Below are 57,671 nucleotides of genomic sequence, written 5' to 3'. Positions count from 1 at the left end.
CTCACTCCAATCTGTTACCTTAAAACCAACCACATTTGTATAGAAATCAGTAATCATATCAAGGTCTGCTGTATTCATAACAACATGATTTAATTTAATTGGATCTACGTTTTTCTTTGTCCACTCTTTTATATTCGTTTCCACCCATGCAGATAATTCAATGCAGCGATTTTCTGGATCTAAAAAGCGTAAACCATATCCTTTCCCAGCTTCATCGAGATAACCTGGTTCTTGAATAATCCGTACTCCTTTAGATTGAAGAATGTCTGCAGCACGATCCACAGCGTTTTTATCAACCATGCCGAATGCTATATGATGTAAACCACGATTTTCCCCAGGATATAGACTTAAAATATGATGCTCCGGTCCAGCCCCTCGAAAATAGACTGTATCACCTTCTGTATCTGGTACTCGATCCAACCCCCAAACCTCTTCATAGAAACGAGCCTGTTTATCAAGATTTGGACAAATCAAACCAATATGTCTTAAATGGGTAATACCTAACATCACAATACCTCCCTCTTTTTCTTCCATAGAATTCGAAGGCTCCGAGTGGAGCCTCCAGATCTTTAACTATTATTCCCCTTTAATAATGGCTTCTCTTTCTTTCGCACGTGCTATACGAAGCTCCTCAAGTTCGCTTCCAACTGGATATGTTGGTAAATTTGGCTTAGGAGAACCTAGCATGACAAGCATTAATGCCTCCACATCTCCGTCATTTTTGATTCCGCGGTAAACACCTGGAGGGCTTGAGATACAATCTCTTTCATTCAAAGGAATTTCATGTACTTCTCCGCCTTCTTCAGCTTGGATTAACGCTTTTACTTGACCTCTTAAAATAAAGAATACTTCTTCAACGTCATCATGCAAATGAAGGGGGCCTACACATCCAGGAGGTAAAACCATTGTACTTAATGTAAAGTGCTGTGCTTGAATGGTATTTTTATCAGCATTTGCAGTTGCACCACGGCCGATATATCTCATTTGAGCTCTTTTATATGCCGGATCAATTTCCTCTTGGAATTTCAATACATTCCAATCCAACTTTCGTGTTTCTAATCTCGCTACATAATTTTGTTCAAATTCCTCAATTGAAAATTTTTTTGTTGTCATAATAAAACATCCTCCTTTTATTTAAAACAATAATGAACATCATAATTGGATTGTTGATCCGACGTCTTGAATACGTTTTATTTGCAAAACAAGGTTTTATTATCTAACTACATTTTATTATTGATAATATTTTTTGTCAATACTAAATATTTTGAAAATTTAAACTAATATTGATTTTAAAAAAACATTTATCGTGGTATTTATGAAACCGTCACTTCTTGTGTGGTCATTTTCAATTGATTTACTTCATCCGCTTCTTTCTTTATTGTAAATAGGTAAGCAATAAAACCTAAAAAGGCAGCTGTAATAAGTAGTATTAAAGAAGTTGTAAAGCTTCCACCTGAGAGATCCCTCATGAATCCCATAATATAGCTCGAAAAACCACCCATGATATTTGTAAAACCCATCAACCCTGCAGCCCGGCCAGCGGTTTCGGGTGTCGAAAACTTAACAACAAATAAATTACTTAATTGGAATACTCCACCTTGACAACCCATTGCAAGTCCCATGCTTAATCCCGCAATTAATGGATTTTGGGTAATCATAGCAATGGTTAAAAATACTCCTGTGAGGGCAAATAGGATGGTAGCTAATAATCCTGGACGCCCTGTTTTATCAGAGAAGAAACCACAAAATAGAACAAATCCTAAAGCAAATAACCAAGACAAGGATGTAATTCCAGTCATTGCTTCCCTTTCAAATCCTTTCGCATCAACTAAATACGTAGGAAGCCAAATGCTTATACCAAAGAATAGAAACGCTGACATTAACATTCCAAACCATGTAATCCAGTACCGAGAATCCTGTGAAAAACTTTGAACTGATTTTGCTTCTCCATCATCGTAACGAATATAAGCTAATTCTTCTTTACTTAGACGAGGATGTTCTTCCGGTTTATCTCGTGTTAAAAATAGGAATAACGGAATGTTTAAAAATAGATTAAAAGTAGCTAAAGCATAGAATGCACCTTGCCAATGGAAGGTTGCTAATATGGATACTAACATAACTGTTCCAATTGCTGGACCTAGATAATTCCCTACTAACCAAGAAGATTGGGCTCGTCCAAGCTCCCTTTTATGGAACCAGTTGGCTATAAATTTACTTGATACTGGAATCATCATCCCTTCACCTAATCCAAGAATGACCCGGCTAATCAAGAACATTCCGTAAGAAGTTGATAGCGCTCCCATAATCATCGTCGCTGTCCAAACAAAAAGCCCCATGATCGCTGTTTTTCTTGCCCCTAACTTATCAATGATAACGCCCCAAAATAAATTTGATACCGCATACGCGATAGTAAAAATAAAGGTAATGAGACCGATTTTCGCATTTTTATCATCGCCTGTTAAACCTAAATTCGCTAAAAATTCCGGATCCGTCTGTATAACTGATATTCCTAATTTGTCAATTTGACCGAAGAACCAAAAGAAAAATATGGGTACGGCAATGTATAACCATCTTTTATTGTTTTTCATCAATACTCTCTCCCTTCATTACCTAAAAATAGAATATATTTGTAAGAAATAAGATGCCCTCCTTATCAAAAAATAATGTTTTATATACAAAACATCGTTTTGTGTATATTTAAATTTTAAAATGAAATTATCTTACAGTCAACAATTTTATTCCAAATTTTCTGATATTTTAAAACATTCCGTCGTCTGTAAAACAATTACCTGACCATGAAATAGAAAAGGTGTCAACACCCCTTTACAATCGTTAGCATGATTCGCTAATGATTGTTTTTGAGTGGTTGTTTGACACCAGACATGACATGAATTCTACTGAGAATACCCCATATAACTTGTTAATTTATTTGCGGTTTTTACTATTTTCGGAAGCACAATTTCCTCAATTGTTTTCTCATTATAGGTGGAATCGGTCGCAACAACATTGATCGCTGCCAAAATATTACCACCACGACCAAAAATAGGTGCCGCAATGGACTGTATTCCACTGCGCAGCTCGCCTTTTGAAAGGGAATACCCATTGTTTTTAATCAATTGCAGCTCTTGTTCCAAATCAGCAATAGACGTAAACGTTTGATCCGTATACCGGCTTAAATCCGTTTGGTTAAGGATATGATTCAATTTCTCCTTCTTTTGAAAAGCAAGAAGCAGTTTTCCATTTGCTGTTGCGTGCGCAGGCAATCTCATCCCGATGCTCACGTTAATCGCTGCAATTCCCCTTGCAGGTGCACTAGCTACATATACCACTTCATTCCCTTCCAAAATAGAAATGTGACAAGAGGACCCTAGCTCATCACGAATACCATCAAGGTAAGGCTGTGCAATTTCTGGCAGCTTTAATGTACTTAAATAAGAAAATCCTAATTCTAACACTTTTGGTGTTAATTCATAGCGTTTCGTATGTTCATCTTGACGAAGATACCCCAATGATTGAAGTGTATATAATAGCCGGTACGGTACCGTCCGACTTACACCTAATTTAGCCGCAATCTCTGCCAATGATAATGTTTTCTCTTCTCCATTAAACAGGGTTAATATTTCTAATCCACGCTCTAAAGAATTGGAATTATACCGATTTTTCTCACCCTCTGCCATTTTCTTCATCCCCCTTATATTACAATCTAATTTTATCTTATTTTACTAGTTTACTTGAAAAACTGCATCACATGCTGATTGAATGTACTTGCATCTTCCTGATAACATAAATGACCTGTTTTTGGAATGGTAACCATTTGTGAATGGGGAATCTTCTCATGAAACACCTGGGATTCACTAACAGGTGTAACTCGATCTTCTTCACCACAAATAATCAAGGTTGGAACCGTAATCCTTGGAAGGATATCCATTTGGTTTACATGATACAATGAATAAGCCACCCCTCTGTAACCAGCAAGCCTTACTTGTCCCATAATTTCTTGGGCTTCTCTTTTCACTTCTTCACTTGGATGATCTCCTAATAGAGCATGTATTCGATTTGCTGCCATTTCTTTCGGCTTTAAATTTTCGATCGAATGTAGACGATCACGAAGTCTTTTCTCATTGACCTCTTCTGTTAAAGCTGCTGACCCCCTCGTGGCATCAGCAAGGATTAATGCCTTGACCTTGTCTTGATAACGGTCTGTAAAATCAACTGCAATACAAGCCCCCATTGAGTGACCTACAAGATATACCGAATCATAAGGCAACTGTTCAATGAACCCCTTTAATGCATCCGCAAATTCTGAGAAATATCGAAATTCTTTCTTTGGATCAGAACTTAGACCATATCCCGGAGCATCCCAGGCAATTACTTTAAAATGATTCTTTAGGCCTTCCATTTGTCGTCTCCATGATTGTGAGTTATTGGATAATCCGTGCAAAAAAACAACAGGTTCCCCTGTTCCGGCCATCTCAAAATGAATGGATAAATCATCAACTTGAATGAATGGCATTTTTGTCACAACCCCTTTTTTGTTTTAAATAAAAAACATCGTTTTTTTTATTATATCAGCATATTAGTATTTTTTGTTATAATTATTTACTGAATAATTTTAAAATACAAACGACCCCTAGATAGCAACGAATAAGCAACTAGGGGTCTCAACCTCAATCTTATGACCAATAAACAAATCGGTTTCTAATAAGAAGTAGTATTCGGTCTAGTGCATAACCAAAGAGTGACACAAAAATCACAACCGCTAGGACACTGCTTTGTGATAAAGATGCTGAATAATAGGTTAACATATATCCAATACCATTACTGGAGCTAATCATTTCTGTTAATACGGCAATGACTACTGCAATCGGTAGTGCAATCCGAAAACCTGTAAAAATGGCTGGCATCGTTCCTGGTAAAAATACTTTCCAAAACAACCGACGACTGTCGGCCCCCATATTTTGGCCAGACCAGATATAAAGGTGGTTAACCCTTTTCGCCCCTGCATACGTATTAACAACGATAGGGAAGATACATTCTAAGAAAATCGTGAATATTTTTGATCCTGACCCAATCCCGAATAGCAATACAAAAATGGGATAAAGAGCAACCCTCGGAATTGGATATCCAACGGTAAAAATTGGCTGCATGAGATGATCAAAAATGGAATAGCGACTCATGATTATCCCTATTGGGATCCCTACAATGGCTGCAAGCGCAAACCCTGCAAGTATCCGATATAAAGTTATTGAAATATTAACCCATAACTCACTCATAATAATGAACTCACTAAATACGAGAAGTATTTTTTCTAATCCTGGAAAAAGTTGTTCTGGAAACATACCTGACAACGCAAACGCTTGCCAAAGAACAGCAACCCAAAATAAAGCTTGATACTTCTTTACAAAATTCCATACTGTTGTCATCTCGTTCCTCCTTTACCGCTCATTCCACCACAAAACTCGTTTTTGTACCAACATGAGAAGTCGATCAAAAATCAAGCCTAATAGTGAAATCACTGCGACAGATGCTATGACAATATCCGTTCTTCCAAATGAATCCGCATTTAAAATTAAAAATCCAAGTCCCTGCCCCGTTGAAGTCCCAATCATTTCTGAAGAGAACATCATCGTAAATGTAAGCGCTAAAGCAACACGCCAACCATCGAATATTTTCGGTAATGCTGCTGGTAGTACGATTTTATATAATTGTTGAAACTTACTTGCCCCCATATTCTCTGCAGACCATAGGAACATTTTATTTACATTGCGAACCCCATCAAGCGTTGCAATAAAACAAGGGAAAAAGGCCGAGGAAAAAATAATTAAAATCCTCGTAATATCAGTTACACCAAACCAGACAAGAAAAACTGGAAGCAAAGCAATTTTCGGAATCGGATTTAAAAAAGACACGAGTGGATCAAAGAATTTACCAATTGATTTAAAAAAACCTGCGATAATGCCTAGTCCGGTACCTAACATGACGACATACACAAACCCTACTAATGTCCGGTATAGACTTACACTAATGTGAGGGAAAATTTCTCCACTTCGAAACATCTCAAGCAAATACGTAATAACGGTTACCGGATCTGAAAGATAAGAAGGAAACCAAGAAGTTAAAGATAAGACATACCATAATAAAAGGAGAACAGCGAGCTCGATCAGTGAATAAATAACAAAGAGACTTTTTTTAAAATTAATTTGCATTTGAAACGCTCCTGCTAAAACCTTTTACGTTCTCCTCACCGTGTAAAAGATCCCATATATAATTGCGGTAATCAATAAATTCATAAGATTTTCGTATAGACAAATCACGTGGTCTTGGCAGTTCAACTTTAATAATTTCTTTTACAGTTGATGGTCGTTTTGTAAGCACAACGACGTAATCACTTAAATAGACTGCTTCCTCAATGTCATGTGTAACAAAAAGGACGCTTTTTTTAGCTTCGGACCAAATTCTTAATAACTCAACTTGCATTATTTCTCTTGTTTGAGAGTCAAGAGCACCAAATGGCTCATCCATTAATAATACCTCTGGGTTAAATGCCAATACTTTAGCAAGTGATACACGTTGCTTCATTCCCCCTGATAATTCAGAAGGTAAATGATCTTTAAACTCCCAGAGCCCAACAAGTTTGAGTAAATGTTCAACACGTTCATGAATTTCTTTTTTCGGCAGGTTCTGCATTTCAAGACCCCACGCCACATTCCCAAATACTTTTCGCCAAGGAAAAAGGGTGGACTCTTGGAACATCATTCCTCGGTCTGGTGCAGGTTTATCCACTTCATTTCCTTTTACCAATACTTTGCCAGATGTTTTGTCTATAAAACCACCAACAATATGAAGGAACGTACTTTTCCCACATCCACTCGGACCTACGACACTAACAAAATCCCCTTCTTTTATATCAAGGTCAATTCCTTTAATGGCGACAATTTCTTCCCCTTTACGGGTAAAAACTTTTCGTAATCCATCTATTTTAATAGCACTTTCAAGTCTATTCATGAGATTACCTCCTTTGTTTTACAGAACTCGGATCCCTCATTATTAGGGACCCGATCTCCGCTCTATAATGTTGAACTTATTTATTCACAAAAGAATCGTCTACTAAACTATCAATCTCTATTTCTTTTTCAATCCATTTATCTTTTAATAGAAGCGATTGAACAAAGTCCCAGCTTTCTTTGTTAAAGCCAACATTGTCATCACGATTACTATCTTCCATATTTAAATAGATCTCTGGATCTGCTAATACCATTTCAGCATCTAGTAGTTTCTGTCTTGCTTCTTTTGGATTTTCATTATAATATTTCGTGATCACTTTTAAATCATTGATTAATGCTTGTGTTGCTTCTGGATTCTTTTCAATAAATTCAGGGCTTAAGAAAAGATTAAAGAAATCTTCATCCTCTGGTACACCTGTTTTTGAGGTAAATACAACTTGGAACTTATCTGTTTTCGCTGCCATATCGTAGAAAGGCTGCGGGAACATTCCGACATCAATTTTTCCACTTTCAACAGATTCTGCAACTGCTGGAATTGGTAATACGGCCCATTTCACATCTTTTTCTGGATCAAGACCTGCCGAACGAACTGCTGCACGAGCCCACATATCAGTTGGAGACTTAAAGTCTGGAATTCCAATTGTTTTTCCTTTTAAATCTTCAATCGATTTGATACCAGATCCTTTTAATGCCATGAAAGTATTATTAAAACCAACATCAGGGGTATCCTTCGCTAAGTTTGCAACAACTTTTAAATCCACACCCTGCGCTTTAGCCATGATTGCAGAAGCTTGTCCAATTGTTCCACCAACAATTGATCCGGCACGATATGCATTTAAACGATCCGTGTTGGCGCGGAACTGTTGAAATTCAAGGGTATATTTTTCGCCATAATTTGGTGCTAAATCGGATGCAACTTTTGCTAGCCATAGATTTTCTTCAGTGGCTGTACCAGTTCCTAGAGTGATGGTTACAGGGGCATCTCCATTTTCTTCAGAATCCCCGCCCGTTGTTTCGGACGAACTACATGCTGCCATCACACCGACAAATACAATAGAAAACAATAACACTAGCATTTTTTTCATAAATACCTTATCCCCCTTTTTTTGTTTATACTTATGTTTTCTTCTCGATTTCCTTTGTTTTATATACAAAACAAAGTTTGGAAATTACTAATGTAGGTTTATTATATAGTTATATCGTTTACTCTGTCAACAGAATCTTCTGAATATTTACAAAAGAGGGTGACAAGCACCTCCCAGTTTTTGGAAGGTATCTGTCACCCTATTGAGGTATTATTAAATGTTGTAAGATGCTTGTGGTGTTCATCGATATGTTGTTTAATGATTGACACTGCTTTTTCTTTATCCCGTTGTCGTAAGGCTTCTACTAATAAAACATGCTCGTATGTCCGATCTTTGTACCATTTTGGATTAAACTGCCCCATATCCCCATGTATACTTAAAAACGATATTCTCATAGATAGCCATAGCGAGTCTGAAAATTTTTTCATAAACGTATTACCTGTAAACGAATAGATTAATTGATGAAATTCATAGTTTAGACGAGAGCCCTCTGTATAATCATGATTTTCAATGGAATAAAGAAGCTTTTCATTCGTCCACTCAAGCTGTTTCAATTGTTCAACCGTGATCAGCTCACATGCCTTCGTTACAGCATATTCTTCAAGAAAATTCCGAATTTCAAACTCTTGTCGTAGTAATTCGAAGTTGATTGGGGCAATTTCCATCCCAATTCCAGGTTTTACTACTAGGAACCCCTCTTGTTCTAGTTTTCTTAGTGCCTCTCGAACGGGCGTACGACTACAATTGCATTTTTTAGCTAAATCATCTTCTGTCACTCGGTCTCCTGGTAACAGATGTCCCTCTATGATTTCATTTTTAACAATCTGAAAAATGGCCTCGCGTAACGGTATAGAGGAATACCGCGACAACTCCGATTTGTAATCACTTTTACTAGTCATGTTGACTCCTTCCCAATACTATCGTTATCTTCATATCTATATGATTTTGTTACCACACCCTTATTTTACCGACTCTTTTACAAAAGGTCATCTACAGATAGAGAGTGTGAACGGTTAGACGCCAAGGTATTTATGAAGAATTTCATCACTTTTTAATAAAACCTCTGGAGTTCCTTCCCAAACGATTTGTCCTTTATTCATCACTAACACGCGGTCAGCTACATCACAGGCTAATTTCAAATTCTGCTCAACAACTAAAATGGAAAGACCTGTTTTTTTCAATTCTAAAATAATATCCCTAATTTGATCAATAATAACAGGAGCAAGTCCCTCTGAAGGTTCATCCATTAAGATAAACTGTGGATTTGTAATGAGAGCACGGCCGATCGCTAACATCTGCTGTTGCCCACCAGAAAGTTCATTCCCCATATTTTGCTCACGCTGCTTCAACACAGGAAATAATTCATATATTTCATCAATCGCCCAATATTTTAAATTCTTTTCCTTATGTTTAATTGTTCGACTCGGCAACAATAAATTTTCTCTAATTGTTAAAGACTGAAAAACTCTACGACCTTGAGGGACTAAAGCCATATGAAGTTTCGAAATTTTATTTCCTGGCATTTTTTCAATATTTTTACCCAAAAATGAAATACTGCCTTTTTTAGCCTGTATTAAACCTGAGAGTGTGTGAATAGTTGTCGTTTTTCCGACACCGTTCCTACCAAGTAAGGCAACACATTCACCCTCTGCTACATTGAAATTAACTCCTTGTAAAATATGACTATTCCCGTAATACGTATGAACATCAGCAACATTAAGCATGCTCTTTCGCCCCTCCTCCAAAGTAAATTTCCTGAAGCAATTCATTGCCACTTATTTCTTCTGGAGTACCCGACATAATGGTTTCACCATGATGAAGAACCGTTATTTTGTCAGCTGTACTAAATACTACCTCCATGTCATGTTCAATCATAAGCAGGGTAACATCTCGAGGAATTTGCTTAATTAATTCAGTTGTCCGAACTGTTTCAGATGGTGACATCCCGGATGTTGGTTCATCTAAAAGTAGGATTTTCGGTTTCGCACAAAGAGCCAGCATGATCTCTAAAATTCTCTGCTCACCATAAGATAGGTTCTTAACCAAAATATCTTTACGTTGTCTTAAATCCCATTGTTCCAACAACTCGATACATTCTTGTTCAATATCCTTATATGATGATAATGGTTTAAATAGCTTCATTTTATAAGGCTTCTCTGACAGAAGTGCTAATTTAATATTCTCGGCAACCGTTAATTCATTAAATAAATTATTTTTCTGAAAGGTTCTGGCCATCCTTAGTCGAACTCTTTCATGTGACGGTATATCTTTGATCGATCTCCCTTCTAAAAATACATCACCAGACTCAAATTTAAGTGTACCGTATAAACAGTGGATAAAGGTTGTCTTACCTGCTCCATTTGGTCCGATGATGACATGCCTTTCTCCAGGTTGTAGTTCAATCGAGGCATCACGTAACACATGTATCGCTTTAAAAGATTTATTTAGCTTCTCCACTTTCATTAAGCTCAATGACCCCTGCCCCCTTTTGTTTTGTCGTTAATTTTTTCTTTGGAATGATTTTATTCCAGATCGTTTGTAATAAATGGAAAATGCCACCCTTGTTAATTAATACAATCACGACAAAGAGAATTCCCATGATTAAAGACCAACGATCTGTCATTGTACTAACGTAGTTTTGCAAAAAGATAAATACACCAGCACCAATTACCGGACCAAACAAGGTTCCAAGCCCACCAATAAAGCACATAATCATAACGGTTGTTGCCATATGAACACTATAAATTTCCGGACTAACGAATTGTGTTTTATATACATATAAACCACCTGCTAGACCAGCTAATCCACCTGCAATAACATAAACAATCATTTGATATTTTTTAACATGATAACCTAGGGCAACCATTCGGCTTTCATTTTCCATGACTCCCTTTAATCCTTTTCCAAGCGGAGAATTGACGTATAAACGAAGAAATAAGTAGGTAACAACAAATATAATCCCAATAAAATAAAATAGGCTTAGTGGTGAAATTAATTGAATAAAACCTAAATCAGGTTTAATGGATACTCCTAATCCGTCTGCCCCTCCCCATAAATCAGTTTGTCGGAATAGAAGAAACAACATTTGTGTCACAGCTAACGTAATCATTAAGAAAAAGATTCCTTTATTACGTAATGCAATTAATCCTGTTAAAAATGCAAATAAGCAAGAAATTAGGATGGCTGCTGGCAGTAATATATAGATACTTGTTTCTTTTTCACTTAATACTGCTACTGCATAGGCACCGATCCCAAAAAAAGCACTATGTCCTAATGATTGTAATCCACCATACCCCATAATTAATCCTAAACTCATCGCAAAAATGCCCATGATCAGTACTTCCGTTAGCATATACATGGTAAAAGAGGAGATAAAAAATGGGAGTACCATAACAGCAATCATGAGTAATAGAGAGGCAATAATTGTTTTTTTCATGATTCCACCCTTCCAAATAACCCTGTTGGCTTAAAGATTAAGACTAAAACCATTACAGCAAAAATTAACAGAGAGGCAACATCTGGAAGATAGATTTTTCCAAATGAATCAACCAAACCAATGAGTATCGCGCCAAGAAATGCTCCCTTCCAACTTCCTAACCCGCCAATTAATACAATAACCAGTGAATTTACTAAGATTTCAAATTCCATTTTTGGATACATTCCTAAAATAGGACCACTCAATACTCCCCCAAGCGCAGCAAGTGCAGCACCAAATAGGAATACGGATAAGAAAATTGCTTTAATATTAAATCCAAGTGCTCCAACCATTTCCATGTCATCTACACCAGCACGAACAATCATCCCAACTTTTGTTTTCGTTTCAAAGTACCAAAGTAAAATGGTACAAAGTACTCCAATCGCGATAACAAACAAACGATAGATCGGGAAACTACTAGATCCGATTGCAAAAGAGAAATCAAAAATCGCAGGAACTGGGATTGACAAGAAATCTCCGCCCCATAACCATAAACTGACATCCCCAATGATAAAAATTAAACCGATCGTTAACAAAACTTGAGAAGCTTCATTGCCGTGAAACCGAGAGATTAAGAATCTTTCAACTACAAAAGCAAGAATCATAACGATAACAATCGTAATGATTAATGCAAGCCAAAAATTCATTCCCCTGCTAACCATGGCATACGCTACATATGAACCAAAAAGGAAAAACGAGCCATGCGCGAGATTGATAATTCTCATAAGACCAAAAACAATAGATAATCCACTAGCCATTAAGAATAACAGCATTCCATAGGTTAAACCTGACAATACATTTACAAGAAATAGATCCATCATTCCCTCCCCTTTCATATGAATTAATAAGATACTGACCCGAGTGAGGGTTAATAATCAAACAATACATTATATTCTGATTATCAATACCCCACTGGGTCAGCTTTTTTAACGATTAATATTGCTGATAATTAACATTTTCATCAGGCATTTTTACATTTTCATAAGTTTTTAATAGTTCAAATGTAATTTCACCTTTGGTTTCTTTACCTTGAATCACATACATATTCTGAATAAATGTATGTGTAACAGGATCCATTTCAAGTGGACCACGTGGACTTTCAATCGAAATTCCTTCTTTAAGAACGCTGATTAGATCTGTACCTTTTGTAGTACCAGCTTTTTCAATGATTTGTGAAATTAATGTCCCACCATCATACCCATTAACAGAATAGGTTTCTGGTAATTTATCATACTTCTCTTGATAAGCTTTAACAAACTGTTGGTTGATTTCATTTTCAAGTTCAGGGAAATAGTTGATCACAGCCTGGCCGCCGACAACTGCATTTCCAACAGCATCTATATTGGCTGGAGCGTTTATTAATGCACCGCTATCAATCAGTGTATATTGTTCTTTTAAACCAAATTCTTGATATTGCTTGATAAAACGCGATCCATCTGCACCGGGGATGAACATAAACACAGCTTCAGGATTTTTATTCCTAATTTGAGTTAAATAAGATGAAAAATCACTTGTCCCAAGTGGCACCCAAATCATTTCACTGACGGTTCCGCCACCCTCTTCAAAATTGGGTACAAAATCTGAAATCATTTCGTGACCTGCTACATAGTCAGAAGCAATCACCACTGCATTTTTTCCGATTTCATCTGAAATATATTTACCAGCAGTCGAACCAAACTGCCATGCAGCAAAACTTGTTCTCCATGTATAATCACTGTTTTTCTCCCATGATAAAACATCTGTTGAACCAACTAAATTAATAAAAGGAATTGTTTTATCACTGTCAGCCTTATCTCTTAGGGCCAGTGCAATACTTCCAACTGTACCTCCACCAATGATATCAACACCTTCATTAGCCGCTAATTGTTCATATTTACGCAATGCTGTTTGTGGATCACCAGCATCATCTTCAAAAATCAACTTGACGTCTCGTCCATCAATTTTGGGATTTTGCTCAAAATATAATTCAAGCCCTTCTTTAATTGGAGTACCCATTGCAGCGAAGTTACCAGAAAGAGATAAGATAAAACCTAGTTTAATCGGTTCACTCGAATCCCCTTCTGATTCTTCACTATTGCTATTAATTGCACTACCACTACATGCTGCTAAGAAAAGAAGACTAAATACAACTAAGACTAGAAACAACTTTTTCCACTTTTTCATACACAGGACCCCTTATTTAATAGTTTTTTTATATAATAATTGCACGTTTCTAGTTGTTCTTTAGAAGTGGCTCTTATGCATCTATTATTTTATTAAACATGTACGATTAGCCTAAAGTCGAACTGTGCTGTTTCTCTTCAGCTTCTTTAATGAGCCGGCGTAATCGACTAGGACTTACAGGAAGTTGATTGATCTCTATTTCTAAATGTGCTAACGCATCCACAATCGCATTCGTAACCGCGGCAGGAGGTGCAATGGCTCCACCTTCTCCTACCCCTTTTACTCCAAGTGAATTTCTTGTAGATGGGTATACTTGATGACCTTTTTTAACTGATGGGATTTCCATAGCTGTTGGCAATAGATAATCCATATAACTTCCAGTTAACAATTGCCCTTTCTCATCATATACAATCTCTTCATATAGAGCCGATCCAATTCCTTGAGCAATTCCGCCCTGAACTTGCCCATCTACGATCATTGGGTTAACAGGAACTCCACAATCATGAATACATGTATATTCTCGAATGTCTACTTTTCCCGTTTCCTTATCTACTTCTACTTCTGCCACATGAATAGAAGAAGCAAATGTAGTGGTTGGCGGTACAAAATAATGGGTAACTTGTAAACCTGGTTCGATTTCAACTGGAAGCGGTGGTCGCGCAGCGGGTCTTGTTCGATTGAAAATATCGACCCATGTTAGAACTTTTTCCGAACTTTGTTTAGAAAAAATCTTTCCATCTTCCATGATGATATCTTCTGGGGAAACCCCAAGCATCAAGCACGCTACAGTTTCAACTTTTTTCCTCAATTTCAATGCACCTTCGTGCATGGCATTCCCAGCATTCACTGTACTACGACTGGCATACGTTCCGGCACCAAAAGGAAGTACCGATGTATCTCCAACTCTAATAATGACATCATCTGGCGTTAACCCCAGCGCATCAGCACCAATTTGGGCAAAAACCGTTTCATGTCCTTGACCTTGCGGGGAGGCACCTAAATGAGCAATCACTTTGCCAGTAGAATCGACACTTAAATGTGCGCCTTCAAATGGACCTGCACCAGTTCCTTCAACATAAGAAGAAATCCCAACACCAATATATTTACCTTGCCTTTTAGCTTCAGCTTGGCGAGCACGGAATCCTTCATAATCAACCATTTTTAGCGCTTTATCCAATGCTTCTGGATAATTACCACTATCATAGATTAGCTGGGCACCGTCTTTGACAAAAATTCCTTGATCGTATGGCATCTCATGGGCTTGGATCATATTTTTCTTCATCACTTCAAGTGGATCCATTTTTAATTTTCTTGCCACCATATCAATGATGCGATCCATTGTAAACACTGCTTCAGGTCTACCTGCCCCTCTAAATGGGACATTTGGTGTTTTATTAGTTAAAACAATTCTTGCCTTAATATCATAGTTTGGTATTTTATAAGCCCCGCGCAAATGATAAGCCGTATTATATGCACAAGTAAACCCAAAAAAGTTAACAGCTCCTGCATCCAATATGAACTCATCTCTTAGACTGGTGATGGTTCCATCGTTTTGAAAAGCCACGACCACATCATGCACTTGGTCTCGTGATTGACGAGCACTTGTCAAATGTTCTAAACGGTCTTCTATCCATTTCACAGGTCGGTTGTGCTTTTTACTAAGATACGGAACAATAATTTCTTCGGGATGAACCCCACCTTTCGGTCCAAAGCCCCCGCCAACATCTGGAGCGATTACACGAATCGATTGTTCTGTCCATCGTAAGCAATGAGAGATCGTAGCCCGAACTTCAAATGGCAGTTGGGTAGCTGACCACACTTGCATCTGATTGGTTCTACCGTCATATTCTGCTACAACGCCTTTTGTTTCGATTGGATTGGAGCCTAATCGAGGAGTTGATACTCTTGTTTTTAAAACGTGATCCGCTTGTTTTTCTACTTCATGAGTTGGTTGACCTGTTTTCACATGGAACTGCATTTGGATATTTTTCTTGATATTTTCATGTACTAATGGAGCGCCTTCTTCCATCGCCTTAAATGGATTAACAATGACTGGTAATTGTTCGTATGTCACTTGAATTAAATCGGCAGCATCTTCTGCAATATAACGATTTTCAGCAATAACAACAGCAACTGGCTGCCCTACATAAATTACTTTATCAATTGCCAATACATCCTCATAGTTGTATTGTATTTGAGCATTGATGGCCTCTCCTACATTTGGAGGAACCGCACAATGGGCATCAAATTGACCGATCGGCTTAATAATTCCTTTAATGTCTTGACCTGTTAAGATGTCGACAACACCTTCAAGTTCTTTCGCTTTTGTAATATCAATTTTTTTAATGAGTGCATGTGCCTGTGGGCTTCGAACAAACGTTGCCTCAAGCATACCATCTAGATAGATATCTCCGACAAAAAGCCCTTTTCCTGTTACTAAACGATAGTCTTCCTTTCGCTGTATATTTTGACCAATGTATTTTTTCACAGAAAAACCTCCCCTTTCCACCTACATTCAAACTGAAGAAACAGTTTTTTTCTGTTGTTCTTGCAGCCTTCCTGCAGCGTCTTTAACCGCTTTAATAATATTTTCATAACCGGTGCAACGGCATAGATTCCCAGAGATTGCCTCACGGATTTCCTCTTCATTCGGATTATGATTTTCTTCTAAAAAGTGAGTGACGGTCATTAAAAAACCCGGTGTACAAAAGCCGCATTGCAACGCATGATTATCAGAAAATGCCTGTTGAAGAAGGTTTAGGGTTCCATCAGGTTGATTTAAGGATTCTACGGTTTGCACGTCACATCCATCTGCCTGTACCGCAAACATTAGGCAGCCTCGTACTGGTTCTTGATTAACGAGGATTGTACAGGCGCCGCATACACCATGCTCACACCCAACGTGAGTACCAGTTAGGCGTAATTCATCTCGGACAAAATCCGTTAATAAAAACCTAGGCTCTACTTCCTTTTTAATGTTTTTTCCATTTACTTTCATCTCAACTAGTACTTTATTAGACATGAAGAATTCCCCCTTTCGCACGTTCAACTGCTTTTCTTAGTGCCCTTACTGTCAATGTCCCTGCTAATTCTTTACGATATTCAGCGGTTCCATGAAGGTCTGATTCAGGATCAACACTCTCTTCTACTAAACTCATAATTTGTTTCTCGACTTCTTCTATTAATTCTTGGCCGATTAAAAATTCTTCGACCTCTTCAAGTACAGTTGGGGTTGGATTCACGCCACCTACAGCCAATTGAACGTGTTGAAATTCGCCTGTATCGTTTAAATCGACCACACAAGCAACTTCAGCTAATCCAAAGTCCCCATGTCTTCTAGCAATTTCAACAAATGCTGTTCCACTTTCCTTCGATACAATTGGAAAACGAATTTCTTTAACGATTTGATCCGGTTGAAGGGATGTCAACATATACGTTAAGAAAAACTCTTCTGGTGCCACTACTTCTTCAGTACCATCAGCATTTGCAATTACGATCTCACCTCTTAATGCAGTAAGTACACAAGGTAACTCTGCTGAAGGATCACCGTGAGCAATACTGCCTCCAACCGTCCCTCTATTTCGGATTTGTGCATGCCCAATCCAAGGAACCGCTTCATATAATACCGGACATAACTCGAAAATTAAGTGTGAATTTTCAACCTCCTTATGCTTTGTTAATGCCCCTATCGCAATATAATCATTTTCTTTTCTAATGTAATTTAATTCTTTAATTCCTGTAATATCAATGACGATTTTTGGAGTGGAAAGTCGCATATTCATCGTTGGGATTAAACTTTGACCACCTGATAGAATTTTTGCATCATCTCCATGTTCTTCTAAAAATTGTAAAGCTTCTTGTAAGTTCCTTGGCTTTATATATTGAAATACAGCTGGTTTCATTTGATCTCCCTCCCTTATAACACTCCTGCTTTAAGCTGCTTTTGCACATCTTTAAAGAAGTTTCCGGCTAAAAATTTTGCTACGCCACCAATCACCCTGCTACCAACTCCTGCAATCATCCCGCCAATTTCAGCTTCACATTCCCAAATAACTTGACAACCTTCTTCTATCGGCTCAATTTTACAATCCATTTGAAGATCCACAAACCCTGGTTTCCCACTTCCAGATGCATGTAAGCGGTAATGCGTAGGCTTTTCTACATCTTCAAATTTTGCTTTTCCTGTATATTCACCTTTTACTGCTGCTACCCCAAGCTTTAAGTAAACATCATATTCTCCGTCTTCATTTAATGTAAGTGACTGACATCCAGGAATCGCATTTTTTAAAATTTCTTCAGAATGGAGCGCTTCCCAAATGACATCATAACTTTCTTTGAATTTAGCCGTTCCACTTAAATTCACTACATTTCACCTCTTTGTAATTTCGGTATACCTGTATACAATAAAAAGGACACTCCCATAATTGGGGAAATCTTTCAATCATCACTCAATTATGGGAGTTTCTATTGAATACCTGTATACCATGATTTATAGTAAATCACCCTATTTATTGGTCTTAAATATAATTAATATTCTGAATATTTTAATCCTATTACTATAAAACCTTTTAATTAACAACCTTAGTCATTTATGACCTTAGTATAAATGATCTTACCTAACTCATATTCTTCTTTGGTATCTAAATCCATTCCCCAATCTTCACAGTCAAAAGGAAGGATCTTAGCAGATGATTGGTACTTAATAATAATTTCTTTTCCACCTTGATCCCCTTCTATCTCTAAGAATGCGGAATAAAGATCTTTATGAATAAGGATCGGATGTCCTAATTTATTCTTGTATTTTGGACGTATAATTCGAACCTCTTTTGATTTCTCTCTTTCAAATTCTGTTATCATGGATTGAATCACAGAATCTGGGACAAAGGGCTGATCTCCTAGGAAAATAAATGCGGCATCTGTTCGGTCTATCATTTGTCGGATCCCTAACTTTAACGATGAAGCCATCCCGCTAGAGAAACTTGGATTTTCAATCAAGTCAAATCCATCCAAATCCTTTGTCTCGTCACGAAATACTTGTGTATATTGGCCGCCAATTAAAATATTGGGGGCCAGTCTATTTCTTATCGCCAGTTCAAGCGGAAAGCGAAAAAGGGGTTTTTCCTGCAATGGTAATAAAAGTTTAGGTTGTCCCATCCGCTTCGACATTCCAGCAGCCAGGATAACAGCTCCAATCTTAAGCATGAATCTTTACTTTCCCTTTTAACGGCATTCCTGTCCGATTATTTCGAACCGTCAATAATTCGGAAACAATGCTGATCGCTACCTCTTCCATCGTTTCTGCCCCTATATCTAGTCCAACAGGTGAATAGATCGTATCTATATTAGTAGAATCAGCTCCTAGATTCACTAGCATTTCCTTTGTTCTGGAAACAGGTCCTAAAACACCGATATATTTTGGGTTACTATTTAGTGCAAGTTGTAAGGCTGATTCATCCCGATGTTGCAAATGATTCATAATCACCCACCATCTATCTCCCATAACATTTGGTTGAAGATCTTCAGGATCACATATAAGATGTTCTACATTCGGAAAATACCGTTTATTATTGAAATCGCTTCTTGGATCTAATACTGTTACTTGAAAACCAGCTTTTGCCGCCAATTCTGCGACTGGTATTGCATCTTTTCCAGCCCCTGCTACGACCAGCTTTTGAGAAGGACGAATCACATCAAGTACATATCTTTTATCATTGTGTTCAATGATTTCAGCACGACTTTGGGAAGAAATCCGAGCATATCCTTTTTCATACACATCGGAAGGCAATATGTCCGTATCCCCAATGATATCTCCATCCTTTGATACTAGCGCCTTTATACCTGATGGGATTTCTGTTATTAAACAAAACTCTTCTTCACGTTGAATTTGTCGCTTTGTTAACTCCCAGAACGATTCGTTTTCTTGGATAGGAAGAATAAAAATTTCAAGTGAACCTTTGCAACCGATTCCTAAACCCCAAATTTCATTTTCATCTAAATCATAATTTTTTAAAATAGGAGTTCCCTCTTTAAGAGCTCTTTCTGCATAAGCAAAGAGATCTCCCTCTAAGCAGCCACCACTAATGGTTCCTACCATTTCCATGTCTTCTGCCATCATCATTTTTGTACCTGGGAGTCTATATGCCGAACCATTCACTCCAATAAGCATCACAATTGCCGCTTTCTTTTTCCGCTCCCATGCTTCATGAATGGAATCAACGATGCTGCGAAATTCACTTAAGCGTGACATTTGTATACCCTCCTTTATGTAAAATAGGTATTAAAAAATACAAAAAATTATACGTTTATTATATTCTGAATTTTTTAAATAATCAAGAAGTTTTTAAAACTCATTTCTTTTTTGTCTTTTTTCGTTAATATCATTCATTGCACGAGGTGTTGGTCTCCCTGAATCTATTTAAGTCCCTTTTATTTTCATAAATCATAATTGGTGCTAAAATGAAAGTTATGACATAAAGGAAGGTTGGTTGGCGTGAATGAGCTCAGCAAAGGTTTATTTACTTTTAATTGTGAATATGGTTTTTTGGGGGTTTAATGTTTCTTTTGTAAAAATGATTGTGAACCACGTTCCACCAGTAACGGCTACAGCCTTTCGCCTTTTCTTCGCAGCATTTACCGTTTTTCTCATTCTTGGGCTGACCCGCAAGATTCGTCTTCCACGCGGTAAAGAATGGGGATATATTGTTGGTGGGTCTCTCACAAGCATTGTTGCTCATCACTTCTTCTTAGCCATCGGATTAACACAGACTTCTGCTACAAATGCTGGTTTAATTTTGGGAATGGGCCCCCTACTAACTGTATTGTTATCAATGGTCTTTTTCAAAAAAATACCTACTTTTATCGCAGCGCTTGGTTTTATTCTTGGAAGTATTGGAGTTAGCTTGACCGTTCTATTTGGTACTGGGGAAATTCAGGGAGTAAGTATTGGTGATATAGAAATCTTTCTTTCTATTTTTATTCAATCCTTTGGGTTTATTGTCATTAATAAAGCAACGAAAACAATGGAGGCCCTTTTATTAACGGCTTATATGCTACTTGTCGGAGCTATTTTCCTTTTAATCATTAGTTTTGGAATGGAACCTGCTGGTTTATCTACATTTGTAGAAGGTTTTTCTTCCATTTGGATCGCATTTTTTGCTTCAGCGGTTTTATCAACTGCTGTTGGACAAATGATTTATAATTTTGCGATCGGTAGAGTTGGTGCGGCAACAGCTTCCATATTTCTTAACTTGAACACCCTTTTCTCTGTTGTTGGAGCTGTATTATTTCTCCAAGAAACGATTAAACCTGCCCACTTGCTCGGTTTTCTCTTGATCGTAACAGGGGTAATTATGGGGTCAGGAACGCTAGAAACCTTTATCAGACAACGACGTAAAAAGAAAATACCATTGCAACAATCGGTTAATCCTTCTAATCATTAAAAATATAAACGAATGACTAGGCACTTTTCCAATACCGGAGAGTGCCCTTTTTAATGATTAAAAATAATATCTTTTCTTTTAATCAATCCCAGCTAAGCGGTCTGGCGATTTTTTGAATCGCCGCTCCATCGACCATTAAGTTCTGACCACTTACATAGGAGGCTTCATGTGATAACATAAATAAGCAAGCATGGGCAATGTCTTCAACTGTACCTAATCGACCAAATGGTTGGAATTGTAAATATTGGTTTAATGCATCTTCAGGATCTGAAGCTTGTTGGACAAAGTTTTGAAACATCGGAGTATCTACAGAACTTGGACAAATAGAATTGACTCTTATATTTAACGGAGCACAATCTAAAGCCATTTGCCTAGTTAAGGCAAGTAAGCCTGCTTTTGAAGCCGCATAAGCAGATGAGCGAGTCATATGCTTCTCAGCGTGCCATGATCCAATATTTACGATTGATCCGCCACCATTCTTCTCGATTTCTGGAATGGCATATTTGCATAATAAAAATGGTCCATCTAAATTTACAGCAAACACTTTATGCCATTCTTCTAGACTTAATTCTAAAACGGATTTACGACTTGTCATCCCGGCACAATTGACTAAATTGGTTACTTTGCCGAACTGTTCTACAGTTGTTTTGACTAAATGGATGACCTGCTCCTCATTGGCTACATCTGTTTGCACAAAGATGGCTTTAATGTCTTCGCCTTGTAATCTTTCAACTGCTTTCTCTCCGGCTGTAGGATTAAGATCTGCTAGAACTACTGCTGATCCTTCTTTGCCGATTCTTTCTGCAATACCAAGACCGATATCTCCCGTACCACCTGTTATGATCGTTACTTTATCTTTCATTCTCATTGTATTTTTCTCCTTATTTTTATAGTTATCGTTTTATTTATATTATTCTGAAAATATAAAATCTAATAAGTGCCTAGACATCCAAATCCATTCTAGGCACTTATTTCATTATACATGAAGTTTTAGTAATTCTTCTTTAAAATCAAACATTCTTTCAAATAATTCTACAACTCTTTGAAAAGAATCAGGATGCGATCGGATGAATGAATATAAATTCGGATTCAGATTTACCTCGATTACCTTTTCTTCTGTTTCCCCGATTAAGAAATCGACAGCTATATAATCAAATCCCAAATGTTGTGCGATTTTCTCAGCCTTTTCCCTCAACTCATTTAGCTTACTATCAGAAATATCAACTTGTTTATCGATGATCGGTCGTAATGGATTATCAATATTATTTGGTTTCAAGTGATACAATTCAGCCTTTTTCCGAAATAGGATAAAACGCAATTCACAAAGGTGCGGAAAAAAGCTTGAGATGCAGTATCTTTTCTCTTTCGGTATTGTTTTCGCAAATTCTTCTAACTCCTCTAATGTTTCAAAGGAGGTTAATCCTTTGCTTTTGTTGCCATCAATTGGTTTTAGTACAACTTTTTTTGTCCCTTTTTCAGAAAACACATCGTACAATTCTCCAACTTCCCGAGGATCCTTTAGATGAATTTCGCGTGTCATGATACATGGAATTCCTTCTTTTTCAAGAATAACCGACGTCAGTACCTTATTCGTTGCAATACTGTGATTTTGACTATTAACCGGGATGGTTGATATTCCATCTGAATAGAAAGAAAGGTCTCCTTTCGTATATTTCGTTAAATAATCACCAGATTCAATCATTTTCTCGATGCTCCAGCCCCGATTCGTAGCTGCTTGGTTTATATATGAAATCAATTAAGCTCTCCTCTCTTTACTTCCCAATATCCATTAGATCTTGATTCCACAAACGCTTTGCGTTGGCAATTAATGTCTGCGTCCCAATGATGAGAATGGTATCCACTCCCTGCTCTTGTTTTGCTAATTGTATTGCTTCCGCTAGTATGGGTGCTTCGACCGAATTTGTTAAAAATGATTTTGCAACTTTGCCTCCATCTTCAGGAAAAACTAAATGCGAAATATCGGGTTTGGTGACTATGATTTTCTGGGAAAATTCACTTACAACCCGAATTACTCCTTTATAATCTTTATTTTCGGGGACCCCTACAACGGAAACAACATGATTACAATTGATTTTTCGCACTACCTCTTCGATGTATCTTGCAGATTTTTCATTGATTGCCCCATCAACAATGACCGTTGGGTGCTGATCAATAATTTCACACCTTCCAGGCCATTGGATACGACCATAACATTCTTTTAAAATCGATGTATCTATCGATTCTCCGAGAATATCTTCACAAAGCTTCACAGCCGTAGCAACATTTATCGCTTGGAAACTACCTAAAAGAGGCAGCTTAAGATTACAGTAGGTATGATTCGACGTTTCAATATCAAAAATGGTGCCTCTAGCACTGATTGCGATATTTTTAGCAATAAAATCCTTTCCATATGTGGACAATTGGTTCAATCCCCATTCATGTATTTTTCCCAAAACTTTAGGTAAATGTTCATGCTGTTCACTTAAATAGACGAATTTCGTTTCATTCTTAATGATGTCTAGTTTATGGTCGATGACGTCATCAATCGTTGGTCCTAAATTGATGAGATGCTCTTCCATGATCGGCGTAATCACAGCCCATTCATTTTGTAAAATATTGGTGTCGTCATACAACCCACCTCGACCACATTCAATAATATTGATGTCAGTCTGATTTTCTTTAAAATACATTATCGCAATCGCAAGTGCGAGTCCAATCGGTCCTTGATATTCATTCGATTTCAATTCTGATTCAATCATTTGAAATGGTTCAACGAGTCTGTTACTCAATCTAACAAAGTCTTCGTCAGAAATGGCTTTCCCATCGATTCGAATTCGTTCATTAAAACGAACTAAATGCGGGGATGTAAATAATCCGACCTTGAAGCCTAAATGACTTAGTAAGGAGGAAATAAATCTTGAAGTCGATCCTTTTCCTTTACTGCCCGTAACCAAAATAAACTTTTGATTTTGGTCCGGTGAGCCTAGATGGTCAAATAATTCTCTAGTTAGTTCAGGCTTTTTTACTTTCGCATCTTTTGTTTCGTTTATATGGTTTATGGCTCTTAAATAAGATTGATAAATAAGATCTTCTGCCTCTTTCATGGTTTTGATTGTCATGATACACCTTCTTACTATTCTAGGTTACACTTTCCAGTTTCTGGAAGGTGCCTGGCACCTAACTTTATTTTACTTTTGCTCTCTCTTCTGACAATGAGGCAAATATGACGATTGGTGAAATTATGATGATTAGTAGAATGATCTTGATGATATTTTGATAACTATTGGCTTTAATGATACTGAAAATGGAAAACCAAAGCGCTATTAAAGGTAAGATCAACTTATTAATATGTTTCAATAAGATAAACTTCATACTTCTTCTCACTTTTATCACTGAACCGATGTTAGGAATGCCTAATTGATTTCTTGTGGTGGCCGGGATTCCAATATATAAATGGCTATCAATAAACTTTGTCTTATCATCTTCAATTTTAATGACTTCATTCACATTCTCTGGGTCTAAATCAAGTACTGGCAACTTTTTGCTTTTTTGATTATACGAGATGATGAGTCTATCATTCTCTTCAACACCTAAAAACTTTCTAATATTAGGGTGCATGCGAGTCACGGTACGCGTTTCATCGAAAGGATAATTATAACCGACTCGCAAATCCAATTCCCGATATCCAATAAATAAATCACCTATTTTGCGTGTTAGTTTGAAATAGAAGCTTTTTGCCCCTAAAAGCAATTTCTTTACGATCTTCTTTTTGGTATCTTCTTCAGCACGAGTAATGATCAATTTTTTCTGAATATCCCCATTTAATTCTAGTAAAAGCAAATGATATCGATTTAAAAAGACTTTATCGCAATCTGCCGTATGGGTTGCTTTTTGTAATTTCACCTTCATTCGATATCCGTTTGTTATATTGATAAGTTCAACGTTATTTGAGAATTCGTCAACTAATTCTTCAGAAGCTAAGACAAAAGGTTTGTTGATATTTTCTACCTTTGGAATGCCTCTTTTGACGAATTGAAAGGGTTGAGGTTGAATGGTCACATATGTATTGAAACCAATTTTTCCAAAACACCTTTTTGAAATTTTGGCTCTCCCTTTTTCTACATTCGAATTAGCCATCAACATGCAGGTTACGATTTGTCCATTTTCAGATTCGACTTTTACATAAAGATAATTGGTTAAATGAATTCTTTCTAAGTCCTCTGGATGAATATCAATCTGTAATTTGGCCACGTAAGAGAATTCATTCATTACTTGAAATTGATTGTCCGACACAAAAATAGTCATCCCTTCTTTAAATGTTCGATGATCTCGATCAATGATTTAATTAAACTCGCATAAGCCTCAAAATGATTTGGATCACGGTAAAAACGATTGATTTCAATTTGAACGGCTTTTATATGTAAAGTGTTTTTTGAAAAAGAGGTAATTGTTCCAGGGTGGCTGGCTGTAAAAGCAGCATTATTCTTTACGTCCTTCACACCGTTTTCTCTGAAAATATTGATGATTTTATTAATGCTATTCTCATCGATTGATTCCCCATTCATGGTTCCCAAATCAATATCAAAATTTCTCTCGCGAGAAGCACCGTGCAAATCTACTATATAATCAATCTGGTTATTGTTACAAAGATTTTTTAGAGCTGATTTATACTGTCCACCAATTGTGTAATTAGGATCTTCATCACAAATTCGATTACTGTAAATTAAAAAAGAATTGGTATAAGACTGAACAATAGAAGCAATCGCTCCGGTATACAAATCCGCATTTTTTACCCTATTATTTCTGATATGATTAACTGCATGTGGTGCAGAAATCAAAATAGGATTTGTTCCTAATTTTATATCAAAAGGCAATAAATGAAAATCAAAACCATTATAATGATTATAAGAAAACTGCTTTTCAAACATGTTTGTTGCATCTAATAAACGAACTTTATCCAACATCCGATCTTCTCCCTTAAGATTAAGTTAAATAAAATAGTATCATATAATCGAAAAGGGTGACAGGCACCTTCCAATTTATGGAAGAACCTGTCACCCAATTTAATTAATTTAAATTATTTCTTCTCTTAACCAAGTATAGAGCTCCTCCAGCTAAAACCAAAATGATTCCACCTAGTAACAGGTTAAAAGCATTTGTTGCTGTGTTTGGAAGTTCGTAATCACTTGGAGTTGGAACCATTTGAGAATCTGGTTCAACTTCGAATACACCATATGTGCTAAAGTGATCGGTATAAGCTGATACTTCACCATCTTTGTATTCTCCACCGATAAGTTCCCATTTTTCTTGTTCTTCATTCCAATAATATACTTTTACATTTTCAGGATTCTTAACTTGTTTTGGATCCACTTTAAAGGTAAGTTTTACTTTTTCACTAAACTTTGAATGCAATTTACCATCTGCTTCAATGGTAAAATCATAAACACCCAGTGATCCTTTTACTTCCATTTTCTTTACCTTAATATCTACATTTTCTGCTAATGGAAGGATAGAAGCAGGAATTTCTACATCTACATTTCCATTACTTACCTCAATCGTTGCACCTGCATCTTTTAAAGCTTGAATTTGTCCTTTAGAAAGTGCAATGGTTGCATTTGTTTTATTGTCTACTTCTACAACAACGGTTGCTTCATCTTCAAGATTTTCAAGTGCATCATCGCTTATTGTATACTTGTTCCCTTTTTTAGCAACTTGAAGTTTCTTTTCTTTTGCCTCATCTGATCGACCAGGCTTCTCGATTGGCTTATTCCCTGGCTTTTCACCTGGGTTTTTACCTGGAATTTCTCCCGGCTTATTCCCTGGGTTTTCACCTGGTTTGTTTCCTGGATTTTCTCCTGGTTTATTGCCTGGGTTCTTACCCGGTTCTTGTTCTTTCCCTGGCTCTTCTCCTGGGTCAACGCTAATATCTACAATTCGACCTTCAATTTCTGTTGGGATACTTTCTAAGCTTACTAGATGATCTCTGAAGTTCTCCCAATCTGATAGACCTAGGTCTGTTACGCGTCCTTCTTCATACGCTTTCGCAAAGACATCATAACCATCTCCGCCTTTAGCAGTGAATGCATTAGTTGCAATGATATAGGTTTCAGCGTCTTTAACTTCTACATATTCACCATTTTGATCTAAATATTTAATAGATACTACACGTTCTTTTGCTGGTTTCGTAGAATCAAATTCCACTTTACCACCAGATACATGTAAGAAGCCTCCATTTTCACCTGGGTATTTACTAAAGCTGATTTCAAATGCTTCTTTTAATTCGGCACCTGTTACTTCCATTGTTGCTAACGTATTACCGAATGGAAGGACAGTGATGACTTCTCCTACTGTAATCGGTCCTTCATTGATGGCTGCACGAATTCCACCGCCATTTTGCAATGCCATAATCACATTTTGCTTAGTGAAGTCTTTTGCTTTTACTAACATTCCATCAGTAATCAAGTTTCCAAGAATTGTTTCGTTTTTACGTACACTTGGTGCTGTATTATCGCCATTTGTACGTGGATTTTCTAACGCTTCTTGAGCTGTTACTCCGATTTCCTCTTGCGCCACTTCATTAACTTTAGATTTGTATGGTGCTAACAATGCCGCAGCTTCTGGATCTTCAGTTTGTTCGCCAATTGCGATTAATTCCCCAGCATGTTCAACGACAACACCATTTCCATCAAATTCAACGTCAAGCACACCTAAGTTGCTATTTGCATTTCCTGTTTGAACAATAACCGTTGGTGTTGCGTCTTCAGCTACAACAACTGGTTGGGCTAATGCTGTATGACTATGTCCACCAACAATAACGTCTATGCCTTCAACTTCTTTTGCTAAAACTAAGTCGTTATCAATTGCTGCATTATCGTCATAACCGATATGAGTTAAGGCAATAATTTTATTGACTCCTTGTTCTTCAAAAGCAGCAACTGCATTTTCTGCTTCTGCAATATAATCTTCAAAAGTGATAGATCCAGGGCTGGATAATTCTTTTGTTTCTTCAGTAGTTAAACCAAAGATCCCGACTTTTTCTCCGTTTACTTCTTTGATAATTCCGTTGTAAATTTGACCATTTTCTACTTCGGCCGTGATAGAATCATTGAATCTTCCTATAAATTTATCATCTTGTGAAAAATTAACGTTTGCACTTACAAATGGGAATTTAGCTCCCTTAATAAAGTCAACTAAACCCTGATGTCCTTCATTTGATGAACCTAAATCAAATTCATGGTTACCAAAAGTCATCGCATCATAGCCCATAAGATTCATGAGAGCTAGGTCAGCTAGACCTTTAAATTCATTGAAATACAAGGTTCCAGTGAAAACATCCCCTGCATTTAAAAGTAATGCATTTGGATTTTCTTCTCTTACTTCTTTTACTGCTGTTACCGTTTTAGGCATATTATCTAGAGATGCATGGGTATCATTTGTATGCATGATTGTTAATTCTGAGTAACCTTTTACATCAACAACTCTACCTTCAACTTCAGTAGGAATTGTTTCCAAGCTTACTAAATGATCTCTAAAGTTTTCCCAATCGGAAAGACCTAAGTCTGTTACACGTCCTTCTTCATAAGCTTTTGCAAAGACATCATAGCCGTCTCCACCTTTAGCAGTAAATGCATTGGTTGCAATGATATAGGTTTCATCGTCTTTAACTTCTACATACTCACCATTTTGATCTAAATACTTAACAGAAACTACACGTTCCTTTGCTGGTTTTGAGGAATCAAATTCCACTTTTCCACCAGATACATGTAAGAAACCGCCATTCTCTACTGGATATTTGCTTAAACTGATTTCAAATGCTTCTTTTAGCTCGGCACCTGTTACTTCCATTGTTGCTAACGTATTACCGAATGGAAGGACGGTGATGACTTCTCCTACTGTAATAGGTCCTTCATTAATGGCCGCACGAATTCCACCGCCATTTTGGAATGCCATAATCACATTTTGTTTAGTGAAATCTTTTGCTTTTGCAAGCATTCCATCTGTAATCAAGTTTCCAAGAATGGTATCGTTTTTACGTACACTTGGTTTTGTGTTATCACCATTTGTACGTGGGTTTTCTAACGCTACTTGAGTTGTAACACCGATTTCTTGTTGCGCTACTTTATTTACTTGTTCTTTGAATGGTGCCAGTATTTCTGCTGCTTGTGGATTATCCTTTTGATCGGCAATTTTAACCAATCCACCATCATGAGCCTCTACTACACCATTTTCATCAAATTCAAGATTTAAAACACCTAGGTTGCTGTTCGCATTACCCGTTTGAACAATAATAGTTGGTGTTTCATCTTCTTCGACAACCACTGGTTCAGTTAATGCTGTATGGCTATGTCCTCCAACAATGACATCAATACCTTCGACTTTTTCTGCAAGAATTATATCATTATCGATAGCTGCATTATCATCATAGCCAATATGGGTTAATGCGATAATTCGATCAACACCCTGTGCTTCAAAAGCTTCTACTGCTTTTTCTGCTTCTTCAAGATAATTTTCGAATGCGATAGATCCTGGACTTGAGATTGCAGCTGTTTCCTCTGTTGTTAAGCCAAAGATCCCAACTTTTTCACCGTTCACTTCTTTAATAGCTCCATTATAAATTTGACCATCTTTAGCTTGGTCTGTGATCGAATTATTAAAGATCCCTGCAAATTTTGCATCTTTTGAAAAGTCAACGTTTGCACTTACAAATGGGAACTTTGCTTCCTTAATGAAATCAACTAATGCTTGATGACCTTCTTGCGAAGAACCTAAATCAAATTCGTGATTTCCGAATGTCATTGCATCAAAGTCCATTAAGTTCATCATCGCTAAGTCTGCTTCACCTTTGAATTCATTGAAATACAAAGTTCCAGTAAATGCATCCCCTGCATGAAGAAGGAGTGCGTCAGGATTTGATTCTCTAAATTCTTTCACAGCAGTTACCGTCTTAGGCATATTGTCTAATGATGCGTGTGTATCATTTGTATGCATAATAGATAAGTCGTAATCATCACCTAAATCAATTTGAACTAAAACAGGATCGTGATCAGATGCTTGTCCTTGTTCTTCGGTAAAGTTCGCGTTGATATGAATCATATCAGCTGTAGTTCCAGGTACTAAATTATCAGATACTAAAATATGGTCTAAAGTTTGGTTGTTTCCTTGGAAGAAATAAGAAAAACGATCTTCAGCAGGTACTTTATCCACCATATTGGTTAAAACATTACCCTTAAGTGTTTCAAGTGCTGGTGTGAATTCAAAGTCGTTCATATCTCCAGCAAGAACAATATTTAAGTCTGGATTCTTTGCAAGTCCTTGATCAATGAAGTCATTAATCGCTTTCGCTAAGCCAAGACGTTCAGCTTCTGAGTTCAATTTAGGCGGTTGATTGGAACCCCAAAGAGATTCATCTCCACCTTTAGAATTCAAGTGTGTACCAATAACGACTACACGTTCACCCTTAAATTCAAATTCAGCAGCGATTGGCTTACGTGTATCAGGGAACTTAGTAGGATCAATTACGCCTGGGTTAAGTGTTAAGTTACCTTCTTCAGTCCAACCATTAGCTTGCGAGCCTTTACCTTCTGTTCCTTCAACTAATGTTACGCGGTCAGGATTATATAAGTATCCTACACGGATATTCCCACCAGGTGCTCCGCCATTATCATTATTTACAGGAGCCACATCTGTCCATTTGTAAGTAGGACCACCGGCCGCTTTGATCGCTTCAATTAAGCGTGTGTAGCTCTCTGAAGCATCTGTATTACCTGAGTCCGTTTCCCCGTCATTATCTTGTACTTCTACAAGTGTAATAATGTCAGGAGATTTCATATTAGTAACAAAAGATTTTGCAATTTTAGCAACCTTATCATCTGGTGTGTTTGATTTGTTATTTGAGAAGTTTTCAATATTGTAAGTTGCTACAGTTAATTTATCTTCTTCAGGTACAATATGTGTTACTTCTGGTTGAATATTTGCTTTTGTAACCTCAGGAAGGTTTTCTTTGTCTGTTAATAGTTGATAGCCAGTGCTTGAGTAAGAAATAACACCAACAACATCGCCTTTGAATTGATCACCTGATTGGTAATTTTTACTACCAACATTATCTAGGAAGACTTTTTCAGGGTTATAATCATCTTTGGCAATATTTAGACCGCCGTTTACATTAAATTTGTTATTTGTTGTATTTTCTGCAACAATCGGAACATCACTTGAGTAAGGAGGTCCCACTACTTTCGCATTTGGGAATGAAACACGCATAAATTCAACGGATTCCCAGAAATCAATGCCATCTTCTTCTGGATCAAATGATGTCATTTCATCATTATCAATCACTTTGTTTGGAGGTTTGATGTCTTTACCCACTACAAGGGGTTCAGGTAATTCGTCTGTTCCTATTTTTTCTATATCAGTTGCTTCGATTTGTGTTTTTGTTAGTTCATTACCTTTACCGTACTCAACTACTACACCGTCAACAGAAACCTTGTCACCAACAGAAACTCCATGAGAAGATTTGTATACTTCAATTGCTTCTGATGTGGTAATGTCATCATCAGGATTGTCAACATCTTGTATTACAAATCTAGATGAACCGTCAACGTGAGTTACAACACCTGTAATGTCTTGAACTGAAGCTCCTTCATATTCGGAAGCATGTCCATTGCCTTGGATATCACGAATTTTTACGCCCTCAGTATTTAAGATTTTGTAAGTAAAGCTAAATACTTCACTTACATCTTCACCTGAAACCGCAATGGCTTTAATGATGGTTTCACCTATTTCTAATGAGATAGGTTCCACATATTTTTTGCTATCAACTGTAGGATTTGAACCATCAGTAGTGTAATAGATTTCAGAACCATCAGTACCTGATTTCAATTCAATTTTTGTACCTGCAGGAACAGTTCCTTGTGTCTGTTTAGCATATACGTCTGGTTTATTGACTAAATCATAGCTTTCAAGACCGAAAGTTTTTAAGTGAAATCCATCATTATTAATAGAACCAATTCCTGTTAGATGAACCTTGTCGCCTTCTTTGTAATGTTTAACTAGTTCATCATAATCAGAGCCTGTTCGATTATCATGAATAACGTTTACTTTTTCACCGTTTTCAAACACTGCTTGGAATGAAGCCGTTCCATATCCATCTTTCGTTAAATTCTCGATTGTAATATTTTCTAATTTGATTAATTCACCTTGTGTTGATTCATCTACTTTCGTAACAGATTGCGCTGCTGGAAGTTGATTTCCAGATGAAAGGATCTCAACATTTGTTGGATCAATCTCTAATTCATTCTTATATTCTAGTAATTTACCAGTAACTTTGACTTTATCTCCAGGTTTAACATCTTTCGGGCTGCTGAAAACAAGCATACCTGCTGTATCATCTTGTATATAGAAGGTATCATAACCCCAAAGACCAGAATGAGTTGTAGCAATACCTTCAAAGGCTACTGTTGCTCCTGCTCCTGCCTTACGAGCATCTGCAATAGTAATCACTTCTAGTGGTGTTTCTTGTTCATCTTTTGGTTCATCTTCTTTTGGTTCTTCAGAGTTTGAATCGCCATATTGGCCTATATTTGTAAATACATCTTTTCCTAAGTTAGTCCATTCCTTATTGTGATTAAAAGCATCATCAATAATGGTGTCGCCTGTTAGAACATCAGAGTTTCTTACGAGAGTCACGTCTGAGAGAACATCTTCTACAGATCCAACTTGTCCAATTGAATCAACAACTTCTCCATTTTTCTTAAGGACGATTTGGTCATTACCATTGAAATTAATGACTTGTTTGCTTGTATCTACAAAATCAGTAACTTCTTTAATAGCTGGATCTGCATCATCGCGGGAAATTACAAATGTGTCACCAGCTGCAAGTGTACCTTTTAAAGTTAATACCTTATCTGTCGTTTTAGTACCTGTAGATGCACTTCCACTATTATTATAGTGTTCGAGAGTATAAGCACTTAAATCGATCTCTGTGCCAGTTCCATTGTATAGCTCAATCGCTTTATTATAACTTTTTCCTTCAATGTACTCCGAAATCAACAGATCTGTTGTTGTTTTATTGGTTGCTGCCTCTACCGGAGATGCGAATGTCGGCACGACCATGCTTGTTAATAAGCTCGCCGATAGCAATATGTTCATTGGCTTTTGCCACTTTTTCTTACTCCTCAAGCCACGTTCTCCCCCTTTTAGTTTGATTAAAAATTATGTAGGAATTAAGATTGTAACGTTTGTGCTTTCGTGATAGGGAATTTTACTAGACAAAAAGGTTTATCATGCCGCAATAGAATACAGGGTATTAGTTACTAGTTCGAATACATATTTGTTTTAATATAATGCAAAACTTTAAATAACCTTTCTAAACCCCAGATTCTAGTAATTTTGTTTTAATTATCCTCCTATTTTTATTTATAATTTGTTTACTGATAAACCATTTAGTGAATGTTTGATATTAACAATTTCCTACCAAAATTTTAATAAACAACAAACGATTCCCTTTTAAGATTGTATAGTTCCACTATTAATCTACTATTAATTTTATGTAAAAATTTGTCGTTATTTAGAACTACTTGTAAATTAGTATTATGATAAATTATAGGTTAATTCGACTAGATTTTTAGACAAAACCACAGTAAAACCAATGAAAAAGGAAAAAGGGGTACCATATTAAATCAAGAAATTGGAAGATTCCCTCCAGTTTTTGTTAAACAGTCTATGGTATATTACAAAAGTTAAAGTTATAGTGAGGTAAAATGAAGGAAGATTGTCTGTTCTACACTCTATTGAATGTTAATTTAGGTAGAACAGACAATTTTTAAATGGGGTTTAGGTGGTAACTTTTTTATAGATTATGATTAATTCGTAGACCTGCTTTTCAATAATCCCATGAAACGATCTCGATAGTTCCAAACGAGAATGACCTCTAATAATGTGATAAATATAGCTAATAAAAGCAATTCCGGATCCACAAAAATATGAAAGGCTAAAATATTAACGATAAGACCTGCTAATACAGTTAATACAAGTGGCACAAACCTGCCAATCAACAATAAAATTCCCGCAATGATTTCGACTCCTTTTTCAAGTGCCAATAAATAACCATCCCCTAAAAAATCCATTGCAGCTGGGCTTGTCGGAGCGAATGGATCAAAACCAAACAATACGGCGTAACCATTTAAGCCTGCACCTAAAAAGATAAGACCTAGTAGAATTTCACATACCCGAATCCATTTGTTCATTTTAATCCCCCTATTTTTGAATATTTAGTTAACTTTACTTGCAACCTATTTAGATGGTAATGACAATCTTCCCTTGTGAATGTCCTTCGGCGAAATAATTGAGTGCCTCAGGAACATCTATTAATGAATATTTCCGTTCGATTATTGGTTTTACCTTTTCCGCTTCGATTAATTCTTTAATAACAATAAGATCGTGTTGGCTTGGCTTTTGCATAAAACTGCTTACTTTTTTATCACCACTAATCGGTCCCATTATCATCGTCTGAAGTAGCTGTTTCACTGATCCACCACCGACGTTTACAAAGATTCCAGGATTTTTTAATAATTTCTTATAAGTGGAAATCGAGCGAGTTCCGTTCACCCCCATGATGAGATCAAATGGCTCTTTAAGCGTTTCTATATCTTCTTTTTTATAATCAATCACATGATCTGCTCCAAGCTCTTTTACCCTTTTGACATTTCTTGTACTAACGACAGCGGTTACCTCAGCATCAAATGCCTTTGCGATTTGGACTGCAAAAGTTCCCACACCACCAGAGGCTCCGTAAATTAATATTTTTTGCCCTGATTTCATTTTCCCTTTGTCCCTCAATGCCTGTAGAGCTGTAACAGCTGCCATTGGTACCGCTGCTGCTTCCTCATACGATACATTTGCTGGCTTTGTTGCAATCGCATTTTCAGGAACCGAAACATATTCCGCAAATGCTCCCCAGCCACAGCTTGATAAATCTCCAAATACTTCATCTCCCGGCTGAAATTGGGTCACGTTTTTCCCTACCGCTTCAACCGTACCTGCCATATCCCCACCTGGAATGGGATATTTTGGTTTAAATAGCCCATAAGCCAACCGTGCTAACCATGGTTCGCCTTTTAACAGGACAAGATTCCCATGATTTACAGATGACGCATGTATTTTTACTAATACCTCATCATCACTTGGTTGTGGTTTTTCTATTATTTTTAACTCGAGTGTATCTGGGCTGCCATACTTTGTTGAAACAATCGCTCTCATCCCTACCCCTCCTAACTTGGCATTCATATTAAGGTATTCAAAAATCGCTTCATTATATCAGGGAAATATGTAATATTGGGTTGAATTTGGTAAAGATTAAATGAAGGTTAATAGTAAATTTTTGTAAAAAAATAGAAAAACACCATCTCGAAATTCGACGGTGTTTTGAACTTTAAATTTATTTCTTAATAAAAACTCTTTTTAGTTTCATCCTTGTGACCTGTTCAGTAAAGAAGTAAGCCATTGTTGCAACAAATAATAGGGTTATTAGAGGTAAAGCTCCTGTTTGTCCAAATGTCACTTCATTGCTTAGCGCGGGATTCATGACCATAAGGTTCGGTGTATGTAGTGCCGTGAGAACCAGACCTGATACAATTTGGAACAACCCATAAAATACAGCAAAACTGGGCAAAAATACGATGTATTTCTTCATTGTAATACACCTCCTACTTGTATTACGAATGAGTTTGGAAAAGGTTTCATAGTTTATCGAACCACCGGGTCGGGATAATCAAAACCTTTCGTATCAACGGTAACTGACTTAATCTTTTGCTCTGTTAATGGTTTATCCATTTGATCACGTTTGACGGAAACAATTTTATCAACCGTTTCCATTCCTTCTATAACTTTTCCGAAAGCGGCATACTGTCCATCTAGATGTGGTGAATCTTTTACCATGATGAAAAATTGAGAACTTGCTGAGTCTGGATTATTTGAACGTGCCATAGAAATCACTCCACGTTCATGTTTTAAATTGTTTTCAATACCATTTTCGGAAAATTCCCCTTCAATGGAATAATCCGCTCCACCCGTTCCGTTTCCTTCAGGATCCCCTCCTTGAATCATGAAATCAGGAATGACACGGTGAAAAATTAGCCCATCATAAAAACCTTTTTCTACTAAAGATACAAAATTAGCTACTGTATTAGGTGCAACGGAAGGATCAAGTTCCAACACAATCTTTTCATCATTCTCCATGGTAATCGTCACAATTGGTTTTTCTTTTACCGCTGATGCGTAATTGGTTGTATTGTCCGATTCATTATTAACATCCCCACAACCTGTTAAAGAAAAAATGACGGCAAGCATAACAAAACTTAAAATTACTTTGTAACGTGTTAGCATATTTCTTTTTCAATCCTCTCGTATGTAATAAATATAGAAGATTATAACATTAGAACGGGAAAACTTCTCAATTAAGTTCCTATAACAGTTTTTAAAAGCCCGATGTATAGTGAAAATAATACATTCCAAATAAACACCATATTGACCGACCAACTCATCATTTTTCTTGAAATCACGTGATACGATTTCTTCATAAGACATACATGTGAAAATAATGAGAAAAAAATATAAAGTCGATGGCACAGGTCCTACCAAAAATTGGAGGGTGCCTGTCACCTAAGCCTTTAACGAATGAAAAAAATCGTAAGTGGGATGGTTATTAGGCTTATTAAGGTTGTCACTAGTGTCATAAACGAGGTTAAATCCGGTTTTACATTAAACTGTACAGCTAACAGCGTTGTATTAGCCGCAATCGGCATAGCTGCTAAGAGAATGAAAACATTTTTGATCATATCATTGACTGGCATGAAACTAACAAGTACCACAGCCAGAAGTGGTGATATTAACATTCTGAAAATCGTGACAGAGTTCACATATTTTAATTCGAATTTTTGTGGTTTGATTTCTGCGAGCTGCATGCCGAGAATTAACATGACAGTCGGGATTGAAGCCGAACCTACTAAACGAATCCCATCTTGTATCGTAGCAGGCAATTCGATATGAAATCCTTGAAATAATACGCCGAATAAAAAACCATAAAGCACTGGCATTTTTAGCACTCGCATTAGGGATTCCTTGATCGACGTTGCCTTTTCACTCCCATAGGAAGCAATAAATATCCCCACCGTATTAATTAAAAATGCATGGATCACCATGAATATGACGGCATACTGAAAGCCGACTGTTCCAAAAGCAAACATGGCAACTGGCGCTCCGTAATTTCCACTGTTTGGAAAAATTGTACCTAATAACATAGCTGACATTTGAGTTTTATCTGCCTTAATAAAAAAACCATAGGTCACGGTTAAAATAACCATAATAAGGGCAAGTATAAATGTAAATAAAAACATATAAAAGTATTCAATATTGAGCTCATTGGAATAAAAAGTATCGAATGTTAAGAACGGAAGCATGAGATAAAGCGACATCGTCGAAATCGATTTAATATCCAACTTTAGCACCCTTTGTCCAATAAAACCTGCTCCGAAAATAAGAAACGCCGGCATTACAATTAACAACAAATCCAACAATTTAATCACCCTTTCCCTTTCCGTCATCCCTATTCATTATATTAGAAAATTTAAAAAATTAACAGAATAATTATAAGACTATAAGCGTTATCCATAAAAAAAGAATTAGCCACATACTTGATTTCTTAATAAAGAAAAAAGCCCGTCCATTTGAACAGACCATCACTATTTTTCGAAAATCATTATATAGTTGTATTGATTCATTGAATCAGATTTCATCTATTTTTGCTGATCCTTACGCGAATGGTTTTTATCTGCCGCTGCAGCGATAAATATGAAAGCAATTCCAAAAATAACCCCTTTAATGATCATTTCAGTCCAATTATCATTTGGTAACAAAAATCCACTAACAAATATTAAAGTCATCCCAATTCCAAATGCGGCCTTTTTCGGTAAAGCTTTTATTTTATTAATCATATTTACTCCTTTTCAGAATTTACCTTCTTTAGGGAACATTCGATTTTTTATTCATTATACCTTTTATGATTGGTGTTTGCATTTATATTTTTAACATTGTATAAAAGCAGAAGTTCCGTAAATTTACAGCGTTTTTCGCAGTAATAGATATTCCGGTCCGGTAGTGGGTAGATAATCCTCATTAACATCACATGGATTTTTGCTGACCGTTTTGATTTTTTCTGTAAATCCCAACCTCTTATATAATTGTAAATTCTTCTCATGATCTGGTTCAACACCGATGGTGACGTATTTAAAATCTAAATCAACTAATCTATGTAATACATGGTTCATCAGCATGGTTCCAAGGCCCTTTCCTCGCATCAATTCCTCGACTTGAAATCCATAAAGATAGGCAGTTGAATCTCCATCAGCAAAATCATGATCGTTAAGATGTTTGAAAAGATATAATTCGCCAATCAGTCTGTTGTGATGTTCGATCGCCCAAAATTCTGCATTTCCTTTCTGAATATTTTCCTTAAAAAATTCCGAAGTATAGAATTTATACCAAAGCCTTACCATCTCATCAACCGTCGCTTGTCTTACAATCATGCTATAAATCTCCTTAAGTTAGTTCTTTCATAATATCATATTAAGAGCAGAAAGGGCGACAGGCACCTTCCATTTTATGGAAGGTGCCTGTCACCCTTTTTTATTTTACTGGTTTTTTAACCAGTCCTAATAGTATCGCTGAGACTACGGACCCTATAATGACAGCAAGTAAGTATAGTAGCCAGTTTCCTTGAACAAGCGGGAATACGAATATGCCTCCATGTGGAGCTTGAAGCCCGATACCGAAGAACATGGTCAATCCTCCAGCAATTGCTGAACCAATCATAAGGGTTGGAATGACTCGAATCGGGTCTGCTGCCGCAAAAGGTATCGCTCCTTCTGTGATAAAAGATAATCCCATAATATAGTTTACTTTTCCTGCATCTCGTTGATCTTTACTGAACTTATTTTTAAATAGAGTTGTAGCGATTGCAATGGCTAATGGCGGCACCATTCCAGCAGCCATAATCGCTGCCATTGGGGCAAATACACCACTTGCTAATAAGCCTGTACCAAAGACATATGCCGCTTTATTAACCGGACCACCCATATCGAAGGACATCATACATCCTAAAATAATTCCCAATAGTACTGCATTTCCTGTCCCTAAACTAGAAAGCCATTCCGTAATTGCAGTATTTAATAGCGCAACCGGCTTATTAATGACAAAATGCATAATAAGTCCTGTGAAAGCAATCCCTAATAATGGATATAATAGAATCGTTTTAATTCCTTCAATTGAAGCTGGCAAACCTTTAAGTAACTTTTTCAATCCGATGACTAAATAACCAGCAAGGAAACCTGCAACTAATCCGCCTAAAAACCCGGCTCCACCCATTGTTGCCAGCATCCCGCCAACCATCCCTGGGGCGAAACCTGGTCGGTCTGCTATGCTTGATGCAATAAAACCAGCTAAAACTGGTACCATTAAAGAAAATGCAGATCCGCCTCCGATTGTATTTAATGCTGCTGCAAACGCATTATAAGATGGATCGTTGGGATCGGATGAATTAAACCCAAACATAAAGCTGATGGCGATTAAGATTCCGCCTCCAACGACAAACGGAAGCATATTGGATACACCGCTCATTAAATGCTTATATAGGGTTGCACCAATTCCATTTCCTTTTGCTGTATGCTCGCCTTTTTCTGTATTTCCTGACCCACGGTAAATCGGCGCATCATGATGTAAGGCTTTTTCAATTAATTTTTCTGGTATACGGAATCCATCTGCCACTTTTGTTTCTAGAACATGTTTTCCATTAAAGCGGTCCATCTCAACTGCTTTATCGGCTGCGACAATTACCGCTTCTGCCCTCTCAATGTCTTGTGAGGTTAAACCATTTTTAACTCCACCAGCACCATTTGTTTCTACTTTAATATCAACACCTAATTCTTCCGCTTTTGCCTTTAAAGAATCCGCTGCCATGAAAGTGTGTGCAATACCCGTTGGGCATGCCGTTACTGCTACGATAAATTTTCGATGAGTAGATTTTGGCTCTTCAACCTGTTCTTCCTCTTTTTCTTCTACATCATTTCGATTAATGATATCTAGTATTTCATTCGCTGTACTTGCTGCTAAAAGCTCCCGACGAACATCCTCTTTTAATAAAATCGTCGAGAGTCTTGATAAGGCTTCTAAATGAGTATTGTTTGCGCCTTCTGTGGCGGCAATCATAAAAAATAGTTGTGCTGGCTGACCATCGAAGGAATCAAAATCAATCCCCTCTTTGGATCTTCCAAATGCGATAGCGGATTGTTTTACGGCGTTTGTTTTTGCATGTGGAATCGCTATCCCTTCACCGACGCCAGTTGTACTTTGTGCTTCTCTTGCTAATATCGCTTCTTTATATTGATGGCGATCGTTTAATTTTCCCGCATTATCTAATACCGTGATCAGTTCTCCCATTACTTCTGTTTTTTGTGTGCTTTTTAAAGAAAGATGGATTGTTTCTTTTGTTAACAATTCCGTTATTTTCATAGCCAACCATTCTCCTTTACTATCTCTTATTTTCTAATTTTACTTGTGATAGGAGGCTTTCTATTTTTTCTTTCGTGCATAACCCGATGGAAAAGGCTGTGGCACTCCCAGCAGCAACACTAGAACGGAAGGCATCTTCTAAAGAATTTGTTTTTTCAAAAGTTGCTACAAACCCTGCAACCATTGAATCGCCTGAGCCAACCGTGCTTTTGACTTCCCCTTGTAAGGCATCTGCATATAGAACGATTTCATGATTGATGAAGACAGCCCCTTTGTCACCTAATGACACAATGACATTTCGCGCGCCTTCTTTGACTAGTTCGTTTGCGTATGGAATCGCTTCTTCAGGTGTTGTTATAACCGTATTAAATATTTCCCCAAGTTCATGATGGTTCGGTTTAATCAAAAACGGCTTGTATGGGAGAACCTTGCGTAATAAATCACCTTCTGCGTCTACTACAAAACTTGCTACTTGTTCGCTGCAAATTTTCACAAGCTCTTCATACGTATGGTTTGGCATGGTTGATGGGATACTCCCCGCTAAGATTAAAGTATCTTCATTGGTGAGCGTTCGAACTTTATTCTTTAATGCTTCAAAATCATCCACCGTAATCTTAGGTCCTTTAGCGTTAATTTCCGTTTCTTCTTCGGACTTAATCTTCACATTGATTCTTGTATCCTCTTCCACTTTGACAAAGTCTGTAGCGATTTTTAGGGAATGTAAATAGTTCGCAATATAATCTCCTGTAAACCCACCAACAAATCCCAATGCCGTACTGTCAACATTCAATCTCTTTAAAACTTGAGAAACATTTATCCCTTTTCCACCGGGAAACTTGGACTCCTTTTTCGTCCGGTTCAACTCTCCTATTCTTACTTGTTCTAATTCAACGATATAATCCACAGAGGGATTCAATGTAACCGTATAAATCATGGAGTCACCACCTTTATTTTTGTCTGACTTTGATAAAGTTTGAGTAAACTAGGATCTTGCATATTGGTAATGATTGTTGCTTCTTTCAAATGAGCGATTTTAGCAAATGCCACTTCTGAAAACTTAGACTCGTCCGCTACAACATAAGCATCTCTCGATAAAGATATCGCTAATTGTTTGATTAGTGCTTCTTCTTGATCTGGTGTTGTATAGCCATATTCGGGATGAATCCCATTCACTCCCATAAAACATTTATCAAAACGATAATTTTTAAGACTCTCTACAGCACCTCTCCCGAGCATCGCCCTTGTTGTCGGTTTTACAAATCCACCCAATAAATAGGTTTTAATTTCTTTAGCAAGTAGTCTCTCTATGTGCATAAGTCCATTTGTAACAACTACAATATTCTTTGGTAAGGATTCAATCATTTCATAATTAGTAGACCCGGCATCTAAATAAATGGAATCTCCTTCTTCCACCAAACTAGCCGCAAATAGAGCGATTTGTTGTTTTTCATGAACGTTTTTGGCTGTTTTCTCATTCATGGATGGCTCTTGAAGCATTCCTTGCAATTGAGACGCGCCTCCATGAACTCGTTTTAGCAATTTACCTTTTTCCAATTGTACTAAATCTCGTCGGATTGTTGACTCTGAGGTATTTGTTAACTCAACAAGTTCTTGCAGCTTAACCGTGTTCTTTTTCTTCAATAAATCTATAATTAATTGATGGCGTTCTGGCTCTAACAAGATTAATCACCTCAATAAAACGTTTTCATCCTTTGTACAATTATTATTTTACTCATAATCACAAGATAAGTCAATCAAAATCATTCATAAACATTCAAAAACTGTTAATCATTCATTCACAAACAATCAATACAACCTAATTATTCCATTTTTATGAATAAGTTTTTTGAATGTATACGAGGTTCATATTATCTCTTACGTTATTTTCTCTATTTCTACAGTCTTAATAGTAGAAAGAATTTTTCGAATATTATATAATCAAAGTATAATAGTATAATAACACAGCAGGGGGAAATAAAAATGAATGGTATGTCAATCTTTGTTACGATTGGAATAGGATTCATCTTGCTTATGAGTTTAATAACCATAGTATTTATAAGCGTTATATTATTTAAAATTAGAAAAAACGATCTGTCCCAAACTCAGCATTCGATTAGAAGAAACTTTCCAGTTCTAGCTAGAATTCGCTATCTTTCCGAACATATCGGTCCCGAATTAAGGCAGTATTTTTTCGAAGGTGATCATGAAGGAAAACCGTTCTCACGGATTGATTTTCAATTCATCGTAAAAGCTGGTAAATACGCCAAAACCATTATTGCTTTTGGCAGTAAGCGTGATTTTGAAAAGCCTGGATTTTATATTCGAAATGCCTTTTTTGCTAAACAAATCAACGATTTACATGCCGATAATGCAGTGTTGATTCAAACGAGAAAGTATGTCGAAGATAAAGATACTCTTTTTGCACGACATGAGCATAGTGAAAAGGCACAGTTAAAGCCTTGGCGCTATTGGGATCAAGATGCAATTATCATGGGAAAAGATACTTGCCGCACCCCTTTTGTGATAAAGAGTCCGGTTGCCATGAGTGGCATGAGTTATGGTGCACTAGGTGATCACGCCATTACAGCTCTTTCTTATGGATTAAAAGATGCTGGGACGTATATGAACACTGGAGAAGGAGGACTTTCACCTCATCATTTAAAAGGTGGAGCAGATATCATTGTACAGATTGGTCCTGCGAAATTTGGATTACGAAATCCGGATGGTAGTTTTTCATTTGAAGAGCTTCGTAAAAAAGCGATCCTGCCACAGGTGAAAGCCTTTGAATTAAAGCTTGGACAAGGCGCGAAAATACGAGGAGGTCATATCGAAGGATCTAAAGTTACACCAGAGATTGCTGAAATTCGTGGAGTGGAACCATATAAAACCGTGGATTCACCAAACCGTTTTGAAGAGTTTCATGATATGGACACCATGATGGACTTTATTGAACAAATTCGAGAAGTATCAGGAAAACCGGTAGGCATTAAGCTTGTCATTGGCAGTGAAGAAACGTTTGAGGAATTCGTATCCTATATGGCACGTACAAACAGACACCCTGATTTTATTACAATTGACGGTGGAGAAGGCGGTACAGGGGCCACCTATCAAGCCATGGCGGATTCAGTCGGGCTACCGATCAAGGCAGCATTAATGATTGCGCAAAGAGTGTTGAAGAAGTACAAAGTACGTGAGAAAGTAACCCTCATTGCGAGTGGAAAATTGTTTTCACCTGACCGGATCGCGATTGCGCTATCCATGGGAGCTGATGTCGTTCAAATTGCTCGGGGGCTAATGATTGCTGTCGGTTGTATTGGGGCACAAAAATGTCATTCCAATGAATGTCCTGTTGGGGTTGCAACGACAAATCCTAAACTGCAAAAAGCCTTAGTCATCGATGAGAAAAGATATCGAGTAACGAACTATATCACGACCCTTCGTGAAGAACTGTATATGTTAGCCGCCGCCGCAGGCTTAACGTCACCAAGACAATTTAGCGAAAAATACATCGTGTATGTCGACCAAGACCTTCAGGTAAAACCTATCAATCAACTACAACAAGAAAAAGAACTTTTATTTATTTCGTAGAAAGAGTGACAGGTATCTTCCAGTTTCAGGAAGGTGCCTGTCACTTCTTCATTTCGTCATCTTTTTGATTATTTTTAAAATAGTTTAGACCGCTTTTTGTATTTTGGATAAGATCCCTTGAGATCACAGCTGTTCCAGTGACAAGGATCCCTTGGACTACCGATTGAATTTCAATTCCATAATATAAAAGGCAAGCTATGACTGCAAATAAAAGTTGAATCCAAGCATGGGTCCAAGGTGGAATATAAGGGGTTTGCTTTAAAAACATACCAATGAAAATTAACACAGGTACTAAAATAAAAGCATCCTGTCTAATATACATGGTGAAATCTAATTCCAATCTTAATCTCTCCCTAAATAAACATTTTACTGGAGTAAATCATTCTTTTGATTAATTTATGTTGGGTTCCGGGAAACGGCTACAAAAAAGGTGACAGATTCCTTCCAAATACTGGAAGGTGCCTGTCACCTTTTTCACCAATTGTTTTCTAATACAATTTTGCCGACTGCTTTTTTGGCTTCGTAATATTCATGTGCTTGTGCTATTTCATCAAAGGTAAATGTGTTTGGATCGATTAATGGACGAAGTTTTCCTTCTTCGATAATCGGTGTTACTTTCCTCAATACCTCTCCATTGATGTGACGGAATTCCTCATGAAGAAGAGGAATCTCGATAAAAACAACATGGAAGTTCAGTGATTTTAAAAGAAAAGGTCTTAAATTATAATCTTGACTTACTGCTATAGCAACAATCGTTCCATATAAAGACGCAGCTTCGATCGAACGATCCAGATTTTCACGGTCGACCGTATCGAAAATATAGTTAAATCCTTTTCCACCGGTATATTGATCCACATAGTCTTTGACTAGCGTGTTTTTATAATTAATCACGACATCGGCTCCGAATTCTTTCGCCAGTTGAGCTTTTTCGGGTGTGGAAACGGTCGTATATACCTTTGCACCGATCCATTTGGCTAACTGGACAGCTATATGTCCGACTCCACCTGTACCACCATGAATGAGAATCTCATCTCCGGCTTGGATGTTCGCCCGTTTAACAAGAGCCTCCCATGCAGTGATTGCCACAACAGGCAAAGCAGCCGCTTCTGCAAAAGACAAATTTTTAGGTTTATGAGCTAGTAATCTAGCATCAGCTAGCATATACTCTGCCAAAGCCCCTCCTGTTCCTTTCACACCACCCGCTAAACCGTAAACTTCATCACCTGTTTGAAAATCCGTAACCCCTTCTCCAACTTCCACTACAATTCCAGCCACATCCCCATGTAAAACGGCTGGAAATGCAGGAGCTAAACCAGAAAAAAGACCGCTGCGTATTTTTGTATCAAGCGGATTTAAACCCGTAGCCTTTACCTTAATTAAAACGTGCATCGGTTTGACTTCTGGAGTAGGTAGTTCTGTTAATTCAAAAACAGATGCATCCCCAAAAGAACGAATGACTTGCGCCTTCAAATGTATCACTCCTCAAAAAATTCAAAAAAGTAAATATATTACTATATTACTCTTCTTTTGACGAAATAGAAAATAATCTGTTTCTTTGAATTCAGTTGCATCAATTTCAGTCTATTTCTATTTACTCATGGTTTATCAAGACCATTGCGATTGAAAAATTAGAATGAAATCTGATTAAAAAAGCACTTTCCATAGCAGGAAGTGCCTTTTCTTAAGTTTGAAAATTCGTCACTGTTGTGAACGTCTATATTGAAACTGTTTCCACTGAAATAAAATAAAACAACCTATGCAAAACCCTAAAATAGCGATGGATGCTGCAGTAGCAACCATAATCGTAAAGATATACCCTGCCACAGTCCATCCAAGTAAAAAGCTTAAAAATCCTGCAGCCAGACAGAAAACAGCAATTTTTTGGTTAAACTGTTGCTGTTCCCAATCCTCTGGAACATAGCTATTCATAGGTTTCTTCAAAAATCGTTTCGCAAATTGCATAATCGGATTATAGCCGAACAGGAGTCCTGATAATCCTGCTACTAATGGAATAAGCAAAATAAATTCGTTTTGAGTCATCCAAGATAATAAAACACTAATGACAATTACCGATTGATTTGTTTTTATAAGCGGTCTTGGAATAGAACGAATGGTCTCAGTCATAAAACCACACCTTTCCTATTGGTTTTATATATTATACATTCATTCCATGATCCTGTCACTAAAAATGAACCTATATTAATCCTTCTAAATTCCTCTCTTGTTCAAATGCTGGTGTAATTTTCGTAATGATTTGATCCTTAAATACCTGCTTTAGCTCGTTTTTCTTTTGTTTAGCTAACGTTAATTGATGATGATCGGAAAAGAAAATAAAGGATTGATTCTTCTGCCCTTCTTTAGATGTTGGATCATGAAGATCAAAAAACAATTCCAATAATTCCTTATAAGAAACCTTCCATGGATTAAACCAGATTTCGACTACGTCAATGCCTCTTTGATGACCAATACGTACATTTTCAATCCCTCGAAAACTTGTAATAAATGCCTTTTGACTAAAAAATCCACTTGCTCCAAATACTGCTTTTTCCATTTCAGTTCGCTCCTTTTGAGCGATAAGCCTCTTCTCCATTAAAAAACCTCTCTTTTAAAGATAAAGAGAGGTTTGTATGTTAACATACTTGTTTCTCTTATCTTTCAAAGGTAATTACCTTTGCAGGAATTAGCACCGTTCAAATCAAAAGATTGACTTGATGGTTGCCGGGTTTCATCGGGCCTGTCCCTCTACCACTCTGGATAAGAAGTTATCGCTATTCATTTATTTTATTAATTGTAATTCATCATACCATTCATTCTTCTATCAATCAAGCAATATTTTTAGATATAGAAACCTTATTATCTAAAAAGTCGATCACCATGAGGAAATAACTTTTGTTTTAATGCTTCTTCTCGATGGTGAATGAGGATTTCTTTTGAAATCTCAAAATGAGTCCGATTTTTAGTGTTAATTCCTAGTTTTTTAGCCGTATCCATGATTTTTCGTTTTCTCACTTCTTGTGCTAGTTCGAAACTGTCTTTCCTTTCTGAGGAAATTTCCAGTTCCTCAGCTTCTCTTCTGATTTCAGCTTCTCTAACCTCATGTGCTAATTGATGTAGATCCTTTCCTTCCATAGACACCCCTAACTCTTTTGCTTTATTATTTATTTCAACTTCTTTTACTTCTCTCCATAATTCATGTATGTCTTTTCCTTCTGTCGTAACTCCCAGTTCTTTTGCTTTGTTATTCAAATAAACCTTTCTAACCTCTTCCTTTAATTCTTGCCGGGTTTTGCCTTTAGTTTTGATCTCTAATTCTTTTGCTTTTTCCTCTAAAATCTTCATATTTAACTCTTCTGTGATCGTTTCTAAATCTTTTCCCTCTGTTTTAATCCCTAAAGATTGAGCATGCATGTTTATGTATTGGGTTTTGATTTCCTTTAAAAGCGTTTCTGTATCTTTTCCATCTGTAGAAATCCCCATTTCTTCAGCACGCTGTTTTAAAAACATATTTTTGTCTTGGTGATGATTCCTTTTATCGATAGCCTGTTTAGGCATACTTGAGAGGGTTTGAGCTGAAACAATCAATCCCCCTGTAGTGATTAGACTAAAGAAAAGCATAAAAATAGACAATCTTTTTATCATGTAAATATCCTCCTAAATTTGCTATTATTTACAGATATTAGATTGCCCATTTTTTAAAAAAGTGATGAACTAATTATGAACATTTCATAAAATCATGACAACGATTAATTTTCTAATGAGTTCTCTATTTCAAATTTTTCTCTTTGTTCCGTTATCCAAGTACTATATGCTTCCGAAATTTCTTGGTCAAATAAGATTTGCTTAATTTCCTCTTGATGGTCTTCGAATACTGCTTCTTTTGCCTCTTTTTTATCTGTTACTTTTATTATATGGTAGCCAAAATCCGTTTTTACTGGATTACTAATCGCGCCTTTGTCCATGGAGAAAGCTACATTTTCAAACTCTTCTACCATGGTACCTTTTGGAAAATACCCTAGTTCACCGCCGCTATCAGCATTAGAGGTATCAGTAGAATATTCCTTTGCAAGATCCACAAAGTCTTCACCCTTATCAAGTTTTTCTTTTACTTCATTTGCTGTTGCCTCATCTTCTACTAAAATATGACTTGCCTCTACTTGTTCGGGCTCATTGTAGGATTCTTTATTTTCCTTCAAAATGTGTTTTTATTTCTTCATCAGTGATTTCAACTTCTGACTCTAATAACTTAACGATCTTCAAATAATTAACAATATCGGTTTCAATCTCTTTTTCAGTTATCCCTGACTGTTCTAAAGCATAAGAGAACGAGTCTTCTCCCCCATTTGCTTCAATAATTTTTTTCATTTCTGTACCAATTTCTTTATCAGTTATTGAAATATTCTTATTTTCAGCAGCAATCTCTACAATTTTATTATCGATTAAATAACTTAGTGTACCCCTTCCGTATTGCTTTGCTAATACTTCGTAAAGTTCATCTTTTGTAATGGGCTCCCCATTTACGGATGCTACTGTTTCTTTTGGAGTAAATGCCGTACCAAAAATGATTGCTACTATTATAACCATTACTACGACTAGAGATAAATATATTTTTTTATTTGCTAGATTCTTAAACAATCGATTCCCTCCGTTAGCTAGCTATTATTCTTTTCTAAAAAAATATATCAAGCAAATATGAACAAACTATTAACAAAAATAGAAGGGTTTATGACTTTTCATCATACACAGACGTATTTTACGATAACAAGTCCTCTACTTTGAGAGAAAATGACATACTTTTTGAGATCGTTAAAGGTTTTAAAATATTATATAATTCAATAAGGGGCTTTGTTATTAGATAGAAGGGGGGATTTTTATGTCGAAGAAGACCCATGTTTACCTTATCATCAGTCTTATTTTTGCAGCATTTTTAACTGGTTGCACCAATAAAACTCCAAAAGAATTTCACTTGGATCAACTTACTAGAGTAGATGTTGAAGTGGTTAATGGTAATAAAAGTGATCAAGAAGATGTAATGATTACAGATGAAGAAACGATCGATATAATAAGAAAAACATTCGACCACATTAAATGGGAACCAAATGTTCAGCCTAGCATGGATAGAAAAGAAGATGTAAAGGCAACTTTGTTTTTTAAGTATGACGAGAATATGCCTGATAGATTATTTGAATACCAGATTTGGTTCAACCAAAACAATACAGCAACAATTATTAGCAACAATGAAAAAGAAGGCTACGGAGATTTAGATAAAGTTCATGCTCAGACATTAAAAAATATTTTTCTAGACAAATAAAAAGAGCAGCATGATACTGCTCTTTTATTTGTTATCTGAAAAAATTTATCTGCTAGTATTCTTTTGAGAAATTATTTCTTAATAGGAAAACTCATGACAAATTTAGTCCCTTTTCCCTTTTCACTATAAACATGAATGTCACCGCCATGAAGTTGAACGAGTTTTTTCACGATCGAAAGCCCGAGTCCAAATTCACCATAAGGGGTAGATGTTCTTGAAATATCCGCCTTATAAAAACGACCCCAAATGTTTTCGATCTCTTCAGGATCAATTCCAATTCCTGTATCTTCAATTTCGATTATTGTTCCTTTGTAACCCACTTTTCCCCTTAAGGTAATACTCCCATTCTCCGTAAACTGAATACTATTTTTTGTAATATTAATCAAAATTTGTACGAGTCGATCATAATCTGCGTAAATCGTTACATATTCTTCAACTTCTAAAAGAATCGTAGTGTTTTTCTCGTCTGCTAACATTTCTAATTGGTCTTTAATAATTTCTAACACTTCAACCAGTTCAATTTCCGTTTTCTTTAATGTTACTCCATTGGAGCGGATTTTTTCATAATCGAGATTTTCATTGACTAATCGAATTAACCGTTTGGTTTCTTTACTGACCAGTTCCATGCCTTTCTCTTTTTCTTCTTCAGGAATCATATGATTTTTGATTCCCTGAATCACCCCGTTAATGGTCGTTAATGGAGTGCGTAGCTCATGAGATACATCGGCCATAAATTGACGTCTTCGATTTTCTAAACTCTCGATTTCTTCATTGGATTGATGAAGCTTTTCTACCATATGATTAAAATCTTCTCCAAGTTCACCGATTTCATCAAAATTCGAAGAAGGCAATCTAACAGAATAATCTCCTGCCGCAATTAAAGAAGTGGCTTCTTGAAGCTTTTTAATTCGATTCACATGAATCTTTGACAATACCCAGCTCAATAATAACGCTACGGCCAGTGCGATCAGAACGGCATACCATAAATATTGATTAATTTGTGAGATCATTTCTCTTGAACCACTTATAGGGGAAGCCAATAGGATACCACCTAGAAAAAATCCATCCTTCACATAGGGGAGTAACACAAAAGTGACGGCTTGGTCAAATCGGTTCCTGTCTTGCTTAACCGTTACGGTTTGACCTTGTTTAATTTTGTTCCATTCTGCATCTTTTAAAATGATACGTCCACCAGTTGGATAAATGATTCTCCTGTCTTCATCAAATATCATATATTCAATTTTCCTACCAGCTAATATATGACTATAATCAGATAAAACTTCTCGATCCATGATTCTCATTTCCAGATCTTTCATAATGTTTTCACCATACTCCGTTAATTCTTCTGCCTTATCGGTATAAACTAATGTTTCGACATAATGGGAAAACAATACACTTAGCACGATAAATGCCACAATGATAATACTAATATGACTTGAAATTTGTTGATAAATATATTTAAATTTCATTTTCTACTAAAACCTCATCAAACTTATAGCCGACTCCCCAAACCGTATGGAAAAATGGCTGATTTGCAGTACCTACTTTTTTTCTCAGTCTTTTAATATGAACATCAACCGTCCGTTCATCCCCATAAAATTCATAGCCCCAAACGTGCTCCAATAATTGCTCTCTAGAAAATACTTGTTTCGGATGCTGTGCAAAATAAACTAACAGATCAAATTCCTTTGGGGTTAAATGGTTAATGGGTTGACCGTGAAGAAAAACTTCACGTGTGTCTTTATTAATCTCAAAATAAGCAGTTTTTAAAATAGCATTGTCTACTTGTCTCACATTGTTTGCTTGATAACGACGTGTTACAGCTTTAATTCTTGCCATTAAAGCTAATGGACTAAAGGGTTTCGTCACATAATCATCCGCCCCCATTTCAAGGCCCAATACTTGGTCTGATTCACTGTCCTTTGCGGTTAACATGATAATCGGAACGGTATTTTTTTCTTCGCGGATTTTTCGGCAAATGGTCATGCCGTCCATACCAGGGAGCATCCAGTCAATGATGATCACATCCCACTTTCCCGATTTACTGTGTTCGTATCCCTCCAATCCGTCACTAATAAATTCTCCTTTTATACCTTCCTTTGCAAAAAACATTTCTAGCATGGAAGCCACACTCTCATTATCTTCTATAACTAATATCCTCATGTAACGCCAACTCCTAAAATATACATTCATTGCAATCTTCTTTTTTAACTTAAAACGAATTCCAAGTTTGTGCAACTATTATCCAAGTTCTTAACTCTTTTAAAAAAACAAAAAAGGAAGCTGTTGCTCCCTTTTACTTGTACCAATTTCTCGCTAGATACCATGATTAATGACTGCTAGATAATGTTAAATCAATGGTTTTCTTTTCATTGCCTCGATATACCTCGAAACTTGCTTGATCTCCTACCTCAAGTTCTGTATATAAATATTTTCGTAAATCATTCGAACTTCGTATGGATTGACCATTAATCGAAACAATCACATCTTGAACTTGAAATCCCGCTTTTGCCCCCGCTGAATTGGGATCAATGTTTGTTACGACAGCTCCACCTTCTATTTCATTCGGAAGATTCTGTATATATATTTGTGGAATTTGCGAAAGATCCGCTAAGCCCACCCCAATATAGGGTCTTTCCACTTTCCCTTTTTCCATGATTTCATTAATAATGGGGACAAGGTCGTTACTTGGAATCGCAAAGCCTAATCCTTCGACTCCATCCTCAGCAATTTTCAAACTATTAATTCCCATTAATTGTCCGGAAGTATTTACTAAAGCCCCTCCACTATTTCCAGGATTAATCGCAGCATCGGTTTGAATGACATTTAAGTCCCTTTTACCTGCTGATGTCGAAACTGCAATTGTACGATCGACCGCACTCACAATTCCTTGTGTAACGGTATTGGATAAATCTAGTCCAAGTGGATTCCCAATAGCAAGTACGGTATCACCTGCTCGTAACGAATCAGAATTCCCAATCTCTAATGGTTGACTAGCATATTTTGCGTCAATTTTTAAAACGGCAAGATCGGTTAAAGAATCGGCACCGATAAGCTCGGCTGTTGTCTTTTCTCCACCATGGACCGTAACCTCTATTTCTTGGGCCCCTTCAATGACATGATTGTTTGTAACAATATAGGCATGTTCTCCATCAATTTTAAAGATCACTCCCGTACCAGATCCACTTTCCACGGTTTCCGATTGGTTTTTATTGGGTGTGAAGAATCCCTGATTTAAGGTTTGTTTTTGCCTGTTTACAATCCCAACAATCGATTTTGATGCTTGGTCGACCATATCCGCAATCGAATTGGATGAAGTTGTTGAGGTTGGCTGAATGTTAACTGCACCCGATTTAGTAGTCGTATTTTCTAGCTGTCCTGGTACCTGCTGTTCATTTTCCCCATTAAACGCTGGGAAATAATCTGTATTCGAAACAACCGTTAAAGTTAGAACAGACCCAATGATTCCTCCGGCTAAAGTTGTCATAAATCCTTTTATTCTAGGCTTTCTCTGTTTTTGAGGTGCTTCGACTCTACTATTATTTTGTTCATTATATGGATTCATCCTTTTTCCTCCTAGCTATTGGAAAATCTATCAATGATTGTATTTTCATTTTAGTTAGGAATTATGAACAAACTATTAACAAACTTTTAATAGAGAGAGAAAAGTATTAAATGAGGAGAGGGCAATGATAGAATGACCTAGATCATGGGGGTGTTATTTGTTAATGTTGATAAATAATTATAATTAAGGGAACCCCATTGAGGGTTTCCCTTATTCCTATTTATCCGTTACTTAACCATTTTCTATTTTCTTTTAAAAATCGTTGTATTCTCAATGCGAATTGAATAAACCTCTCCGCAATCTAAACAAAAGGTGTAAATTTTATTTGAACCACTTATAGACATTTTGCTAAGTTTAATCGGCATATAATCTGTTCCTTCTGCGAATTCAATGCCTCCACACTTAGAACATTTTTTATTCTCCATACTCACACCACTTCTCCTGTTTGTTTTTTAATACGGTATCGTTCTCAATAAGTTTCAACTATTATCATTATTTCGAAAAAATTATCCCCGATGATTCCAATTATTTTCGAAGGAATATCGCTTGAATATACTAGTAAAAAAACTACAATCCACTCTATACTCTTTCTGAGTTCAGCACGAAATAGTAAAGTATTGTGAACTTTTACATGTTATAGAATATAAAGAATAAAAGCCAAGCTTTCAAAAGAAAACCTGTGCTTTCGATTTCTTTCTGTACTTTTATCCTAAAAAGATCGCTCCAAACACCAGTCCTCCGACAATCACAAAGGCTGGATGCACCTTCCACTTTTCTAATAAAAAGTAGGTTAAAATGGCAATAAAAAGGGTTTCCCATAGACCATTTGTAAAATAAGATTCATAAAAAAAATCAAAGGTAAGGGTTCCCATTAAGACAGCAACAGTCGGTAGAACCACTTTTGACAACCTCTTGACTCTTGGGGAATCTTTATACCGATAAATCAAACTTAGTAATACAACCATTAATATTAGGGACGGAGCCACCGTTGCAAACAAGGCGACAAACGAACCAAGGACTCCGCCAACCTCAAACCCGATATATCCAGCCATTTTCGTAGCAATGGGACCTGGCAAGGAATTTCCTAACGCCAATACCTCACTGAATTGACTTGTGGTCATCCACCCATACCGGTCTACGACTTCATGTTCAATCAACGGAATCGAAGCCGGTCCGCCTCCATAACCTAATATTCCCGGGATAAAAAACGCCAAAAATATGTGTAAATAAATCATAGACTCTCACTTTTTCCTTCGACTTTAACTTCCATTTTATTTTTCTTTTCAGGTAAAATCAATGCCCCGACCAACAACACACCAATAACAATACCAGGGTGTATGTGAAGCACGACAATACATATTATACTGACAAAAAGTAGAATGATACCGTTTTTCCAACCTAATCCATTCTTTGCTTTTTTCAAGAAACTCCAGGTCAACACACCCATCATCACGCCCACAATGGGAACAACAGCATCTGTCATTCCCTGAACTCTCGGATTGTCCCTAAATTGATTAAAGGAAGTTAGTAATGCCAGCATTAATAGAACAGTTGGAAAGATGGCGGCGATTAGGGCAACGATTAATCCCCTGATGCCTCCGACTCGATAGCCAATATATCCAGCCATTTTTGTATTAATCGGACCTGGAAGTGTATTTCCAAGCGCCAATACATCACTAAATTCCTCATCATTCATCCATTTAAATGTACCGACCACTTCTTTATGAACCAGCGGAATCGCTGATGGTCCTCCCCCAAAGCCTAACATCCCCGAACGAAAGAAGGCGATGAATATATTTAGATAAAGCTTCATTCCTGTAAACCACCTTTTTAAAACAGGGAACGGTTCTCCTGTTTCAGATCTTTTCCTATATTTTACTAAAATCTAATATAATAGAATAGAAGATTTTAAAATAACTAATATCCGATAGCCGCTCCGTCTCCCCGAGGATCTGCGCCCCCGAATTTCACACCCGTATTTTCATCAATTTTAATCGCTCCCGCATGACCCATTATATCTGTAAAATCATCTAGAACCTCTACTTCATGCCCCCTCCTTTGCAAGGTTGAAATGACATCATCAGATATTCTCCCCTCGAGCTTCAAGCTGTTTGAGGAAGCTCCCCATGTTCTTCCATACAACCATCTTGGCGCCTCAATCGCCGCTTGAACAGGAAAATCATAATCGATTATTCTTGTAACAAGTGCTGCTTGTGTTTGCGGTTGCCCTTCTCCACCCATCGTTCCATATACGAGGTAAAGTTTGTCATTTTTAAACAACATGGCTGGATTTAACGTATGATAGGTTCGTTTTTTGGGCTGTAACGAATTTACATGGTTCTCATCTAAAGAGAAAAAACTCCCCCGGTTTTGCAAGAGAATTCCAGTATTTTTCGGAATAAAACCAGAACCAAATTCATGATAAATGCTTTGAATCATCGAAACCGCATTCCCCTCTTGATCGACAACACCGAGCCAGATAGTATCCCCTTTAGGATCTAACTGTTTTTGGACATGTGTACCCCTTGTAAAGTCAATCCTACTCGCTAATTCCATTCCTCTTTGAACGGATAATAGTTCATCTATTGGAATTGGAGAAAACTCAGGGTCAGTTAAATAGTGATCACGATCATAGAAAGCAAGTTTAGTAGCTTCAGTTAGCAAATGATAATAATCTGCAGAGCCTTCTTCGATATAAGACAGATCAAAGTGATTCAGTATATTTAAGATCGAAAGCGAAGCGAAACCTTGGGAATTTGGCGGAGTATTATAGACTCTATAGCCCCGATAACGAATCGAAAGTGGATCTACCCAATCCGAATGATGGTCCTTAAAATCTTGATACGTCAACAGTCCGCCATGATTTTGCAGATCTTGTACTATGCTTTTGGCTAGTTCCCCCCGATAAAAATACGAACTTCCCTTGCTGGCAATTGCCTCCAGACTTAAAGCTAGATCAGGCTGGTTCATTTGTTCTCCCGCTTGATAAGACAGTCCGTTTGACTTTAAAAAGATTTTTTGAAACTCTGAAAAACGTTGGAGATGTCTAAATTCATCATCAGCGGAATCAAGGTTTGCATTTGTCCAGTATTCTTGGCTAGGTGTCACTGGAAAGCCATCTTTGGCATAATGAATCGCTGATCTTAGCAACACATCCCAGCTAAAAGTTCCCCCCATTTGATTTTGCGAATATTGAAAGGCTTTTTCCCAACCAGCAACTGCCCCTGGTACTGTATTTGCCGCCATCGCTCCTCTTGTTGGAATTTTCGTGTATCCTTGACTTCTATAAAATGAAATCGATGCTTGTTGTCCAGAACGTCCGCTGCTGTTAAGGGCTTTTAATTCTTGTGTTTTAGCATGATAGACTAACCAAAAATTATCTCCACCGATTCCATTCATATGAGGATAAACAACCGAGATGGTCGCTGACGCTGCAATCGCTGCTTCAACCGCATTTCCTCCTTCTTGAAGTACTTTCAATCCAGCTTGTGAGGCCAAGTAATGGGGAGTCGTGATCATCCCATTTGGGGCCATGGTGGTTGGACGGTAAGACATTTTACTGCTTTGATTCATGGACATTCCCTCCTGTTAGAAGCACTAGAATAAATCTTACTATTATGTAAAAAATATTTATGTTGGCAATAAATTATGTTGAATATAGCACTTTTACTAAATAGATCAAGTCGTTATATTGAAAAGGAGCCGCTTTATGCAAAAATTAGTTCTTAGACTCTTTATGCTAATCGGAATTGTTTTACTACCTGTCGCCTTTAAAAAGAAAACTGTTAAAGACTGGATCATCGTTTTCTTACTAACTGCCTTAATTTCAGCAATAGTGGATCATGTATTAGTTCAAAAAAAGTTTCTTACCTACCCTGTTCGAATTTTCCCTAATTCTTTTAAGTATCATCTTGTATTTGATTTATTACTTTGCCCGCTTGTGAGTGTTTTTTATAATCAATTCACCTATAAGGATAAATCCATTCTTCGTATTTTACGGAAACAATTATGTTTTACCATTCCACAGCTTTTGATTGAAGTGTTGGCTGGTAAATATTTAAACATGGTTCGATGGCATAAAGGGTGGAAATGGTACCACACGTTTATAAATATGAACATTAAATATTTAACCATTCGGGCATTGATGGGATTCATCAGGAGAGTTAGTAAAAAACAAGCAACAGAATTCAATAGGCATGATTATTTAGAAGAAAAGAGTAGCTTTTAATGCTACTCAACAAGACTTGCTTAAATGAGATAGATTTTTTTAGGAATAACCGAATTTTTTTTGAAGTAATTTCCTTTTAACAGAAAATATGCTAATAAAGGTAAAAATCACTATAGTTTGGACAAGAAAGATAGTCCCTAAGACTAACATTTGCAGCGAAACATGTCCGTTTTCATAATGAATATACTGTGGGAAAAAGGTCAGAAAAAACAGTGACACTTTGGGATTTTAAAGGTTCTTAATGATTTCCTTTTTGTAC

The 57,671-nt window shown here is 36.8% G+C and carries 56 protein-coding genes and 1 riboswitch (2 of these 57 only partly in view); of the genes, 4 read left to right on the top strand and 52 right to left on the bottom strand.

Translation table 11 applies throughout. The features are described from left to right. The 21 genes from Q5760_RS12705 to Q5760_RS12605 all read right to left on the bottom strand — a co-directional run. Positions 1 to 507, bottom strand: partial view of a VOC family protein gene (locus Q5760_RS12705; protein WP_428908017.1) — the 5' portion only. Its footprint begins 411 nt before the window's first position; 507 of the gene's 918 nt are visible here — the first part of the coding sequence; the start codon lies at positions 505 to 507; its stop codon lies off the left edge, out of view. 69 nt (positions 508 to 576) lie between these two features. Continuing rightward, positions 577 to 1,113 carry a cupin domain-containing protein gene (locus Q5760_RS12700; protein WP_428908016.1) on the bottom strand — a complete coding sequence of 179 codons (537 nt, stop codon included), beginning with the start codon at positions 1,111 to 1,113 and terminating at the stop codon, positions 577 to 579. Between the two features lie 200 nt (positions 1,114 to 1,313). Beyond that, the gene (locus Q5760_RS12695) at positions 1,314 to 2,588 is read right to left on the bottom strand and encodes an MFS transporter (RefSeq protein ID WP_428908015.1); all 1,275 of its coding nucleotides are present in this window, start codon (positions 2,586 to 2,588) and stop codon (positions 1,314 to 1,316) included. A 306-nt stretch (positions 2,589 to 2,894) separates the two neighbouring features. Then, positions 2,895 to 3,677, bottom strand: a complete 783-nt coding sequence (locus Q5760_RS12690; RefSeq protein WP_428908014.1) for an IclR family transcriptional regulator — start codon at positions 3,675 to 3,677, stop codon at positions 2,895 to 2,897. Between the two features lie 50 nt (positions 3,678 to 3,727). Further along, a complete protein-coding gene (locus Q5760_RS12685; RefSeq protein ID WP_428908013.1) occupies positions 3,728 to 4,513 on the bottom strand; it encodes an alpha/beta fold hydrolase in 786 nt (261 codons plus the stop codon). 160 nt (positions 4,514 to 4,673) lie between these two features. Continuing rightward, a complete protein-coding gene (locus Q5760_RS12680) occupies positions 4,674 to 5,423 on the bottom strand; it encodes an ABC transporter permease (protein ID WP_428908012.1) in 750 nt (249 codons plus the stop codon). A 12-nt stretch (positions 5,424 to 5,435) separates the two neighbouring features. Then, a complete protein-coding gene (locus Q5760_RS12675) occupies positions 5,436 to 6,206 on the bottom strand; it encodes an ABC transporter permease (protein WP_428908011.1) in 771 nt (256 codons plus the stop codon). After that, the gene (locus Q5760_RS12670) at positions 6,196 to 7,005 is read right to left on the bottom strand and encodes an ABC transporter ATP-binding protein (protein ID WP_428908010.1); all 810 of its coding nucleotides are present in this window, start codon (positions 7,003 to 7,005) and stop codon (positions 6,196 to 6,198) included. Before Q5760_RS12670 ends, Q5760_RS12675 begins: the two co-directional genes overlap by 11 nt. 76 nt (positions 7,006 to 7,081) lie before the next feature. Continuing rightward, positions 7,082 to 8,089 (bottom strand): ABC transporter substrate-binding protein, encoded by a 1,008-nt coding sequence (locus tag Q5760_RS12665; protein WP_428908009.1) that lies wholly within the window; start codon positions 8,087 to 8,089, stop codon positions 7,082 to 7,084. 194 nt (positions 8,090 to 8,283) lie between these two features. Continuing rightward, positions 8,284 to 8,988, bottom strand: coding sequence for a GntR family transcriptional regulator (locus Q5760_RS12660; RefSeq protein ID WP_428908008.1), 705 nt, complete (start codon positions 8,986 to 8,988; stop codon positions 8,284 to 8,286). Positions 8,989 to 9,102: 114 nt separating this feature from the next. Further along, positions 9,103 to 9,813 (bottom strand): ABC transporter ATP-binding protein, encoded by a 711-nt coding sequence (locus tag Q5760_RS12655; RefSeq protein WP_428908007.1) that lies wholly within the window; start codon positions 9,811 to 9,813, stop codon positions 9,103 to 9,105. Then, positions 9,806 to 10,552, bottom strand: coding sequence for an ABC transporter ATP-binding protein (locus Q5760_RS12650; RefSeq protein WP_428912570.1), 747 nt, complete (start codon positions 10,550 to 10,552; stop codon positions 9,806 to 9,808). Before Q5760_RS12650 ends, Q5760_RS12655 begins: the two co-directional genes overlap by 8 nt. Beyond that, the gene (locus Q5760_RS12645) at positions 10,530 to 11,525 is read right to left on the bottom strand and encodes a branched-chain amino acid ABC transporter permease (RefSeq protein ID WP_428908006.1); all 996 of its coding nucleotides are present in this window, start codon (positions 11,523 to 11,525) and stop codon (positions 10,530 to 10,532) included. Before Q5760_RS12645 ends, Q5760_RS12650 begins: the two co-directional genes overlap by 23 nt. Continuing rightward, the gene (locus Q5760_RS12640) at positions 11,522 to 12,382 is read right to left on the bottom strand and encodes a branched-chain amino acid ABC transporter permease (RefSeq protein ID WP_428908005.1); all 861 of its coding nucleotides are present in this window, start codon (positions 12,380 to 12,382) and stop codon (positions 11,522 to 11,524) included. The genes Q5760_RS12645 and Q5760_RS12640 overlap by 4 nt, the downstream gene beginning before the upstream one ends. A gap of 115 nt (positions 12,383 to 12,497) precedes the next feature. After that, positions 12,498 to 13,727, bottom strand: coding sequence for an ABC transporter substrate-binding protein (locus Q5760_RS12635; RefSeq protein WP_428908004.1), 1,230 nt, complete (start codon positions 13,725 to 13,727; stop codon positions 12,498 to 12,500). A 106-nt stretch (positions 13,728 to 13,833) separates the two neighbouring features. Next, a complete protein-coding gene (locus Q5760_RS12630) occupies positions 13,834 to 16,215 on the bottom strand; it encodes a xanthine dehydrogenase family protein molybdopterin-binding subunit (protein WP_428908003.1) in 2,382 nt (793 codons plus the stop codon). A gap of 27 nt (positions 16,216 to 16,242) precedes the next feature. Further along, on the bottom strand, positions 16,243 to 16,749 hold the full coding sequence (locus Q5760_RS12625; RefSeq protein ID WP_428908002.1) for a (2Fe-2S)-binding protein: 507 nt from the start codon (positions 16,747 to 16,749) through the stop codon (positions 16,243 to 16,245). Continuing rightward, a complete protein-coding gene (locus Q5760_RS12620; protein ID WP_428908001.1) occupies positions 16,742 to 17,629 on the bottom strand; it encodes an FAD binding domain-containing protein in 888 nt (295 codons plus the stop codon). The genes Q5760_RS12625 and Q5760_RS12620 overlap by 8 nt, the downstream gene beginning before the upstream one ends. A gap of 14 nt (positions 17,630 to 17,643) precedes the next feature. After that, entirely contained in the window at positions 17,644 to 18,090 is a 447-nt protein-coding gene (locus tag Q5760_RS12615; protein WP_428908000.1) for an SRPBCC family protein, read from the bottom strand. Between the two features lie 218 nt (positions 18,091 to 18,308). After that, positions 18,309 to 18,929 carry a nucleotidyltransferase family protein gene (locus Q5760_RS12610; protein WP_428907999.1) on the bottom strand — a complete coding sequence of 207 codons (621 nt, stop codon included), beginning with the start codon at positions 18,927 to 18,929 and terminating at the stop codon, positions 18,309 to 18,311. After that, a complete protein-coding gene (locus tag Q5760_RS12605) occupies positions 18,922 to 19,974 on the bottom strand; it encodes an XdhC family protein (protein ID WP_428907998.1) in 1,053 nt (350 codons plus the stop codon). The genes Q5760_RS12610 and Q5760_RS12605 overlap by 8 nt, the downstream gene beginning before the upstream one ends. A 247-nt stretch (positions 19,975 to 20,221) precedes the next feature. On the opposite strand from Q5760_RS12605, the gene Q5760_RS12600 reads away from it, so the two are divergent. Next, the gene (locus Q5760_RS12600; protein WP_428907997.1) at positions 20,222 to 21,166 is read left to right on the top strand and encodes a DMT family transporter; all 945 of its coding nucleotides are present in this window, start codon (positions 20,222 to 20,224) and stop codon (positions 21,164 to 21,166) included. An 82-nt stretch (positions 21,167 to 21,248) separates the two neighbouring features. On the opposite strand, the gene Q5760_RS12595 is transcribed toward Q5760_RS12600, so the two are convergent. From Q5760_RS12595 to Q5760_RS12520, 16 genes are all read right to left on the bottom strand, one after another. Beyond that, on the bottom strand, positions 21,249 to 22,034 hold the full coding sequence (locus tag Q5760_RS12595) for an SDR family NAD(P)-dependent oxidoreductase (RefSeq protein WP_428907996.1): 786 nt from the start codon (positions 22,032 to 22,034) through the stop codon (positions 21,249 to 21,251). A gap of 108 nt (positions 22,035 to 22,142) precedes the next feature. Then, positions 22,143 to 22,922: a hypothetical protein gene (locus tag Q5760_RS12590; protein ID WP_428907995.1), complete on the bottom strand. Its 780-nt coding sequence runs from the start codon at positions 22,920 to 22,922 to the stop codon at positions 22,143 to 22,145. A 16-nt stretch (positions 22,923 to 22,938) separates the two neighbouring features. Beyond that, positions 22,939 to 24,285, bottom strand: a complete 1,347-nt coding sequence (locus Q5760_RS12585) for a bifunctional folylpolyglutamate synthase/dihydrofolate synthase (protein WP_428907994.1) — start codon at positions 24,283 to 24,285, stop codon at positions 22,939 to 22,941. A gap of 64 nt (positions 24,286 to 24,349) precedes the next feature. Beyond that, positions 24,350 to 25,459 carry a hypothetical protein gene (locus tag Q5760_RS12580; RefSeq protein ID WP_428907993.1) on the bottom strand — a complete coding sequence of 370 codons (1,110 nt, stop codon included), beginning with the start codon at positions 25,457 to 25,459 and terminating at the stop codon, positions 24,350 to 24,352. Positions 25,460 to 25,467: 8 nt separating this feature from the next. Next, on the bottom strand, positions 25,468 to 26,130 hold the full coding sequence (locus tag Q5760_RS12575; RefSeq protein WP_428907992.1) for a hypothetical protein: 663 nt from the start codon (positions 26,128 to 26,130) through the stop codon (positions 25,468 to 25,470). A gap of 103 nt (positions 26,131 to 26,233) precedes the next feature. Continuing rightward, on the bottom strand, positions 26,234 to 33,340 hold the full coding sequence (locus tag Q5760_RS12570) for a 5'-nucleotidase C-terminal domain-containing protein (RefSeq protein WP_428907991.1): 7,107 nt from the start codon (positions 33,338 to 33,340) through the stop codon (positions 26,234 to 26,236). 683 nt (positions 33,341 to 34,023) lie between these two features. Continuing rightward, a complete protein-coding gene (locus Q5760_RS12565) occupies positions 34,024 to 34,407 on the bottom strand; it encodes a hypothetical protein (RefSeq protein WP_428907990.1) in 384 nt (127 codons plus the stop codon). Between the two features lie 49 nt (positions 34,408 to 34,456). Further along, complete coding sequence (locus Q5760_RS12560; protein WP_428907989.1) at positions 34,457 to 35,419, bottom strand: NAD(P)-dependent alcohol dehydrogenase; 963 nt, start codon at positions 35,417 to 35,419, stop codon at positions 34,457 to 34,459. A gap of 178 nt (positions 35,420 to 35,597) precedes the next feature. Then, on the bottom strand, positions 35,598 to 35,852 hold the full coding sequence (locus Q5760_RS12555) for a hypothetical protein (RefSeq protein ID WP_428907988.1): 255 nt from the start codon (positions 35,850 to 35,852) through the stop codon (positions 35,598 to 35,600). A gap of 53 nt (positions 35,853 to 35,905) precedes the next feature. Next, positions 35,906 to 36,544, bottom strand: coding sequence for a peptidylprolyl isomerase (locus Q5760_RS12550; protein WP_428907987.1), 639 nt, complete (start codon positions 36,542 to 36,544; stop codon positions 35,906 to 35,908). 284 nt (positions 36,545 to 36,828) lie between these two features. After that, on the bottom strand, positions 36,829 to 37,710 hold the full coding sequence (locus Q5760_RS12545; protein ID WP_428907986.1) for an AEC family transporter: 882 nt from the start codon (positions 37,708 to 37,710) through the stop codon (positions 36,829 to 36,831). 243 nt (positions 37,711 to 37,953) lie between these two features. Further along, positions 37,954 to 38,151, bottom strand: coding sequence for a hypothetical protein (locus Q5760_RS12540; RefSeq protein WP_428907985.1), 198 nt, complete (start codon positions 38,149 to 38,151; stop codon positions 37,954 to 37,956). Positions 38,152 to 38,274: 123 nt separating this feature from the next. Next, a complete protein-coding gene (locus Q5760_RS12535) occupies positions 38,275 to 38,742 on the bottom strand; it encodes a GNAT family N-acetyltransferase (RefSeq protein ID WP_428907984.1) in 468 nt (155 codons plus the stop codon). Between the two features lie 100 nt (positions 38,743 to 38,842). Further along, on the bottom strand, positions 38,843 to 40,723 hold the full coding sequence (locus Q5760_RS12530; protein WP_428907983.1) for a PTS fructose transporter subunit IIABC: 1,881 nt from the start codon (positions 40,721 to 40,723) through the stop codon (positions 38,843 to 38,845). A gap of 19 nt (positions 40,724 to 40,742) precedes the next feature. Continuing rightward, a complete protein-coding gene (pfkB, locus tag Q5760_RS12525) occupies positions 40,743 to 41,657 on the bottom strand; it encodes a 1-phosphofructokinase (protein WP_428907982.1) in 915 nt (304 codons plus the stop codon). Beyond that, complete coding sequence (locus Q5760_RS12520; RefSeq protein ID WP_428907981.1) at positions 41,654 to 42,403, bottom strand: DeoR/GlpR family DNA-binding transcription regulator; 750 nt, start codon at positions 42,401 to 42,403, stop codon at positions 41,654 to 41,656. Before Q5760_RS12520 ends, pfkB begins: the two co-directional genes overlap by 4 nt. A gap of 300 nt (positions 42,404 to 42,703) precedes the next feature. Between Q5760_RS12520 and Q5760_RS12515 the strand changes: the two genes are divergently transcribed. Further along, positions 42,704 to 44,311, top strand: a complete 1,608-nt coding sequence (locus Q5760_RS12515; protein WP_428907980.1) for an FMN-binding glutamate synthase family protein — start codon at positions 42,704 to 42,706, stop codon at positions 44,309 to 44,311. A gap of 40 nt (positions 44,312 to 44,351) precedes the next feature. Here the strand turns inward: Q5760_RS12515 and Q5760_RS12510 are convergent, their stop codons facing one another. The 7 genes from Q5760_RS12510 to Q5760_RS12480 all read right to left on the bottom strand — a co-directional run bounded on the left by Q5760_RS12510 (position 44,352) and on the right by Q5760_RS12480 (position 48,943). After that, positions 44,352 to 44,651: a phage holin family protein gene (locus tag Q5760_RS12510; RefSeq protein WP_428907979.1), complete on the bottom strand. Its 300-nt coding sequence runs from the start codon at positions 44,649 to 44,651 to the stop codon at positions 44,352 to 44,354. Positions 44,652 to 44,785: 134 nt separating this feature from the next. Then, the gene (locus Q5760_RS12505) at positions 44,786 to 45,781 is read right to left on the bottom strand and encodes a zinc-dependent alcohol dehydrogenase family protein (protein WP_428907978.1); all 996 of its coding nucleotides are present in this window, start codon (positions 45,779 to 45,781) and stop codon (positions 44,786 to 44,788) included. 228 nt (positions 45,782 to 46,009) lie between these two features. Next, the gene (locus Q5760_RS12500; RefSeq protein WP_428907977.1) at positions 46,010 to 46,435 is read right to left on the bottom strand and encodes a DUF4395 domain-containing protein; all 426 of its coding nucleotides are present in this window, start codon (positions 46,433 to 46,435) and stop codon (positions 46,010 to 46,012) included. A 70-nt stretch (positions 46,436 to 46,505) separates the two neighbouring features. Beyond that, a complete protein-coding gene (locus Q5760_RS12495) occupies positions 46,506 to 46,901 on the bottom strand; it encodes a peptide-methionine (S)-S-oxide reductase (RefSeq protein ID WP_428907976.1) in 396 nt (131 codons plus the stop codon). A 55-nt stretch (positions 46,902 to 46,956) separates the two neighbouring features. Continuing rightward, positions 46,957 to 47,072, bottom strand: a riboswitch (SAM riboswitch). 92 nt (positions 47,073 to 47,164) lie between these two features. Next, positions 47,165 to 47,950 (bottom strand): hypothetical protein, encoded by a 786-nt coding sequence (locus Q5760_RS12490; protein ID WP_428907975.1) that lies wholly within the window; start codon positions 47,948 to 47,950, stop codon positions 47,165 to 47,167. A gap of 104 nt (positions 47,951 to 48,054) precedes the next feature. Further along, the gene (locus Q5760_RS12485; RefSeq protein WP_428907974.1) at positions 48,055 to 48,504 is read right to left on the bottom strand and encodes a peptidylprolyl isomerase; all 450 of its coding nucleotides are present in this window, start codon (positions 48,502 to 48,504) and stop codon (positions 48,055 to 48,057) included. After that, the gene (locus Q5760_RS12480) at positions 48,491 to 48,943 is read right to left on the bottom strand and encodes a hypothetical protein (RefSeq protein ID WP_428907973.1); all 453 of its coding nucleotides are present in this window, start codon (positions 48,941 to 48,943) and stop codon (positions 48,491 to 48,493) included. Before Q5760_RS12480 ends, Q5760_RS12485 begins: the two co-directional genes overlap by 14 nt. Before the next feature lie 238 nt (positions 48,944 to 49,181). Here Q5760_RS12480 and Q5760_RS12475 point away from each other — a divergent pair, with 238 nt between their 5' ends. Beyond that, on the top strand, positions 49,182 to 49,619 hold the full coding sequence (locus Q5760_RS12475; protein ID WP_428907972.1) for a hypothetical protein: 438 nt from the start codon (positions 49,182 to 49,184) through the stop codon (positions 49,617 to 49,619). 71 nt (positions 49,620 to 49,690) lie between these two features. Here Q5760_RS12475 and Q5760_RS12470 read toward each other — a convergent pair whose 3' ends face one another. The 7 genes from Q5760_RS12470 to ggt all read right to left on the bottom strand — a co-directional run bounded on the left by Q5760_RS12470 (position 49,691) and on the right by ggt (position 56,757). Further along, the gene (locus Q5760_RS12470; protein ID WP_428907971.1) at positions 49,691 to 51,088 is read right to left on the bottom strand and encodes a sensor histidine kinase; all 1,398 of its coding nucleotides are present in this window, start codon (positions 51,086 to 51,088) and stop codon (positions 49,691 to 49,693) included. After that, positions 51,078 to 51,782, bottom strand: coding sequence for a winged helix-turn-helix domain-containing protein (locus Q5760_RS12465; protein WP_428907970.1), 705 nt, complete (start codon positions 51,780 to 51,782; stop codon positions 51,078 to 51,080). The genes Q5760_RS12470 and Q5760_RS12465 overlap by 11 nt, the downstream gene beginning before the upstream one ends. A gap of 166 nt (positions 51,783 to 51,948) precedes the next feature. After that, positions 51,949 to 53,184: a S1C family serine protease gene (locus tag Q5760_RS12460; protein ID WP_428907969.1), complete on the bottom strand. Its 1,236-nt coding sequence runs from the start codon at positions 53,182 to 53,184 to the stop codon at positions 51,949 to 51,951. 242 nt (positions 53,185 to 53,426) lie between these two features. Next, the gene (locus Q5760_RS12455) at positions 53,427 to 53,609 is read right to left on the bottom strand and encodes a hypothetical protein (RefSeq protein ID WP_428912569.1); all 183 of its coding nucleotides are present in this window, start codon (positions 53,607 to 53,609) and stop codon (positions 53,427 to 53,429) included. Positions 53,610 to 53,888: 279 nt separating this feature from the next. Next, positions 53,889 to 54,419 (bottom strand): chromate transporter, encoded by a 531-nt coding sequence (locus tag Q5760_RS12450; protein ID WP_428907968.1) that lies wholly within the window; start codon positions 54,417 to 54,419, stop codon positions 53,889 to 53,891. Then, positions 54,416 to 54,997: a chromate transporter gene (locus Q5760_RS12445; protein ID WP_428907967.1), complete on the bottom strand. Its 582-nt coding sequence runs from the start codon at positions 54,995 to 54,997 to the stop codon at positions 54,416 to 54,418. The genes Q5760_RS12450 and Q5760_RS12445 overlap by 4 nt, the downstream gene beginning before the upstream one ends. A 104-nt stretch (positions 54,998 to 55,101) precedes the next feature. Beyond that, on the bottom strand, positions 55,102 to 56,757 hold the full coding sequence (ggt, locus tag Q5760_RS12440) for a gamma-glutamyltransferase (protein WP_428907966.1): 1,656 nt from the start codon (positions 56,755 to 56,757) through the stop codon (positions 55,102 to 55,104). Positions 56,758 to 56,893: 136 nt separating this feature from the next. On the opposite strand from ggt, the gene Q5760_RS12435 reads away from it, so the two are divergent. Next, complete coding sequence (locus Q5760_RS12435; RefSeq protein ID WP_428907965.1) at positions 56,894 to 57,412, top strand: CBO0543 family protein; 519 nt, start codon at positions 56,894 to 56,896, stop codon at positions 57,410 to 57,412. Positions 57,413 to 57,640: 228 nt separating this feature from the next. Here Q5760_RS12435 and Q5760_RS12430 read toward each other — a convergent pair whose 3' ends face one another. After that, positions 57,641 to 57,671: the 3' portion of a LysE family transporter gene (locus tag Q5760_RS12430; protein WP_428912568.1), read on the bottom strand. The gene runs 173 nt beyond the window's last position; 31 of the gene's 204 nt are visible here — the last part of the coding sequence; the start codon falls outside the window, past its right edge — the gene reads right to left on this strand; the stop codon is at positions 57,641 to 57,643.

The sequence above is a fragment of the Niallia sp. Kr1 genome, assembly GCF_050389805.1.
GTDB lineage: Bacteria > Bacillota > Bacilli > Bacillales > Cytobacillaceae > Bacillus_BD.
The sequence above is the reverse complement of the archived record's forward strand: the minus strand, read 5'-3'. Positions and strand labels throughout refer to the sequence as shown.

Coding starts and splice junctions, on each gene's coding strand:
- Q5760_RS12700 (WP_428908016.1), bottom strand. CDS start 1,113: ATGACAACAAAAAAATTTTCAATTGAGGAATTTGAACAAAATTATGTA.
- Q5760_RS12695 (WP_428908015.1), bottom strand. CDS start 2,588: ATGAAAAACAATAAAAGATGGTTATACATTGCCGTACCCATATTTTTC.
- Q5760_RS12690 (WP_428908014.1), bottom strand. CDS start 3,677: ATGGCAGAGGGTGAGAAAAATCGGTATAATTCCAATTCTTTAGAGCGT.
- Q5760_RS12685 (WP_428908013.1), bottom strand. CDS start 4,513: ATGCCATTCATTCAAGTTGATGATTTATCCATTCATTTTGAGATGGCC.
- Q5760_RS12680 (WP_428908012.1), bottom strand. CDS start 5,423: ATGACAACAGTATGGAATTTTGTAAAGAAGTATCAAGCTTTATTTTGG.
- Q5760_RS12675 (WP_428908011.1), bottom strand. CDS start 6,206: ATGCAAATTAATTTTAAAAAAAGTCTCTTTGTTATTTATTCACTGATC.
- Q5760_RS12670 (WP_428908010.1), bottom strand. CDS start 7,005: ATGAATAGACTTGAAAGTGCTATTAAAATAGATGGATTACGAAAAGTT.
- Q5760_RS12665 (WP_428908009.1), bottom strand. CDS start 8,089: ATGAAAAAAATGCTAGTGTTATTGTTTTCTATTGTATTTGTCGGTGTG.
- Q5760_RS12660 (WP_428908008.1), bottom strand. CDS start 8,988: ATGACTAGTAAAAGTGATTACAAATCGGAGTTGTCGCGGTATTCCTCT.
- Q5760_RS12655 (WP_428908007.1), bottom strand. CDS start 9,813: ATGCTTAATGTTGCTGATGTTCATACGTATTACGGGAATAGTCATATT.
- Q5760_RS12650 (WP_428912570.1), bottom strand. CDS start 10,552: ATGAAAGTGGAGAAGCTAAATAAATCTTTTAAAGCGATACATGTGTTA.
- Q5760_RS12645 (WP_428908006.1), bottom strand. CDS start 11,525: ATGAAAAAAACAATTATTGCCTCTCTATTACTCATGATTGCTGTTATG.
- Q5760_RS12640 (WP_428908005.1), bottom strand. CDS start 12,382: ATGGATCTATTTCTTGTAAATGTATTGTCAGGTTTAACCTATGGAATG.
- Q5760_RS12635 (WP_428908004.1), bottom strand. CDS start 13,727: ATGAAAAAGTGGAAAAAGTTGTTTCTAGTCTTAGTTGTATTTAGTCTT.
- Q5760_RS12625 (WP_428908002.1), bottom strand. CDS start 16,749: ATGTCTAATAAAGTACTAGTTGAGATGAAAGTAAATGGAAAAAACATT.
- Q5760_RS12620 (WP_428908001.1), bottom strand. CDS start 17,629: ATGAAACCAGCTGTATTTCAATATATAAAGCCAAGGAACTTACAAGAA.
- Q5760_RS12610 (WP_428907999.1), bottom strand. CDS start 18,929: ATGCTTAAGATTGGAGCTGTTATCCTGGCTGCTGGAATGTCGAAGCGG.
- Q5760_RS12605 (WP_428907998.1), bottom strand. CDS start 19,974: ATGTCACGCTTAAGTGAATTTCGCAGCATCGTTGATTCCATTCATGAA.
- Q5760_RS12600 (WP_428907997.1), top strand. CDS start 20,222: ATGAGCTCAGCAAAGGTTTATTTACTTTTAATTGTGAATATGGTTTTT.
- Q5760_RS12595 (WP_428907996.1), bottom strand. CDS start 22,034: ATGAGAATGAAAGATAAAGTAACGATCATAACAGGTGGTACGGGAGAT.
- Q5760_RS12585 (WP_428907994.1), bottom strand. CDS start 24,285: ATGACAATCAAAACCATGAAAGAGGCAGAAGATCTTATTTATCAATCT.
- Q5760_RS12575 (WP_428907992.1), bottom strand. CDS start 26,130: ATGTTGGATAAAGTTCGTTTATTAGATGCAACAAACATGTTTGAAAAG.
- Q5760_RS12565 (WP_428907990.1), bottom strand. CDS start 34,407: ATGAACAAATGGATTCGGGTATGTGAAATTCTACTAGGTCTTATCTTT.
- Q5760_RS12560 (WP_428907989.1), bottom strand. CDS start 35,419: ATGAGAGCGATTGTTTCAACAAAGTATGGCAGCCCAGATACACTCGAG.
- Q5760_RS12555 (WP_428907988.1), bottom strand. CDS start 35,852: ATGAAGAAATACATCGTATTTTTGCCCAGTTTTGCTGTATTTTATGGG.
- Q5760_RS12550 (WP_428907987.1), bottom strand. CDS start 36,544: ATGCTAACACGTTACAAAGTAATTTTAAGTTTTGTTATGCTTGCCGTC.
- Q5760_RS12545 (WP_428907986.1), bottom strand. CDS start 37,710: ATGCCGGCGTTTCTTATTTTCGGAGCAGGTTTTATTGGACAAAGGGTG.
- Q5760_RS12540 (WP_428907985.1), bottom strand. CDS start 38,151: ATGATTAATAAAATAAAAGCTTTACCGAAAAAGGCCGCATTTGGAATT.
- Q5760_RS12535 (WP_428907984.1), bottom strand. CDS start 38,742: ATGATTGTAAGACAAGCGACGGTTGATGAGATGGTAAGGCTTTGGTAT.
- Q5760_RS12530 (WP_428907983.1), bottom strand. CDS start 40,723: ATGAAAATAACGGAATTGTTAACAAAAGAAACAATCCATCTTTCTTTA.
- pfkB (WP_428907982.1), bottom strand. CDS start 41,657: ATGATTTATACGGTTACATTGAATCCCTCTGTGGATTATATCGTTGAA.
- Q5760_RS12515 (WP_428907980.1), top strand. CDS start 42,704: ATGAATGGTATGTCAATCTTTGTTACGATTGGAATAGGATTCATCTTG.
- Q5760_RS12500 (WP_428907977.1), bottom strand. CDS start 46,435: ATGACTGAGACCATTCGTTCTATTCCAAGACCGCTTATAAAAACAAAT.
- Q5760_RS12495 (WP_428907976.1), bottom strand. CDS start 46,901: ATGGAGAAGAGGCTTATCGCTCAAAAGGAGCGAACTGAAATGGAAAAA.
- Q5760_RS12490 (WP_428907975.1), bottom strand. CDS start 47,950: ATGATAAAAAGATTGTCTATTTTTATGCTTTTCTTTAGTCTAATCACT.
- Q5760_RS12475 (WP_428907972.1), top strand. CDS start 49,182: ATGTCGAAGAAGACCCATGTTTACCTTATCATCAGTCTTATTTTTGCA.
- Q5760_RS12470 (WP_428907971.1), bottom strand. CDS start 51,088: ATGAAATTTAAATATATTTATCAACAAATTTCAAGTCATATTAGTATT.
- Q5760_RS12465 (WP_428907970.1), bottom strand. CDS start 51,782: ATGAGGATATTAGTTATAGAAGATAATGAGAGTGTGGCTTCCATGCTA.
- Q5760_RS12460 (WP_428907969.1), bottom strand. CDS start 53,184: ATGAATCCATATAATGAACAAAATAATAGTAGAGTCGAAGCACCTCAA.
- Q5760_RS12455 (WP_428912569.1), bottom strand. CDS start 53,609: ATGGAGAATAAAAAATGTTCTAAGTGTGGAGGCATTGAATTCGCAGAA.
- Q5760_RS12450 (WP_428907968.1), bottom strand. CDS start 54,419: ATGATTTATTTACACATATTTTTGGCGTTTTTTATCCCGGGAATATTA.
- Q5760_RS12445 (WP_428907967.1), bottom strand. CDS start 54,997: ATGAAGCTTTATCTAAATATATTCATCGCCTTCTTTCGTTCGGGGATG.
- ggt (WP_428907966.1), bottom strand. CDS start 56,757: ATGAATCAAAGCAGTAAAATGTCTTACCGTCCAACCACCATGGCCCCA.
- Q5760_RS12435 (WP_428907965.1), top strand. CDS start 56,894: ATGCAAAAATTAGTTCTTAGACTCTTTATGCTAATCGGAATTGTTTTA.